Source organism: Micromonospora sp. NPDC051300 (assembly GCF_044455315.1).
Taxonomy (GTDB): domain Bacteria; phylum Actinomycetota; class Actinomycetes; order Mycobacteriales; family Micromonosporaceae; genus Micromonospora; species Micromonospora robiginosa.
This window is the reverse complement of sequence record NZ_JBITEP010000005.1, coordinates 173014-228842: the sequence shown is the minus strand read 5'-3', so window position 1 is coordinate 228842 and position 55829 is coordinate 173014. Positions and strand designations below refer to the sequence as shown.

Sequence of the window (55829 nt, the reverse complement as noted above, 5' to 3'; positions counted from 1 at the left end):
CCGGAGATCAGTTTCGTCGGGAAGACCGAGGACGAGCTGACCGACAGCTCCACCCCGTTCGAGGTGGGCATCGCCCGCTACCGCGAGCTGGCCCGCGGGCAGATCGTCGGCGACTCGTACGGCATGTTGAAGTTGCTCGTCTCGCCGGAGGACGGACGCCTGCTCGGGGTGCACGTCTTCGGCACCGGGGCCACCGAGATCGTCCACATCGGGCAGGCCGTGATGGGGTGCGGCGGCACCGTCGACTACCTGCTCGACGCCGTGTTCAACTACCCGACGCTGGCCGAGGCGTACAAGGTGGCGGCGCTGGACGCCGCCAACAAGATCCGCAACATCACCCGGATCGACGGCTGACCGCTCAGGACACGTGCTCGCGCACCCACTCCCGGGAGCGGACGAACGCCGCCACCGGCTCGCCCACGTACCCCCAGGGCCACTCGCTGACCTGATCGCCGAGCAGGTCGAAGACCCGGGCGGCGGCGTCGAACTCGTGCGCCAGCTCCAGGGCGAGCGCGAACAGGCCGGCCCTCGGTGCCAGCCCGGCGCCGGGCCGGAACGTCGGGTGCAGGACCGACCGCTCGGCGGCGGCCACCAACTCGGCGCGCACCTCGTCCGAGCGGATGTACGTGTCGTCCTGCTCGGCCGGCAGCTCCAGCCACTTCTCGATGTGCGCGGCGGCCGTCAACGCCGGCAGCATGCTGCCCTCCGGCGCGCTCGCGGTCGCCGCCCGGGCCAGGGAGAACATGGCCTCCTCGGTGCCGAACCACTTCGGGCACAGGTACTGCAACCGGTGCTCGTGCGCCACCTGGTGCCCGGGGTGTCGGGTGACCACCGCGTCGAAGCGGGCCGCCGCCTCGTCCCGGTCGACCTGGCGGGCCCGGGAGGTGGCGACCAGCCAGGCCCGGGACGTCACGTCGTCGGGGTCCCGGTCCGCCACCTCGTCGAGCAGGTTCTCCGCCACCAGCAGCCGCTTGTGGAACTCCCGGAACTGGTCCTGGCCGGTGTGCTGCGCGCGCTTGTTGCCGCGTGCCTCCCACGCCCAGTAGAACGCGTGGCAGCCGCGCACCAGCACCGGCAGCGTCGAGTCCGGCTCCGCCGCGACCCACTCGCCGATCCAGTCCTGCACGCCGTCGACCCGACCGGCGGCCTCCATCAGGTACGCGCGGTCGTCCGGGTCGGTGACCGGGGTCAGCACGTCCCGGGCGGTTCGCCAGTCCCGCGCGTCCAGCGCGTCGACGAGCGCCCGCGCCACCGGGTCCCCGAACGCCGGGTCCATCACCGGCCCCCGCGCCTGCTCCCGTCCCCGCCGCCGAAACAGCCCCATGACCTCTCCTCCCCCGTGACCGACCGCGAGATCGTAACCGCCGGGCGGGGCTAGCGGCCCGCGGCGTAGCCCTGGGCGCCCCGGGGGTTGGCGGCGGCGGAGAGGACGCCGGTACGGGGGTCCCGGGTGACCGCGCAGAGGCGGCCCAGGCTCCACGGGTCGGCGCGGCGGACGGTGTGACCCCGCGCCCGCAGCCCGGCCAGCACGTCCGGATCCATCCGGTCCTCCACCACCAGCACGCCCGGTTCGACCTCACGCGGATAGAACGACGCCGGCAGGCTGGTGGTGTGCCAGGCCGGCGCGTCGATCGCCGCCTGCAACTCCTGCCCGCCGGCCAGGTGCCGCAGCAGGAACAGCAACTGCCACTGGTCCTGCTGGTCGCCGCCGGGCGTGCCGCACGCCATCACCGGCTCGCCGTCGCGCAGCACCAACGTCGGGCTCAACGTGGTACGCGGACGCCGGCCCGGCCGCAGCGACGAGGCGAGCCCCTCCTCCAGCCAGCACATCTGCAATCGGCTGCCCAGCGGGAAGCCCAGCTCCGGAATGGTGGGCGAACTCTGCAGCCAACCGCCGCTCGGTGTGGCGGAGATGATGTTGCCCCACCGGTCGACCACGTCGACGTGGCAGGTGTCGCCGCGGGTCACCCCGTCCGCGCGTACGGTCGGCTCGCCGGTGGTGGGATCCGGCGGACCGGCGCGCCGGGCGGCGTGGGCGTGCAGGTGCGCCGGGAGCCGGGGCGGCGTACCCGCCGGGCTGCCGGGGCGCAGCGCGGTCGACGCGGAGTCGCCGATCAGCGCGGCCCGCGCCCGCGCGTACTCCGGCGACAGCAGCGCCCCGCCCGGCACGTCGGTGTCGCCGTACCACGCCTCCCGGTCGGCGAACGCTAGCTTCAGCGCCTCGGCCTGGGCGTGGACGCCGTCCACGGTGGACGGTTCGAGCACCCGCGGGTCGTCGAGCGCGTCGAGCGTCGCCAACGCCTGCAGCAGCACCGGCCCCTGGCCCCAGAAGCCGGTCTTCGCCACCGTGTGCCCGCGCCAGTCGAGCGTGACCGGCGCCTCCCAGCTCGCGGACCAGCCGGCCAGGTCGGCGCCGGTGAGCACGCCGGCGTGCGGGCGGCCGCTGGAGTCCCGGAACGGCAGGCGGGCGAACCGGTCGACCGCCTCGGCGACGAACCCCTCCCGCCAGGCGCGCCGGGCCGCCTCGATCTGCGCCACCCGGTCCACCCCGGCCGCCCGGCCGGCGTCGACGAGGCGGCGCAGCGTGCGCGCGTACGCCGGGTTGGTGACCATCTCCCCCGGCGCGGGCGACCGGCCGTCGCGCAGCCAGAGCCGCGCGGAGGTCGGCCAGTGCTCGGTGAACAGCGACCGGACCCGCTCGACGGTCGCCCCGGCGGCGCCGACCAGCGGGTGACCGGCGGCGGCGTAGCCGATCGCCGGCTCCAGCACCTCGCCGAGGGAGCGGGTGCCGTGGTCGCGCAACAGCAGCAGCCAGGCGTCCACCGCGCCGGGCACCACCGCGGCCAGCGGGCCGGAGCCGGGCACCAGGTCCAGGCCGAGCGACCGGAAGTGCGCGATCGTGGCGCCGGCCGGGGCCGGACCCTGCCCGCAGAGCACCCGGGGGGCGGGATCGCCGGCCGTGGCGACGATCGCCGGCACCTCGCCGGCCGGGCCGTTGAGGTGCGGCTCGACCACGTGCAGCACGAACCCGGCGGCGACCGAGGCGTCGAAGGCGTTGCCGCCGCGCTCCAGCACCCCCATCGCCGACTGGCTGGCCAGCCAGTGCGTCGAGGAGACCATGCCGAACGTGCCGCGCAGCGTCGGCCGGGTGGTGAAGGTCATCGCCGTCGATCCTACGCCGGATCGGCGGCCTCGACGTTCAGCGGGAACAGGCAGGCGGCGTGCTGGTCGGGGCCCACCTCGGCCAACGCCGGGTCGGTCTCCGCGCACTCGGCACGGGCCCGCGGGCAGCGGGTACGGAACCGGCAGCCGCCGGGCGGGTCCACCGGGCTGGGGATGTCGCCGGTGAGCACGGTGCGCCGGCGCGCCCGCTCGACAGGCGGATCGGCCACCGGCACCGCCGACAGCAGCGCCGCCGTGTAGGGGTGCGCCGGCCGCCGGTAGATCCGCTCCGGCGGGCCGGTCTCCACGATGCGGCCCAGGTACATCACCGCGATCCGGTCGCTCATGTGCTCCACGGCGGCCAGGTCGTGCGCGATGAACAGGTAGGTCAACCCGAGGTCGCGTTGCAGGTGCCGCAGCAGGTTCATGATCTGCGCCTGCACGCTCAGGTCCAGTGAGGCGATCGGCTCGTCCAGGACGATCAGATCCGGCTCCCCGGCCAGCGCGCGGGCCACCCCCACCCGTTGGCGCTGGCCGCCGGACAGCTCGTGCGGGTGCCGACCGGCGGTGTCGGGCCGCAGGCCCACCAGCTCCAGCAGCTCGGCCACCCGGTCCCGGCGGGCCGCGACGGAACCGGCCAGCCGGTGCACGGTCAACGGCTCGGCGATGCTGTCGCCGACCGTGCGGCGCGGGTCGAGGGACGCCTGCGGGTCCTGGAAGACCATCGCCACGTGCCGGCGCATCCCGCGCAGGCGGCGGCGGGACAGGCCGGTCACGTCCGCGCCGGCCACCCGGACCCGGCCGGCGGTCGGGTCGACCAGGCGCAGCAGCGCCAGGCCGGCCGTCGACTTGCCGCTGCCCGACTCGCCGACCAGGCCGAGCGTCTCACCGCGACGCACTTCCAGGCTGACGCCGTCCACCGCCCGCACCACGCCGGCCGGCGTCGGGAAGTGCACCGCCAGCTCGTCCAGCTCGGCGACCACGTCCGCCGCTGTCATGAGGCCTCCCCCGGATAGAAGGTGCGGACCGTGTGCCCGGGACCGACCGGCGTCAACGGCGGCAGCTCGTGCTCGCACCGGGGATCGGCGCGCACCGGGCAGCGCGGCCAGAACGCGCAGCCCGGCGGCAGGTCCAGCGGGCTCGGCGGCGCGCCCGGGATGGCCACCAGATCCTCACCCCGGCGCGCCGGATCCGGTCGGGCCGCGAGCAGCGCCCGGGTGTACGGGTGCGACGGCGTGTCGAACACCGCGTCGACCGGGCCCTGCTCGACGATCCGGCCGCCGTACATCACCGCGACCGTGTCCGCGATGCCGGCGACCACGCCCAGGTCGTGGGTGACCCAGACGACCGCCGTGCCGAGCCGCTGTTGCAGGTCGGCGACCAGCTCGACGATCTGCGCCTGGGTGGTCACGTCCAGCGCGGTGGTCGGCTCGTCGGCGATCAGCAGGTCCGGCTCGCAGGCCAGCGCCATGGCGATCACCACCCGTTGGCGCATGCCGCCGGAGAACTGGTGCGGGAAGGCGTCCACCCGTCGCGCGGCGGACGGGATGCCGACCAGGTCGAGCAGTTCCACCGCCCGGTCGCGGGCGGCGCGGCGGGTCAGGCCCAGGTGCGCCTCGGCCGCCTCGGTGACCTGCCGGCCCACCGGCAGCACCGGGTTGAGCGACGTCATCGGGTCCTGGAAGACGAACCCGACGTGCCGGCCGCGCAGCCGGCGGCGGCGGTCGTCCGGCAGCCCGCTCAGCTCGGTGTCGAGCAGGCGCACCCGGCCGGTGACCGTCGCCGCGCGCGGCGCCAGCCCGGTGGCCGCGAGCAGGGTCATGCTCTTGCCGCTGCCCGACTCCCCGACAAGCGCGAACGTCTCACCGGCCCGCACCTGCCAGGACACCCCGGCCACCGCGCGGGCCGGCCCGCGCCGGGTGCCCACGGTGACGGTGAGGTCCTCCACGGAGAACACGGTCTCTTCGGTGGTCATGGTGCGCTCCTGCGGGCCTCGCTGACGGTGAGCTGGCGCGGGTCGAGCACGTCGCGCAGCGCGTCGCCGACCAGGTTGAAGGCGAGCACGGTCAGGAAGATCGCCGCGCCCGGGAACACCCCCAGCCACCAGGCGTCGGTGACGAAGCCGCGCCCGTCGAACAGCATCCGCCCCCAGGCCGGCGCCGGCGGTTGGATGCCCAGGCCGAGGAAGGACAGCGCCGCCTCGGAGAGGATCGCGAACGCCAGCGACAGCGAGGTCTGCACGATCAGCGGCGCGGCGATGTTCGGCAGCACGTGCCGGCGCATGATGCGCAGGTCGGACGCGCCGATCGAGACGGCGGCCCGGACGAAGACCTGCTCGCGTACGGAGAGGACGCCGGCGCGGGTGATCCGGGCGAAGATCGGCGTGTAGACCACGCCGATGGCGACCATGGCGGTGAGCAGGCCCGGCCCGAGCACCGCCACGATGGCCACCGCCAGCAGCAGCACCGGGAACGCGAACAGCACGTCCATGCAGCGCATCAGCACGCTGTCCAGCCAGCCCCGGTAGTAGCCGGCGAACAGCCCGAGCGTCACGCCGGCCACCAGCGCGATGCCGACGCTCACCACGCCGACCTCCAGCGAGACGCGGGCCGCGACAAGCACCCGGCTGAGCACGTCCCGGCCCAGCTCGTCGGTGCCGAACAGGTGGGACCCGCTGGGCGGACGCAGCATCGCGTCCACGTCGACGTCGTTGACCCCGGCCGGGGCGAGCCACGGGCCGAAGACGCCCACCACGACCAGCAGCAGCAGGACCAGCGTGCCGCCAACCGCGAGCGGGTCACGGCGCAGCGCGTCCAGCACCCGGCGCCCGGTGCTCTCGCCTCCGCCGCTCACCTGACCGTGATCCTCGGGTCGAGGCGGGCGTAGAGGATGTCCACCAGCAGGTTGACCAGCAGGAACAGCGCCGCGACGAGCAACACCGCGCCCTGCAGGACGGGATAGTCGCGGGCCTGGACGGCGTCGAAGGTGAGCCGGCCGATGCCCGGCCAGGCGAACAGCACCTCGATCACGATCACGCCGCCGAGCAGGCTGGCCAACTGCACCGCGACCACGGTGACCACCGGGATCAGCGCGTTGCGCAGCACGTGCCGCAGGATCACCACCCGGTTGCGCAGCCCCTTCGCCTCGGCGGTGCGCACGTAGTCGGCGGAGAGGACCTCCAGCACCGACGAGCGGATGAACCGGGTGAGGATCGACGCGGTGACCAGCCCGACGGTCACCGCCGGCAGGGCCACGTGACTGGCCCACCGGCCCGGGTCCTCGGTCAACGCCACGTAGCCCGAAGGCGGCAGCCATCCCAGCACCCCGGCGAAGAGGATGATGCCCATGATGCCCATCCAGAAGTCCGGCACCGAGACGCCGAACTGGCTGAACACGCGCGCCGCGTGGTCGACCGCCGAGCCGCTGCGCACCGCCGCGACGATGCCCAGCGGGAACGCCACAAGCAGGGCGAACACCACCGCGGTGACGGCCAGCGACAGCGTCGCCGGCAACCGTTCCAGCACGATCCGGCTGACCGGCTGGCCGGTGCGGAAGCTGACCCCGAGGTCACCGGTGAGCGCGTGCCCGAGATAGCTGGCGTACTGCACCGGCAGCGGCCGGTCGAGGCCGGCGCGCGAGCGCAACGCCTCGTACGTCTGCGGGTCGAACCGGGTGCCGAGCGCCACCCGGACCGGGTCGCCGGGCACCAGTTGCAGCAGCAGGAAGACCACCAGGGTCACCCCGAGCAGCACGACCGCCGACTGGAGGACCCGCCGCAGGACGAAGCGGGTCACTTGCCGAGGGCGACCGAGCGGAACCGGATCGCCCGGTCGCTGCGGACGTCGTAGCCGGAGACCTTCTTCGACCAGCCCTGCACCACGTCCGGGTTGTAGAGGTAGAGGTAGCTGGCGTCGTCGACGATCAGCTTCGCGGCCTGCTCGTACGCCTGCTTGCGGGCGTTCTGGTCGGTCTCGGTGCGGGCGGCGTCGAGCAACTTGTCCACCGCCGGGTTGGCGTACTTGTGGAAGTTGAACGTGCCGCCGCTGTGGTGCTGGGCGTAGTAGAACTCGTCCGGGTCGACGTTGCCCAACCAGCCGAGCATGAACCCGTCGAAGTTGCCCTTGGCCTGCTCGTCGAGCCACTGGGCGAAGTCCAGCGTACGGATCTTCGGGGTGATCCCGACGTCCTTGAGCTGCGCGGCGATGACCTGCGCGGCGGTGACCGTCTCCGGGTATTCGCTGGTGACCATCAGGTCCATGGTGAGGTTGCCGACGCCGGCCTGGCCGAGCATCTGCTTCGCCTTCGCCGGGTCGTGCGAGTAGGGCGCGTAGTCGTAGTAGAACGCGCTGTTCTTCGGGATGGCGGTCTGGTTGACCGTGGCCAGGCCGAACTTGGCCGCCTTGGTGATCGCCTCGCGGTCCAGGGCGTAGCCGATCGCGCGCCGGACCTCGGGGTTGTCGAACGGCTTGCGGGCCTCGTTGAGCGCCACGTACCAGTAGTCGGTCGACGGCGCCGTCTTCACCACCGGGTCGTCGCCGTCCCGCAACGACTTCACCTGCTGCGGCGGCAGGTTGTCGGTCCACTGCACCTGGCCGCTGCGCAGGTTCTGCAGCGCCACGGTGGGGTCCTTGACGAAGGTGAAGGTGACCCCGTCCAGCTTCGGCTTGTCACCCCAGTAGGCGTCGTTGCGGACCAGCTTGATGCTGTCGCCGGAGGTGTAGCCGGCCACCTTGAACGGGCCGCTGCCGACCGGGGCGGTCTTGACCTTGCCGGACTCCACGTTGGCCTTCTCGACGATCGCCACGCCCTTGAAGCCGCCGAGGTTGGCCAGCAGGTTGGGCGTGGGCGCGCTCAGCGTCACCACCACGGTCGCCGGGTCGGGGCCGGTCACCGACTTGACGGTGGCGAACTTGTACGCGGTGTTCAGCTTCTGCTTGATGATCCGCTCGTAGGAGTAGACGACGTCCTCCGAGGTCAGCGGTGAGCCGTCGGAGAACGTCGCGCCGTCGCGCAGGGTGAACGTCCAGGTGAGCTGGTCGGCGCTGGTGGTCCACTTGGTGGCCAGCGAGGGCACCATCTTCAGGTCGGCGTCCGGCTCGACCAGGGTGTCGTAGACGTTCTCCAGCACCTGGAAGCTGTAGTAGGCGGAGGTCTTGTGCGGGTCGAGCTGGTCCGGCTCACCACCGATCGCCGCGTTGAGGACGCCCCCCGCGCCCCCGGCGCTCCCGCCGCCGTCGCCGACGTCGACGGCCTCGCCACCGGTGCATCCGGAGAGGACGCCGACCGTGAGGGTGAGTGCCGCGCCGATCACACCGAGCTTGTTCCTGGACATTGGCCCCCCTGCCGCTTTCCGAACAAAAGAAAGTTTCGGCCACTCTTCTCGCCGAGCGGGATGATGTCAAACGAATCGAGCCGAATCGACTGGTCGGCGCGCGGTTGCCGGCCGTCGCTGAACGGTGGTTCAATCCACCTTCCGCCACCGCGTGCTGGGAGTGCCGCCGTGACCACACACGAGGTCGTCAACCAGGTCCCCCCGCTGGTCGGCCACGACACCGCCGACGACCCGGCGCTGCTCGACGGCCTGGCCCGCGAGGGCGCCGGCTGGGCCGCCGCCGGCCTGCACGAGCTGGGCCGGCTGGCCGGCGGCGAGACGGCCGCCGAGCACGGCCGGCTGGCCAACGAGCACCCGCCCGCGCTGCGCACCCACGACCGGTACGGCCACCGCGTCGACGAGGTGGAGTTCCACCCGTCCTGGCACGAGCTGATGCGCACCGCCGTCGGGCACGGCCTGCACGCCGCGCCGTGGGCCGACGACCGGCCCGGCGCGCACGTCGCCCGCGCCGCCGGCTTCTACGTCTGGCGGCCCGACGCCGGGCACGGCTGCCCGATCTCGATGACCTACGCGGCGGTGCCGGCGTTGCGGCACAGCCCCGAGCTGGCCGCGCGCTACGAGCCGCTGCTAACCAGCACCGAGTACGACTTCGGGCTGCGCCCGCCCACCGGCAAACGCGGCCTGCTGGCCGGCATGTCGATGACCGAGAAGCAGGGCGGCTCGGACGTCCGCGCCAACACCACCACCGCCCGGCCCGAGCCAGACGGCAGCTACCGCCTGGTCGGGCACAAGTGGTTCACCTCGGCGCCGATGTGCGACCTGTTCCTCACACTCGCCCAGGCGCCGGACGGCCTCACCTGCTTCCTCGTCCCCCGCGTCCTGCCCGACGGCGCCCGCAACCCGATGCGGCTGATGCGGCTGAAGGACAAGCTCGGCAACCGCTCCAACGCCTCCGCCGAGGTCGAGTACGAGCACGCGGTGGCGTGGCGCGTCGGCGACGAGGGCCGGGGCGTCCGCACCATCATCGACATGGTCAACCTGACCCGGCTCGACTGCGTGATCGGCGCGGCGGCCGGCATGCGTCAGGGCGTCACCACGGCCGTGCACCACACCACCCACCGGCGGGCGTTCGGCCGGTACCTGGCCGACCAGCCGCTGATGCGCAACGTCCTGGCCGATCTGGCGGTCGAGTCCGAGGCCGCCACCGTGCTGATGACCCGGCTGGCCGGCGCGACCGACCGGTCGGCGCGCGGCGACGACGACGAGACCGCGTTCAAGCGCCTCGCGCTGGCCGTCGGCAAGTACTGGGTGTGCAAACGCTGGCCGGGGCACGCCGCCGAGGCCCTGGAATGCCTGGGCGGCAACGGGTACGTCGAGGAGTCCGGCATGCCGCGGCTGTTCCGCGAGTCGCCGCTCAACTCGATCTGGGAGGGCTCCGGCAACGTCGCCGCGCTGGACGTGCTGCGCGCGCTCACCCGCGAGCCGCAGGTGCTGGCCGCGTACGAGGCGGAGGTGGCCGCCGCGGCCGGCGCGGACCGGCGCCTCGACGACGCGGTCCGCCGGGTGCGCGAGGAGTTGGCCGACCACACCGACCTGGAGCTGCGGGCCCGGCGGGTGGTGGAACGCCTCGCGCTGGTGCTGCAGGGCGCGCTGCTGGTCCGGCATGGCCACCCCGCCGTCGCCGACGCGTTCTGCGCGTCCCGCCTCGGCGGCGACCACGGCCAGGCGTACGGGACGCTGCCCGGCGGGGTCGACCTGGCCGCGATCATCGACCGGGCCACCCCGAAGGTCGGCTGAGCGTGCGCCTCGTCTCCACGCACGTCCACCCGGTGAAGTCCCTCGGTGGCGTGGACGTCGACCACGCCACCGTCGAGCCGTGGGGGTTGCGCCACGACCGGCGCTGGCTGCTCCTGCGGCCCGACGGCGAGGTGCTGACCGCCCGTACCGCGCCCCGGATGCTCGGCCTGACCGCGACGCCCGGCCCCGGCTCGATCACGCTCCGCGACCGCGACGGCGCGTCGCTGACGGTCGCCGAACCTGTCGACGGGCCGCCGGCCGCCACCGCGCTGTCCCGGTTGGACACGCTGCGGCTGGCCGCCGGCGAGGCGCACGACTGGCTCGGCGAGCGGCTGGGACAGCCGGTGCGGCTGGGCTGGCTGGACGACCCGCGACGCCGGCCGGTCTCGGCGACGCACGGCGGCCGGCCCGGCGACCCGCTGAACCTCTCCGACGCCGGCCCGTTGCTGGTCGCCACGCTGCCGTCGCTGCGCCGGCTGCGCGACTGGATCGTCGAGGGCGCGCTGGAGCGGGGCGAGCCGGCGCCGGACCCGCTGCCGATGGCCCGGTTCCGCCCCACCGTGGTGCTCGACGGCCCGGTCGCGCCGTTCGCCGAGGACGACTGGAGCCGGGTGCGGATCGGCACGGTCGACTTCCGGGCCGCCGAACGCTGCGACCGCTGCTCGCTCACGCTTGTCGACCCGGTGACGCTCGTCCCGGGCCGGGAGCCGATCCGGACGCTGGCGCGACACCGGCGGCAGGACGGCAAGACCTGGTTCGGCGTACGCCTGATCCCGCTGACCACCGGTGAGATCCGGGTCGGCGACCCGGTCGTCGCGAGCTGACCGGGGCGGCGCGGCCCCCTCGACGCGCCGCCGCGGCCCCCTTCCGCGCACCCGGGTCGGCGGCTCCCCCCGCGTGCCGCCGACTCGTCGACCAGGACCGCGGACCTGGTCACCCCCGTTCGACCGGGACGCTACCGAGCGGCGCTAAGGATTCGCTAAGCGCTCGCCGGCACGGTCGCGCCGTGGATCCCGGCCCGTGCCCGGGCCTGCTCCTCGGCCTCCCCGATCCGGGTGGCGATGTCGAGCGCCTCCCGGTGGCAGCGCAACGCCGCCCGGTGGTCGCCGGCGAACCGGTGCGCCTCCCCGAGCGTGTTCCACGTGTTCGCCCGCAGGTCCGGACCCAGGTCGCGGGCGAGCTCCACCGCCTCGGCGGCCACCCGCACCGCGTCCGCGGGCCGGCCCGTGCGGGCGTAGCTGAACGCCAGGTTCGCCAACGCGTTGGCCTGACCGGGTCGGCTCCCGGTCCGGCGTTGCCAGGCCAGCGCGCGCAGCGCGTACGGGATCGCCTCGGCGTGCCGGCCCAGCCGGGCGTGCAGCAGCCCGACGTTGTTCTCCACGCTCGCCAGGCCGGGCCCGCCGAGCACGCGTTGCAGCGACAGCGCCCGCAACGCCTGCTCCAACGCCTCCCCGTTGCGGCCGGCGAGGTGCAGGTCGACGCTGAGGCCGCTCAACGCCGACGCCTCCCACATGCGGTCGCCGGCGGTCCGGCACAGCGCCACGGCCCGCCGGTACTCGGCGATCGCGTCCTCGTGCCGGCCGAGCCGGCGGAACACCATGGCCAGGTGGTGGCGGGTGGCCGCCTCACCGACCGGCTGGCCGAGCCGGACGTGGCGCGCCAGCGCGTCGCGCAGCGACTCCAGCGCCCGATCCGTCCGGCCGGCGGTGTCGTACGCCTGGCCCAGCGCGGTGAGCGTGTGCGCCTCGGCGACCGGGTCGTCGAGGCGGCGGGCCGCCGCCGCGGCGGCGCGCAGCGTCACCAGCGCGTCGTCGACCTGGCCCCGGCGGACCAGGTACGGCTGGAGCAGGTGCACCAGCACCACCGCGTCGCGCCACGACGGCAGGTCCGCCGCGCCGTGGATCGCCGACCTCAGGTTCGCGAACTCCGCGTCGAGCCAGCGCAGCGCCGCCTCCTCGTCCCCGAAACCGGGCACCGGCGCCACCGACTCCGGTGGTGAACCGACAGGTGGCAGCGGGAATCGGCGGATCAGCCGGGTGGCCCGGTCGGCCGTGGCCACGTACCAGTCGACGAGCCGCCGCCGCGCGACGGCGGCCTCGTCCGGCGTCGCGGCGGCCTGCCGGGCGGCGTAGCGACGCAGCAGGTCGTGCAGCTCGTAGCGGCCGGGACGCACCTGCTGCACGAGGTGCTCGTCGAGCAGCGCCTCCAGGTCCCGCTCCGCGTCCGCCGGGTCGACGCCGACCAGCGCCGCCGTCGACGCCGCGGTCAGGTCGTCGCCGAGGTGCACGCCGAGCAGCCGGAACAGCCGCTGCCGGCCGGCCGGCAGCGCACGGTAGGACAGGGCGAAGACGTCCTCGACGCCGCGGGCGCCGACGGCGAACTCGGTCAGCCCCCGGTCGGGGTCGCTGAGCCGTGCCAGCAGGTGCTCGACCCGCCACGCCGGCCGCCCGCGCAGCCGCCGGCCGGCGACCGCGACGGCCAGCGGCAGGTGCCCGCACCGGCCGGCGAGTTCCTCGACCGAGGCCGGCTCGGCGGCGACCCGGTCCCGGCCGAGCAGCCCGGTCAGCAACTCCCGCGCCTCGACCGGGCTGAACACGTCGAGCGCGACCACGCACGCGCCGTCCAGGGCCAACGCGCGCCGGCTCGTCACGATCACCAGGCAGTCCGCGGTGGCCGGCAGCAGCGGCGTCACCTGGGCCTCGTCGGCGGCGTCGTCCAGCACGAGCACCACCCGCCGGTCGGCCAGCCGGTCGCGCAGCAGCGCCGACCGGTCGGCGACGGACTCCGGGACAGCCGGCGCCGGCACCCCGAGCCGGCGCAGCAACGACTCCAGCACCGCGCCGGGCGCGGCCGGCGCCGACTCGGCGCTGAACCCGCGCAGGTCGAGATAGAACTGTCCGTCCGGGTAGGCGTCCGCGAACCGGTGCGCGGCGTGCACCGCGAACCGGGTCTTGCCGACGCCGGCCATGCCCTCGACGGCGACGATCGGCACCGCGCCGGCCGACGCGCCGCGCGCCAGCCAGCGGCGCAGCGCGCGCAGTTCCCGCTCCCGGCCGACGAAGTCGGCGATGTCCGGCGGGAGCTGCCGGTGGGCGCTGGCCCGCGCCGCGGTGGCGTGCGACGGGCCGGCCGCGTCGGACTCGCCGGCCAGGATCCGCCGGTGCAGTTCCTGGGTCGGCCCGGCCGGCTCGATGCCCAGCTCCCGGACCAGTCGCCCGCGCAGCTCCCGGTAGGCGGCCAGCGCGTCGGCCGGCCGGCCGAGCCGGTGGTGCGCCGTCATGAGCTGCCGGTGGAACCGCTCGTCCAGCGGGCGCTCGCCGATCAACGCGCCCACCTCGGCCACCAGGCCGCTCAGTCGCCCGTCGGCGAGGCGCGCGTCGATCCGCTCGGCGGCCGCGTCCAGGCGCGCCTCGCGCAACGTCGCGGCGGTCGACTCGATCGACCGGCCGGTGAGGCCGCTGAACGCCGGCCCGCGCCAACGCGCCAACGCCACGTCCAGCAGCCGGAGCGCGGTCGCGTTGTCGCCTGTCGCCCGCGCGGCCGCCGCGGCGGCCACCTCGTCGGAGAACTGCCGCAGGTCGAGCCCGCCCGGCGCGGTGTGCAGCAGGTAGGCCGACGGTCGGGTGACGATCGGGGCGGCGGCCCGGCCGCCGGGCGCCAGCCGGCGGCGCAGCTCGGAGATGATGCCCTGCACCTGCACCCGGTGGGATCGGGGCGGCCGGTCCCGCCACAGCTCCGCCACGAGGGCGTCGACCGGGACCGGCTCGTCGGCGTGGCACAGCAGCAGCGCCAGCGCCACCGCGTGCTGCGGCCCGCCCACCGGCACCGGTTCGCCGCGACGTTCGACGGTGAGCGGCCCGAGCACCCGGAAGTAGAGCTCGCCGTCGGCCGGCCCGGTCGTCGGGTCACCTGCGAGGGCTGGCACGCCTGAAATCTACCCCCGCGTCCCGACCGGACCGCCACTCCTCGGCGAGGACGGCGAAGACGAGCTGGTCGGCCCACTCGTCGCGGAACCGGTAGCTGCGCACGTGCCGGGCCTCGCGCCGGAAACCGAGCCGGGTCGCCAGCCGGGCGGACGGCTCGTTGCCGGCGTGGCAGCGGACCGTCACCCGGTGCAGCCCGAACTCCCCGAAACCCCAGTCCAGCAGCGCCGTGGCCGCCTCGGTGGCCAGGCCACGGCCGCCGTGGTCGGGGTGGAAGACGTAACCGAGTTCGGCGGTCCGGTTGGCCCGGCTGCGCCACACCAGTTCCACTGCGCCGATCACCCGGGCGCCCGCGACCACGGCCAGGGTCAGGCAGTCGCCCTCCGCGCGCAGCGCGTCCTCGGCCGCCATCGCGGCCACCGACGCCCGGGACTCCTCCCGGGTACGCGGCCCCGCGCCGAGCATCCAGCGGACCACGTCGGGGCGGCGTTGCCAGGCGTGCACGTCGTCGAGGTCGTCGGCGGTGACCGGGCGCAGCAGCAGTCGTGGCGTGCGTACCGGGTAGCTCGGGTGGGCCATCGGACGATGGTAGGGCCGCCTAGGGTGAACCCCATGAGCGTTTCCGCCGGTGACCGCAATCCGCTCACCCACCTCACGCTCGACCAGCTCCGTCGGCGCACCAGCGTGAAGTGGCGGCTGCACCCGCCGGACGTGCTGCCGCTCTGGGTGGCGGAGCAGGACGTGCCGCTGGCCCCGCCGGTGGCCGACGCGCTGCGCCACGCGGTCGACCTCGGCGACACCGGCTACCCGCACGGGACCGCGTACGCAGAAGCCGTCGGCGGGTTCGCCGCGCGGCGCTGGGATTGGGCCGACTTCCCCGTCGGGCGCAGCACGCTGGTGCCGGACGTGATGATGGGCGTGGTCGAGGTGCTGCGACTGGTCACCGACCCGGGCGACGCCGTCGTGGTGTGTCCCCCCGTCTACCCGCCGTTCTACGCGTTCGTCACGCACGCCGACCGGCGGGTGCTCGAGGCCCCGCTCGGGTCGGACCTGCGGCTGGACCTCGCCGCGCTGGACGAGGCGTTCCGCCGGGCGCGCGCGGTCGGCGACCGGCCGGCGTTCCTGCTCTGCAACCCGCACAACCCCACCGGGGTGGTGCATCGCGACGACGAGCTGGCGGTCGTCGCCGAGCTGGCCGCGCGGCACGGCGTGCGGGTGGTCTCCGACGAGATCCACGCCCCGCTGGCGCTGGCCGGCGCGCGGTTCACCCCGTACCTCACGGTGCCCGGCGCCGAGCACGCGTTCGCCCTGCTCTCGGCGTCCAAGGCGTGGAACCTGGCCGGTCTCAAGGCGGCGCTGGCGGTCGCCGGGCCGGCGGCCGCCGACGACCTGGCCCGGATGCCGGAGGAGGTCGGCCACGGCCCCAGCCACCTGGGGGTGCTCGCGCACACGGCCGCGTTCCGCGCCGGCGGGTCCTGGCTGGACCTGCTGCTCGACGGCCTCGACGCCAACCGCGCGCTGCTCGGGGCGTTGCTTGCCGAGCACCTGCCGGAGGTGTCCTGGCACCGGCCGGAGGGGACATTCCTGGCCTGGCTGGACTGCACCCGCCTGGGCGTGCCCACCGAGGCGCCGGGCGCCGGGCCGGGGGTGGCCAGCGACCTGGCCGGCCCGGCGCGGATGTTCCTGGACGACGCCCGGGTGGCGCTCAGCTCCGGGCACGTCTTCGGCGCCGGCGGCGCCGGCTTCGTCCGGCTCAACTTCGCCACCTCGCCGGCGGTGCTGACCGAGGCGGTGACCCGGATGGGCCGGGCGGTCGGTCGCCGGTCGGCGGGGTGACGCGTACCCGGACGGTTCAGGCGTTGGGCCGCCGGTCGAGCGTCTCGCGCAGGATCTCCGCGTGCCCGGTGTGCTGGCGGGTCTCGGCGACGACGTGCATCAGCACCGCGCGCACGCTCAGCACGGTGCCGGGCTCGATCCAGGGCGCGTCCGGCACCGGCTGGGCCGCGGACAGGTCGTGGACGCCGGCCACGATCTGCTCGGTGCGGGCGGCCACCCGGGCGTACCGGTCGAGGATGGCGGGCAGCGTGTCCTCGGGCAGCATCTGGAAGGTCCGCTCCCGGTCGATCGCCCACTGTGGCAGCTCGCGCGCCGTGCCGGACAGGAACTGGTCCCAGGTGACGCCGTCGGGCAGCGTGAACGCCATCACCGCCGGGCCCTCGTCGACGAAGCGCATCCAGGCCTCCTCTCCGGAGGTCACGTGCTTGAGCACGCCGCCCAGGCAGAGGGCGCTGGCGGTGGGACGCTCGGCGGCCTGGGCGTCGGTGAGGTCGCGCACGGTGGCGGTCAGCGCGGCCCGGGCGGCGGCGAGCGCGGTGAGCAGGTCGGCGCGCTCGTCGCGGGTGAGCGTGGCGGTGACGGTCATGGTCGTCGGTTCCTTCCGGTCGGTTCTCGGTACGGGCACACGCTCGCAGCCGTAGCGGTCAGGAAGTGTCCGCTTCTCCCGGCAGAATGCGTGTCGTGACCACCACCTCCGCGCGACTGCTCTCCCTGCTGTCCCTGTTGCAGGCGCGCCGCGACTGGCCGGGCGCGGTGCTCGCCGACCGGCTCGGGGTCAGCCCGCGCACCGTGCGCCGCGACGTCGACCGGCTGCGCGAGCTGGGCTATCCGATCGCGAGCGCGAAGGGGCCGGACGGGGGCTACCGGTTGGGTGCCGGCTCGGCGCTGCCGCCGCTGCTCTTCGACGACGAGCAGGCCGTGGCGCTCACGGTGGCGCTGCAGACCGCCGCCACCACCGTCACCGGCATCGAGGAGGCCGCGGCGCGGGCGCTGACCACGGTGCGGCAGGTGATGCCGGCGCGGCTGCGTCACCGGGTCGACGCGCTGCGGGTCGTCGCCGTGGAACGGGCCGGGTCGCCGACGAAACCGCGCGTCGAGCCGGCCCTGCTGATGACGCTCAGCGCCGCCGTGCACGCCCGCGAGGAGTTGCGCTTCGACTATCCGCCCGCCCCGGACGCCGCCCCCGCCGAGGGGGCGCCGCCGCCGCGCCGGACGCAGCCGCACCACCTGGTCACCTGGGGCGGTCGCTGGTACCTGGTCGCCTGGGACCTGGACCGGGCCGACTGGCGTACGTTCCGGGTCGACCGGATCAGCCCGCGTACGCCCACCGGCCCCCGCTTCACGCCCCGCGAGCTGCCCGGCGGGGACGTGGCCGCCTTCGTCGCCGGCCGCTTCCAGGGGAGCACCGGCCCCGGCGACTGGCCGTGCCGGGGCGAGGTGATCCTCGACCTGCCGGCCCGGACGGTCTCCGCGTGGACCCGCGACGGCGTCGTCGAGGAACTCGGCCCGGACCGCTGCCGCCTGGTGCTGGGCGCCTGGTCCTGGCCGGGCCTGGCCGCGCTGCTCGGTCGCTACGACGCCGACATCGAGGTGGTCGGCCCAACCGAACTACGGGCGGCCTTCGCCCACCTGGCCCGCCGCTACACCGCAGCCGCCCACCCCCCGCCCTGACCCCACCCCGCGCCCCCTCCCGCCGATCTTGCACTTTCGGCCCACGATATGCCGGGAAAGTCCCTTGCGCCCGGGCAGTAAGTGCAAGATCGCCGGGAGCCGGGGGTTACGGGAGTGGGTGTGGGGGTGGGCGGGTGTGGGAGCGCCGGGACGGCCAGGCGTGCGGCCAGGTGTCGGGCCAGCTCTCGTCCTCGGCGGCCGGGGCGCGAGTCTGCGGGCCGGCCACCCGGTGGGCGAGGCGCTCGGCGAGGTCGGCGACGTCCGCGGCGGACAGGTAGGCCCAGCGCGTCGACCACGGCGCCAGCGCCGCGTCGACGAGCGCCACGGCGCGGTCCTCGGGGAGCCCGGTGGCGGTGAGCAGCCAGACGAGCATCCGGTGGCACGGTCCGTACCAGCAGTCCGGGTCCTCGGCCCAGGCGGACCCGGCGGTCAGCAGCTCGGCGAACGCCACCTCCCACGCCGCGACCGCCCGGTCGGGCCCGACCGGCGCCGCGTCCCGCAGCGCCGGCAGCAGCCGGTCGAACCGCTCGGCCACCTCCTCCAGCCACCGTCGCCAGTCCATGAGCGCCGCGGCGACACGGGCGAGCGTCTCCGGCGGTGAGGTGACGATCGGCGAGAAGTAGTACCAGAGCGAGCGCGGCCCCCAGTGCCAGCCGTAGGCCCAGGAACCGTAGTGGTCGACCAGGGCGTCGGTCATCGCCGCGTTCCAGTCGGAGGCCAGCCGGTCCGCCTCGCGGGACGCCGCCCAGGCCGCCTCGTCGAAGACCTGACGCGGGCGCGGCACCGCAGCGGCGGGCGGCACCGGCGGCGCCAGCCGCCACACGACGCGAGCCGCCCCGGCGGCGTCGAACGGGTGCCGGGCGGGATCGACCTCCGCCCAGTCGTGCAGGCGCGGCCGGCTCGTCATCGCCGCCAGTCTAAGGCGGTCGCCGCCGACGTGACGCCCCGGAATCGGCTCAGTCGGTGGGCAGCAGCGGGCGCATGAACGTGCGGTCGTAGCGCAGTACGCAGCCCGACTCGTCGCGGATCCGGTCGGCCGCGACGAACTCCGGATCGGTGCCGAACCGCGACCGGTAGCGCTCGTACGCCGCCAGGCTCTCGAAGCTGAACAGCGCCTCGGCCCGGTCGCTGGCCCCCTCGGCCGGCAGGAAGTAGCCGTGGTGCACGCCGCCGTGCCGCCGGACCAGTCGCATCCAGGCGTGGGCGAACCGCTCGAACGCCTCGATGCGGCGGGGATCGATGGTGTAGTGCACAACGCAGGTGATCACGCGCCCACCATAGATCGCACCAGGCTGATGCGTGGGCAACAAAAATGGCGGGACCTCCCGCCACTACCAACATATAGCGCACCCCCGGTCTTGCGGCAAGCCCCCGGTGGTGACGCAGAATTGCCGGCCGAAGCCCCCACCCCCGCCGATGAGAGAACCGCGAAGAGCGGAGGCCCCCGCCTGTCCGCAGATCGGAGCCCAGCCCGTGAATCCGTCCGTCACCAGCGTCTTCGCCCTCCCCGAACGCCTCTCGGCGAAGGCCGATCCCGCCCTCGTCGCCGACGACGAGCGGCACTTCGCGGCCATCGCGGAGAGCCTGCGACTGTCGATCGACGACCTCTCCGACCGGCTCGCCGCCGCGCGTCGGGGCGCGGCCGGCAAGGGCCGGCAGGCCGTCGACCGGGACCAGGAGGTCCGCCGGACCAGCGCGCGGCTGCGTACCCTCAGCCGGTACGGCCTGGACCTCTGCCTCGGCCGGATGGTCGCCGCGGACGGCGCCGAGCCGGTGTACGTGGGGCGGCTGGGCCTCACCGACGGCGCGGGCGGCCGGCTGCTGCTGGACTGGCGCTCCCCCGCCGCCGAGCCGTTCTTCGGCGCCACCCACGCCAACCCGATGGGCCTGGCGAGCCGCCGCCGCTACCGGTGGACCGAGGGCCGGATCACCGACTACTGGGACGAGGTGTTCACCGCCAACGGGCTCGTCGGCCACGCCGCCCTGGACGACCAGTCCGCGTTCGTCGCCAGCCTCGGCGGGACCCGCTCGGCCCGGATGCGGGACGTCCTCGGCACCATCCAGGCCGACCAGGACGCCATCATCCGGGCCGGCTCCCGGGGCACGCTCGTGGTCGACGGCGGACCGGGCACCGGCAAGACTGTCGTCGCGCTGCACCGCACCGCGTACCTGCTGCACGCCGATCCGCGCCTGGGCGAGCGCCGGGGCGGGGTGCTCGTCGTCGGGCCGCACCAGCCCTACCTGGCGTACGTCTCCGACGTCCTGCCCAGCCTCGGCGAGGAGGAGGTGCAGATCTGCACGCTGCGCGACCTCGTGCCCGAGGGGGCGGCGGCGACCGCCGAGGCGGACCCGGAGGTGGCCCGGCTGAAGGCGTCCGCGGAGCTGGTCGGCGCGGTCGAGGCGGCGGTGCGGTTCTACGAGGAGCCACCCCCCACCGGGCTGACCGTCACGCTTGACGACGCCGAGCTGCGGCTGACCGCCGCCGACTGGGCGGACGCGTTCGCGGCGGCCGGCCCCGGCGCCGCGCACAACGAGGCCCGCGACGACGTCTGGGACGAACTGCTCACCATCCTGCTGCAACGCTACGACGGCGACGCGCCGGAACACGCGGTCCGCCGGTCGCTGGCCGGAAACCGCGAGCTGGTCGCCGCGTTCGGCCGGGCGTGGCCGCTGCTCGACCCGGCCGACGTGGTCGCGGACCTGTGGTCGGTGCCGGCCTACCTGCGCCGGTGCGCCCCATGGCTGAGCGTGGACGACATCCGCGTGCTGCGACGCGCCGACGCCCGGGCCTGGACGGTGGCCGACCTGCCGCTGCTGGACGCGGCGCGGCGACGGGTCGGCGACCCGCAGGCGTCCCGGCGGCGACGGCGCAACGACGCGCTCCTCGCCGCGCAGCGGGAGCGGATGGACACCGTGGTGGACGCGCTTGTCGCGACGCACGCCTACGACGACGGCGAGGGGCTGATGACCATGCTGCGCGGCGAGGACATCCGGGCCGGTCTGGTCGATTCCAGCGGGCTGGCCGTCGCCGACCCGGACCTGCTGGCCGGGCCGTTCGCGCACGTGGTGGTGGACGAGGCGCAGGAGCTGACCGACGCCGAGTGGCAGATGCTGCTGGCGCGCTGCCCGTCGCGCAGCTTCACCGTGGTCGGCGACCGGGCACAGGCCCGGCACGGGTTCGCCGAGTCGTGGCGGCAGCGGCTGGAACGGGTCGGGTTGGACCGGGTCGAGCTGGCGTCGCTGACCGTCAACTACCGCACCCCGGCGCAGGTGATGGCGGCGGCCGAGCCGGTCATCCGGGCGGTGCTGCCGGACGCCAACGTGCCGACGTCCATCCGCACCGGGGGCCGGCCGGTGCGCCACGGCGTCCGCGCGGAACTGGGCGAGGTGGTGCGCGACTGGCTCGCCGCGCACGCCGAGGGCGTCGCCTGCGTCATCGGCGAGCCCGCGTTCCCGGCGTCGCCCCGGGTCCGGTCGCTGACCCCGGAGCTGGCCAAGGGGCTGGAGTTCGACCTGGTGGTGCTGGTCGAGCCGGAGGCGTTCGGCGACGGGATCGCCGGGGCGGTGGACCGCTACGTCGCGATGACCCGGGCCACCGGGGAACTCGTGATCCTCGCCGGCGGGGGCGGCGTGCACGCCCCCGCCGGCGGGGCCCGGTAGCCGCGCGGCGGCACGAACCCGCGGCGTGGACGCTAGCGGGCCAGCAGCGCGCGCAACGCCGCGCTGATCTCGGCCGGCGCCTCCTCGGCCATGAAGTGCCCGGCGGTGGTGGTGCGGTGCTCCAGGTCCGGCGCCCAGGCCCGCCACACCGCCTCGGCGTCGTAGCCGAGCGCCGCGCCCCAGTCCTGCTGGACCACGGCCACCGGCATGGCCAGCCGCCGGCCCGCGTCCCGGTCCGCGCGGTCGTGCGCGACGTCGACGCCGGCCGAGGCCCGGTAGTCGGCGACGATCGAGTCGACCGCCTCCCGGGAGGCCCGCAGGTACTCGGCGCGCACGTCCGCCGGCAGGGCCGCCGGGTCGGCGCCCCAGGCGTCGAGGAAGTGGCCGAAGAAGGCGTCCGCGCTGGCGGAGATCATCCGCTCGGGCAGGCCGGGCGGCTGCGCCATCAGGTACAGGTGGAACGCCACCGCCGCGGACGCCCCGTGCAGCACGTCCCACATGTCCAGGGTCGGCAGCACGTCCAGCGACGCCAGGTGGGTGACCACGTCCGGGTGGTCCAGGCCGGCGCGCACCGCGACCAGGGCGCCCCGGTCGTGCCCGGCCAGCGCGAAGCGCTCGTGACCGAGTGCCCGGGCCAGCGCCACCACGTCCGCGGCCATGGTCCGCTTCGCGTACGTGTCCTCGTCACGCGCGGGCGGCTTGTCGCTGGCGCCGTACCCGCGCAGGTCCGGGCAGATCACGGTGTGGTCGGCGGCCAGGTCGGCGGCGACGTGCCGCCACATCAGGTGGGTCTGCGGGAAGCCGTGCAGCAGCACGACCGGGCGGCCGGCGCCGCCCACCGCCACGTTCAGCGCCACACCGTCGGCGACGGTGACACGCTGGTAGTCGAATCCGGTGATGCCGATGGTCATCTCGGTGCCTCTCCTCGTCGTCGTACCGGCCCAGCGTGGCGGCGCCGGATGAGCACCCGATGAGCGCGGTACGGTGACCCGGGTCGAGGAGGGGTCGGTGCCTGTCAGCTTCGGTGTGCTCGGTCCGGTGACGGCCTGGGACGAGGCCGGCGCGCCGGTCGACCTGAAGGGCCCCCGGCACCGCGCCGTGCTGGCCCGGCTGATCGTGGCCCGGGGCCGGGTGGTGCCTGTCGACCACCTCGTCGACGACCTGTGGGACGACCCGCCGGCCGGCGCGGTGAGCGCGGTCCGCACGTTCGTGGCGGCGCTGCGCCGCCGGCTGGAGCCGGGCCGCGCGCCCCGGCAGCCGGCCCGGCTGCTGGTCACCGACGGTCCGGGGTACGCGCTGCGCGCCGCCGCCGACACGGTCGACGCCTGGCGCTTCGCCGACCTGGTCACCGGCGCCGCGGACGCGCTCCCCCGGGCCGCGCTCGACGACCTCGACACGGCGCTGGGCCTGTGGCGCGGGCCCGGATACGCCGACTTCGACCACCCGTGGGCACGCGCCGAACGCGCCCGCCTCGACGAGCTGCGACTGACCGCGACGGAACGGCGCGCCGAGGCGCTGCTCGCGCTCGGGCGGGCGGCGGACGCCGTACCCGATCTGGACGCCCACGTGGCGGACCACCCGTGGCGGGAGGACGGCTGGCGGCTGCTGGCGCTGGCCCTCTACCGCGCCGGGCGGCAGGCCGACGCGCTTGCCGTGCTGCGCCGGGCCCGCGAGCGGCTGCGCGACCAGCTCGGCCTGGACCCCGGCCCGCGGCTGCGCCGGTTGGAGACCGACCTGTTGCGCCAGGCCGACCCGGAGCCGGCCGGCCCGGCCCGGGTGTGGGCGGAGGCCGCCGCCGCGTACGAGCGCAGCGTGGTGCCCGGGGCGCGGGCCCGGCTGGAGTCCACGGTCGGCCTGCTGCGCAGCCTCGCGGTGACCGGGCCCGGCGGCCTGACGGCGGCCCGCGACCAGCGGGTGGCCGCCATCGACGCGGCCGAGCAGCTCGGCGACCCGGACCTCACCGCGCGGGTGATCGGCGGGTACGACGTGCCGGCGATCTGGACCCGCGCCGACGACCCGGAGCAGGCGGCGCGGGTGGTGGCGGCGGCGGAGCGGGCGCTGTCCCGGCTCGGCCCCGACGCGCCGGAGGCGACCCGGGCCCGGCTGCTCGCCACCGTGGCGGTCGAGTCCCGCGGCCGGCCGTCGACGCGCGGGCCGGAGGCGGCCCGGCAGGCCGAGGCGATCGCCCGGCGGCTGGCCGACCCGGCGCTGCTGGCCCAGGCGCTCAACGGCGTGTTCATGCAGACGTTCACACGCGCCGGCCTGGCCGCCGAACGGGACGCGGTCGGCGCGGAACTGGTCGCCCTGGCCGCCCGGCACGGCCTGGCCCCGGTGGAGATCCTCGGCCGGCTGATCCGGGTGCAGGCGCGCGGCGCGCTTGCCGACTTCGCCGCCGCCGACGCGCACGCCGACGCCGCGGACCGGCTCGCCGCCCGGCACGAGTCCCCGCTCACCGGCGTGTTCACCACCTGGTACCGGGCCATGCGCACGGCGGCGACCGGCGCGCCGTACCCGGTGGCGGAGGCCGCCTACCGGGCCGCCGCGACCGGACTGGCCGGCTCCGGCATGCCCGGTGTCGAACGGGGTCTGCTCCCGCTGGCGCTGCTCTGCCTGCGGGTGTGGCACGACCTCCCGGCCGACGCCGCCGACGACACCGACTGGGGCCCCTACGCGCCCTGGGCGCGCCCGCTGGTGCTGCTCGCCGCCGACCGCCGGGCGGACGCCGCCGCGGCGCTGCGACGGACCCCGACGCCGCCGCGCGACCTGCTGCTGGAGGCGTTGTGGACGCTCACCGGCCGGGCCGCCCTGGCACTCGGCGACCGGTCCGCGACGCGCCGGGCCCGCGACGCGCTCGCGCCGGCGGCGCACGAGCTGGCCGGCGCCGGCAGCGGGATGCTCACCGCCGGCCCGGTGGCGACACACCTGGACCGGCTCACCGCCGCCCTCGGGGAAGCGCCCGACTGACGGCCCCGTCCCCGAAACGCCGCGCCGCCGCACCCGCGTGTCGCCGAGGCGTTTCCTCCGGCCACCGCCACCAGATGCCGTAGGCGCACGCGGGGTCCGGCCGCCGGAGGGTCAACCCGTAGACGACCGTTCCCGCCGTCTGGTCGACGCTCGGCCGGCAGCGGGTGCGGGCGACCTCCTGACGACTCGACCCCGACCGCGTTCTCCGCCACACCACGTACCACGCCTCGGCCGGCGCGTCCGCGTGGTCGAACTGCACCCGCACCGACAGCTTCCCGACCGGCCGCTCCTCGCAGCTCTCCCGGTAGTACGGTTTCATCGGCGCGTAGGCGTCCTCGAACACCTGCCTGATCCCGACCTGCACCCGCCGCCCGCGGGCGAGCGGCCCGAGCAGATACAGCCACCGGTAGACCCGCCCGTCCTCCTCCGCCACGGCGCCGTCCAGCAGGCGGTGTTCCGGGAACAGCGACGTCGCCTCCTCGACCACCCGGTTCTGGCCGCTCCAGTGCGAACGGATGCCCACCAACCGGATCTGCCGCGTCGCCCGGACACGTTGCTGCCGCGTGTAGGCGTAGCGGTGGTGGGCACGACCGCCGGGCTCCTCGACGCGCGTGACGACCAGCGACCCCTCGAGTTCCTCGATCAGGAAGTCCGGTGGGCGGTAGACGCACCGGACGTAGTACGTCAGCGCCGCGCCGGCGAGGAGGACCAGGGCCACGACGACGAGTGTCGCCGGTGGGACGTGCAGTGCCACCGCCCACGTGGTGCCGACGCCGTACAGCGCGGCGAGGGCCGTCCCGGCGAGGACGACCAGTTGGAGCAGATCGGAACCCTGCCCGGCGAGACGCGCGGGCGTGCTGTCCAGCAGTCTTCGCAGACCCATCCGTTCCTCCCCCGGTGCGCCGTCTCGTCGGCGGGAAAGCCACCGACGGTCCGATCCAGTCCACACAAACCCAGGAGTTCCTGGGTGAGCCAGCGGTCACGCGGGTCACTCCGTACTCACTCCGAGTCCACCCGGCTCCCACCGGCGCGTCCGGTCCCGCAACCGCCGGTAGGGTGCGGCGATGGACGAGCTGCGGAAGCTGTTCCGGCAGGCCGCCGACCACGCGGCCGACTACCGGCGGTCACTGCCGGAACGGCCGGTCGGGACGCCTGTCGACCGGGACGCGCTGAACGAGGCGTTCGCCGTCGCGTTGCCGGCCGCGCCCACCCCGCCGGAGCGGGTGCTGGCGGAACTGGTGGCCGCCGCCGAGCCGGGACTGGTCGCCACCGCCGGGCCCCGCTACTTCGGCTTCGTGGTGGGCGGCGCGTCCCCGGCGGCCACCGCCGCCGACATGCTCGCCGCCGGCTGGGACCAGCTCGCGTTCAACGCGGTCACCTCGCCGGCCGCGGTGGCCGCCGAGGCGGCGGCCGGCACCTGGCTCAAGGAACTGCTCGGCATCCCGGCGACGGCGTCGGTCGGCTTCGTCACCGGCGGCCAGGCGGCCAACACGGCCGGGCTCGCGGCCGCCCGGCACCAGGTGCTCGCCGACGCCGGCTGGGACGTGGAACGGCGCGGGCTGCTCGGCGCGCCACCGGTGCGGGTGCTCGCCGGCGTCGAACGGCACGCCACCGTGGACCGGTCGCTGCGCCTGCTCGGCCTCGGCACCGACGCGCTACGGGAGGTGCCCACCGGCCCGCAGGGCGCCGTCGACCCCGGCGCGCTGGCCGCCGCGCTGCGCGAGCGCGAACCCGGACCGACAATCGTCTGCCTCCAGGCCGGCAACGTGAACACCGGCGCGTTCGACGAGCTGCGGTCGGCGTGCGACCTGGCGCACCGGCACGGCGGCTGGGTGCACGTGGACGGCGCGTTCGGGCTGTGGGCCGCCGCCAGCCCGGCCACCCGGCACCTGGTGGACGGCGTCGAGGCGGCCGACTCGTGGGCCTGCGACGGCCACAAGTGGCTGAACTTGCCGTACGACACCGCGTTCGCGTTCTGCGCCCGCCCCGACGTGCACGCGGCGGCCATGTCGTACGCGGCCGCGTACCTCGTGGGTTCCGGTGGGGCTCCGGCGGGCGCGGACCTGACCGCGGAGTCCTCGCGGCGGGCCCGTGGCTTCGCGGCCTGGGCCGGCCTGCGAGAGCTGGGCCGCGACGGGGTGGCCGCGCTCGTCGAGCGGTGTTGCGCGCTGGCCCGCCGGTTCGCCGGCGGGCTTGCCTCGGCGGGGTTCGAGGTGGTCAACGACGTGGTGCTCAACCAGGTGCTGGTCGGCTTCGGCGACGACACGGCCACCGACCGGGTCATCGCCGCGGCGCAGGCCGACGGGACGTGCTGGGTGGGCGGCACGACGTGGCGGGGACGGCGGCTGATGCGGATCTCGGTGTCGAACGCGACCACCACGGAGGCGGACGTGGACCGCTCGGTGGCCGCGATCGTCCGGCTGGCGGCGACGGCATGATTCACTCAGCGGCATGACCTGGCGGCGGGCGGCTCTCGCAGCGGTGGCGTTGGTGGTGACCCTGGCGGCGGTCGGCGGTTGGCGTTGGTGGCACCAGCGCCCACCCTACGGTCCGGAGGCGCTCCACCTCCGGTCGTCGTTGGAGTTCGTCACCTACGACGAGGCGCAGGCCGCGCTCGGCGCGGCCTACCAGGCGCCGGTGGTGTCGAACGGTGACCAACTGGTGCTGGGCCGGGTGTCCTGGCAGGCGCCGCCGGTCCCGCTGAACGGCGGACACTTCTCGCTCTTCCTCGTCGACAGGCGCACCGACCTCAAACCGCCGGTGTTCGCGGTGGCCGCGCCGCAGGAGAGCGTCGGCATGGGCAGCGCCGGGACGGACCAGCGGATCGCCGACCGCTACCCCTGGTCGCGCGGAGCCGGCGGCGTCCAGGTCGGCGAAAACGAGTGGTACAGCGGCGGAAGCCGGCTGGCGATCGTGGACGCCGGGGCCTCACCGGTGGCCTTCGTGGCACTCTTCCCGCGCCTGGAGAGGCAGCTCCGGGACCTTCCGATCGCCAGCGCGCCGGTGACGCTGCCCGACCTGGTGCTGGCGCTGGTCTACCAGGGACCCGACGACCAGGTCTACTGGGCGCAGCGACTCCAGGGTTGACCCATGCCCCTCCTACACGGCTGATGGTCGCTCCGCTGTCCGGGACCCGCAGACGAACGGGACATACACCGAGCGCGACCGGTTGATATCGTCACCGTCACGAGTGTCCCCTGGGGAGGGTGGCCATGTGGGCGGACGAGGCCGCGCTGGACGCGGCGGGACGCCGGCTCGACGAGTGGGAGTCGGGCCTCGCCGCGCGGGCCGCCCGCGCGCACGCCCTGTCCGCACGCACCCAGGCGCTGACCGGCGCCGCCCGCAGTGACGACGGCCTGGTCGAGGTGACAGTCGACGCCGCCGGGCTGCTGGCCGACCTTCGCCTCGACGAACGCATCCGCCGGCACTCCGCCGCCCACACCGCCCGACAGGTCGTGGCCACCACCCGGGCCGCGCGCGCCGACCTGCTGCGCCGGCTCACCGAGGCGACCGCCGAGACGCTCGGCGCGGACGACCCGGCCGCGCGCGCGATCGTCGAGTCCCACCGGCGGCGGCTCGACCCCGACCAGGGCCCGCCGGATGCCCGACGGTGAGATCCTCCAGGTCGACCCGGACGAGCTGACCGCCCACGCCGCCCACCTGGATCGCTGCGCCGACAGCATCGACACGGCCCGCCAGGCCGGGCTGCGCGTCCGGCTCGGCACCGACGCGTACGGGCAGCTCTGCCAGATCATGCCGGTGCTGCTCAACGGCCTCCAGCGCACCCTGGTCGACGGCGTCGAAGCCGCCGCCACGTCCGTCCGCGACACCGCCGGCAAGGTCCGCACCGGCGCCGAGCGCTACCGCGCCTCCGACGCCCACGCCGCACACCTGCTCGACCAGGCGCGGAACCGCAGGTGACCACCAACCCGCTGGTCGCCGGCGCGGCGGACACCGGGCCCAGCGCCTGGGCGGGCATCTGGATCTGCGAGGACATCGAACTCATCGCCCAGGGCGTGCGCGCCGGCAGCTGGATCGACGGCACCCTGGGCGTGGTCAGCGCCGGCCTGGACGCGCTCGCGATCGTGTCCGACCCGGCCAGCGCCCTCCTGCAGTACGGCATCGCCTGGCTGATCGAGCACGTCAAACCGCTCAGCGAGGCCCTCGACTGGCTCGCCGGCGACCCCGCCGAGATCACCGCGCACGCCCAGACCTGGCGCCACGTCGCCGCGTCGCTGCGCGAGGACGCCGCCGACCTGGCCCACGCGGTCCGCACCGAGGTCGCCGGCTGGACCGGAGTCGCCGGCGCCGGCTACCGACGCTGGGCCGACGAGCAGCAGCAGGCCGTCATCGGCCTGGCGCGGGGCGCCGAGGCGATGGCCGCGATCACCGAGGGCGCCGCCGGCCTGGTCGCCGCCGTCCGGCTGCTGGTCCGCGACGCCGTCGCCGCCTGCGTCTCGCGCCTGATCGTGTACGCGGCGGAACTGGTCGCCAGCGCGGGGCTGGCGACGCCGCTGGTCGTGGAGCAGGTCACCACGACAGTGGCGTCCTGGGCGGCGCGGATCGCGCGGTTGTTGCGGGGGTTGTTGGCCAGTTTGCGACGGCTGATGCCGGAGGTGCGGCGGCTCGGCGAGCTGATCGACAGGCTGAAGCAGGCCCTGAGCCGATCGCGTCCAGCGGAACCTAGACCACCTGACGACCTCAGTCGAGTACGCGGTAAAGGGCGCGGTCCTCGGATGCCGATGAACATGGAGGCGGTGCAGCGCGTCGCCGCCAAATACGGCGTCGATGTCTCCGACATCCAGATCACGATCAACAATCGGATGTCCGGGTTGTGCGGGATCACCAGGGCCGATCAGTCCGTCATGCTGTGCCGAGATGCATTCCGAAGCGAGGAGGATCTGGTGCGAACCCTCGAACATGAGCGTTTTCACGTCTCGGAGCTTCGTGAGGGACGCCCGTATCCAAAGACGCGCGAGGAGGCGGACGCCTTCGAGGATCGAGCCTATGCCCGCGAAGATGAGTGGTGGCAGAGTCAACCAGTCAGGCCGGGAGGAGCGGATTGATGGCGACGTTCGAAGGTTGGCTTGACGCGTACGAGGTCGTCTACCGCACCTTGCCGGCCGCGTCGAACCTGCAATGCCCGAACTGCGGCCACCGAACGCTGCGCATAGTGTTCACCGGTCCCACCGAAGCGGACTACGGCTACGTCTCGTTCTGGTGTGACACATGTCTAGAGGGCATTCACCTGTCCCGGGCACCGGTCCCGGCCGGCGTGACTGCGCGCTCCATCGACGCTTCGGCAGAGGAGCGCAACAGGGGGATACCCAACTATCGCCTGGTGACATAGTGCCGTAGTCACAGGTCGCGTCACTGCCAAGGATCCAGGCGGTCTTGGTCGTTTCGGCGTTCAGGCCGGCGTCTCGGGCGAGGGCCAGCATGTCCGGCTCCGGATCCACGCCGACGACCACGCCCAGTCGGGCGGCAAGCGGGATGCTCAATTGCCCGGTACCGCAGCCGAGGTGGACTACCGTGTCCTTGGGGTCGAGGTGGAGCGCGGCGAGCGCTCGGGGCGAAAGCTGCACCGGTGCCGGGCGTAGTGGGTGGCCACCTCACCGCTAACGCCGGTTGTCATGACGGAAGCCTCCCGCCGCCGGCGGCACCGAGCGAGCCATTCTGCTCTGGGCATGCCCACGCAGTGCGACGTCTGAGAGGTTCAGCGGTACTGACGCCGCTGTGCGGCCACGATCTCGCTTCGCATCTCAGGTGGCAGTTCGACCACCTCCACATGGACGTCGAAGGTACGGAGTGCGCTGGCCGCCCAGGACCGGGACGTGGTGAAGTGCCGGGCCGCTTCCTCGTCGGACAGGCAGAGCACCATCCGGGGCCGCGCGGGAAGTGTCGAGGCAACGAACAGAAGTCGCATCGCATCGGCGAGAACCTTGTGCTTCTGCGCGGACTTGGGCGGCCCCTGATGCGCCCACGCCTCCACGAGGATGGTGAGGCCCTCGTCGGCACCGTCCACCTCGACCCGCGCACCGTCGGGCAGAAGGAACCTGCGAGGTCGCAACGACTGTCCCAGACGTTCACCCAGCAGGGCGAGCATGATGCCTTCGGCCCGACGCTGGGCGGCGCTGTCCCCCGCCGGCGGCGCCGGCGGAACCTCCTGCGCGACGATCGTGTCCACCGGATCGGTACGGATCTCGTTCACCATTTTTCCGCCGACGCCGATGTATCGGCGCAGCCGGTGGTCCTGCTCCAGCCTGCGACACGCCTGGTTGATCGTCTGCCGGGGCTGTACGCCCAGCCGTCGCGCGAGTTCGTCGTCGTCGAGCGGCGCCCGGGCGCGGATCAACTCCTGCATGACACGCTCCGCGATCGTCACCGTCATGCTTAGCTCCTTCGTCCCGGCGTCGAGCCGGTGCGCCGCGCCGTCGTCGTGAATGCCGACGTGACGTCACGGCCGTCGGTCAGCACGTCCGCCAGCCGGATCCGGACACCAGCCCGTACCACCTCCGTTCCTCGGCCGAACGACGCTGGCATCCGCCGGGTACGCCACTTCCGCAACGGCACCGCCGCCTCCCGCTTCTGCCGTTTGAGGGTCGCCTCGGCGGCGATCACGTCGGCGTGGCGTCCCTCGACCACCTCCACCAGTTCCGCACCCGCCAAGAGGTGTTGCCGGACCCGACGGGCGCCGCCGACGCCGAACTTGAGCAGACCACGATGGCGGACCAGATAAAGCAGGTAGGTGGTGTCCTGCAAAGCGGTGAACGACCGGTCCCCGGGCTCGGGGGAACACTGCGGACAGGACCGCTCACGAAGCCGCTGCCAGGCTCCGCACCGGTCGTGGACGCCCCAGGTGCCGTGGGACGACGTCCCGGTCCGTTCGCCGCACCACGGCAGCCCGTGTACGTCACCGGTCAGGTCGTTCCAGCCGTCACGACGACGCCTGTCGAGTTCCACGCCGAGGGCGATCGCGGCCTGGAACTCCGCGGCGTCACGTGCCGGAATGGCATCGGTGGACGTGAGGCCGGCAAACCGACGAATCTGGTCCCCGAGCGCGGCTTCGAGCGGAACGCGGGCGAGCAGACGTTCCCCGGCGCCGAGGGCGAAGCCGGTCGAGCGTTCGTCCAGGCAGACGTGGCACCGGGTCCGCCACCGGGTATGGCAGACCCGATGGGTGCCACAGATTCGACATCGGTAGAGGTCAGCCGTGCTGTCCTCCGGCAACACGTAGAGCCGTTCCATCTGGTTCTCCACCAAGGCGGCGCACGGGTGGCAGTGGGCGTACCAGGCGATGTCCGGACCGCGACTACGCGAGTCCGCCCGGCCGTGCACGGCCTCGCCGCAGTTGACGCACACCACCTCGGCCGGTCGATCGGTGGTCTTCCGACGGCGGGTCATTCGTTCGAGGCGCCGGTCCGGGCCGCGACCGCAACCATGAGTGCTCCTGCCTACCTGGGCGTGGTCCGGCCAGCCAACCAGACGTGCGGGGTGGATCAACACGTCGGTCAGGAACCCGACTCCTCGCCCTTCGCGCCGCCCCGGACGACGTCACCGAAGAGCTGTGGTCTCGCTCGGCCGGGACGGCACGATCGTCGCCATCCGCGTCACCGACCGGCGCGACTGAGGCAGCGCGGGGTGCCGACCGGTCGACGCGGAGCGCACCGGCCCGCCTTTCTCGATCAAGGCCGCCCACCGAACTGCCAGTTGTGCACCTCGACGTCGGCGTACCGGTCCGGGCTCAGGAGGGCGCGTGCCCGGTCCGGGTCAGCCGCCCGCACCAACGCCGCCGTGCCCAGCCAGGCCGAGGCGTCGTCGGACAGCAGCGGCCCGTACGCGATCAGCTCGTCCGGGTTGGCCGGCACGGCGAGGTCGGTGGGTTCGCCGGCGCCGAGGCCCAGCACCAGGTAGCGGTTGCCGCCGGACTGGCCTCCCGGGAACTCCCACATGGTGCGCCCCAACGTGTTGCGCCACCGGCGCACCAGGACGTCGCGGTACACGCCGGCCTGGTAGTTGGGCTCGTCTAAGGCGAACGTACGGGCGGCGGCGGGGTCGGGCAGGTCGACGATGTGCAGGCTGCCGGTGGCGGTGCCGTCCTCGGCTATGGTCGGCCCCCGGGCGATCAACTCCGACGCGTATCGGTCCATGTAGGACTCGTCGAGCCGGGTCGATCACGGTGGTAGCACAGGAACTCCATGTCCCACAGTCTGACGTCCTAGACTCCACCGGGGCAGGACTTGTCGGGGGACTTCGAGATTCACCTCACCGCCCACGCCCACCAGGCGGACGATCTGGCCGCGTTCGCCACCCGGCACGGGATCAGGTTCGTGCACATCGTGCTCGACCGTGGCATGTACGCCACCCAACCGATGCTCACGCTGACCGGGCGCGGCACGCTCGGCGAGCAGCATGCCGTGGCGCAGCACTGGCGGCAGGAGCTGCGTGCGGCCGGCATCCACACCTGCCGTACGAAGATCGAGGCGGCGCCGTGGTGCGTCGGTGTGCCGCAGTCGGACGAGCAGGCGGCGGCCGAGCCGGGCGGAAGATACTTCGAGCACCACATCAAGCTGCTGTTGACCGGCACGACGGTGGCGGACATGGTCGCGCTTGCCGACCTGGTCGCACCGCACGGCGCCCGACTGTCCCGTAACGCCCGCCGGAAACGGTCGGACGGTACGCGGGAGCGGTTCGTCAACCAGCGCTGTCACGGGGTCGGACTGGCCACCGCCCGGCAGTGCCTGGACGTACTCGTCGGCACCCTCCGGGGAGCGGGCCACGAGCCCCTCGCGGTGGAGCAGGAGTACGTCGTGTCCGACAACGGCCCGAGTCTCGACAGTGGTTGGCTGGACGGACCGGCCGATCAGGTGAACACGTACACGATGAAGCGCGAGAACGTGATGAGGTCGGCGCCGGCCGCTTCCCCGGACTACCCGCCGACCTACCAGCCGCTGCCCGCCGACGCACCCGTCCGCCAGCGGGCGGCGTTCGATCCGGCCCTCAAGCAGTACCCGAACGCGTACCGGGCCGGCGAGCCCGATTTTCTCGACGCCGCCGCCGGCCGGCGTTGGCGCACCGCTCGACGGGCGGCGATGAGCCAGGTCTTGGCCGCCATCGCCGGAACGGGCTGGGGCCGGCACATGGTCCTTCGGGGCAGCGTCGCCATGGCGGCTCAGGTCGGCGCGGGTGCCCGCGAGCCAGGGGACCTCGACTTCGTCGTGGTCCCGCACACCGTCACCAGCGGCAGCGGCGACGCCCGCGAGCTGCTCGACGCCGTGAAGGCCGCCGTGCGGGCGGCTCCGGGCGCGGGGCTGCGGGCGGACCGGATGTCGAGTCGGCGATCTGGACCTACGAGCGCGCCGACGGCCGTCGCCTCGTCGTCCCGTTCACCGCGTCCGACGGGCCCGAGGGTCACGTACAGATCGACGTGGTCTTCGGCGAACAACTCCCCCTTCCGCCCGAGACACTGACGCTTCCCGGCGTGGATGCGCCGGTGCTGGCCGCGCCCGCCGAATTGGCGCTGGCCTGGAAGCTGATGTGGCTGGCCACCGACAGCTATCCGCAGGGCAAGGATCTCTACGACGCCGTCCTGCTCGCCGAGCACACCAGCGCCGAGCTGGCCTTGGTCCGCCGGCTGATGCGTCCGGAGCTGGGCGCCGAGGCCGACGCCTTCACCGCCGAGACGGTGCTGAGCTGGGACGTCGACTGGACCAACTTCACCGACGAGTGCCCGGGCGTCGCAGGCACCGGCGAGCGGTGGTTGAAGCGGCTCGCCCTGGCCCTCGACCGCGCCTGGGCCTGACGCTCGACGGGACGGCCGCGCTGCACGGGTGTGGGTGACGCGCGCGGGTGGGATGCGTGGCTCGTCACAATGCTTGCCCCGGCACACCGACGAGGAGTTGGCTCGACGGCATGGCGCGCATCGCGTATGACGACACCGACGCCGAGGCCTTCGCGGCGACGCGCCACCTCAGCGACGACGGTCTCGCCGCCTGGCGGCACGCCGTCGCGAACCATCTGGCTCCGAGGCCGGGCATGCGCCTGCTCGACCTGGGCGCCGGCACCGGGAGCTGGGCGGAGGCGTTCACCGCCTGGTTTCCCGGCGTCGAGGTGGTCGCGGTGGAGCCGTCGCCGGCCATGCGCGCCCGGTGCGGGTTCCGGCCGGTCCTCGCGGGTGACGCCACGGGCATCCCGCTCGGCGACGGCAGCGTCGACGGGGCGTGGCTCTCCACGGTCGTGCACCACCTGCCGGATCTGGCCGTCGCGGCGCAGGAGCTGCGCCGGGTGGTGCGGCCGGGCGGCCCGGTGCTGATCCGGTCGGCGTTCGCCGGCCGGCACGAGGGGATCACGCTGTTCCGCCACTTCCCGGAGGCGGTCCGCGTGCTCGACTCCTACCCGTCGGTCGCCGACGTCGGGGCGGCGTTCACCGCCGCCGGTTTCGCCACCGCCGTGGTCGAGCCGGTCCCGCAGGTCACCGCGCCGTCGCTGCGAGAGGCGGCGGCCACGCTGCGCCGGGAGGCGCACACCCCGCTCCAGCTCATCGCCGATCACGAGTACGCGGCCGGCGTCGCCCGTCTCCGCGAGGCCGCGCGGGTGGACGCCGGGCCGGTCGTGGACGTGTTGGACCTGCTCGTCCTGCGCTGAGAGGTGGGGCGCACCCGTCAGGTGGCGTCGGCGGCGGGCCGGGTCTCGGCCAGGTGCATCGGCAGCACCTTAGCCGTGCTGACCGCCAACTCCCGGTCGAGCACCTCGTCGCGGGGCACGAAGACCATGGCCTGCCCCTCGCCGAGCACCACGTCCTCCGGCCGTGCGTCGGTCTCGCCCCGGAAGACGTGCACGGTGACGGTGTGCGGGAAGCCCTCCTCGTGCGGGCGCGGGCCGCTCCAGAACAGACGCAGCTCACCGGCGGTGAGTCCGGTCTCCTCGAACAGCTCGCGGCGGGCGGCCTCCTCGGACGTCTCGCCGGGTTCGATGCTGCCGCCCGGCAGGCTCCACTGCTGCGGTGAGACGGGCGCGTTGCCGTCGCGGTGCTGCATGAGGATCGCGCCGGTCCGGTCGACGAGCAGGACGAGGGCTACGTCGTAGAAGGCCACGGCCCGAGCATGTCACATCGGGCCTTTCGCCTCGCAGAGACAAAAGTCGAGATGGGAACAACGAAAGCCATGGACATATCGACAGGTCTTTTGTAGCGTCGGCGCAGGCCGGCCGAGAGGAGAACCGTCATGTGCTACGGATTCGACGGGGAGGGCGCGCTGCGGCGGTCGCTCGACCGACGCAACCTGCTGCGCGGCTCCCTGGCGGCGCTCGCCGGCGTCGGCCTGGCCGCCGGGTCGGGCGCGACCGCGGCCCAGGCCGGCGGCGGGCACCACCACGGCCGGCGGCACGTGCCGAAGGAGCTGATCAGCCTCCAGCTCTGGACCGTGCGTGACGCTCTCAACGGCTCCCCCGGCTACGACGCGACGCTCGCCCACCTGGCCCGGATCGGCTATCCCCGGGTGGAGCTGGCGCTGGGCTACTTCGGCCGCACCGCCGCGCAGTTGCGCCGGTTCCTCGACGGCATCGGCATCAAGGCCACCTCCAGCCACGACGGGATCGCCGCCGACGCGGCCGGCCTGGCGCAGAAGATCGCCGACGCCCGGACGCTGGGCCAGCGGTTCATGGTGGTGCCCTACCTGAACTCCGACCGCGAGGACGACTGGAAGCGCTGGGCCGAGCAGATGAACGTGGAGGCCGCCGCCGCGCGCCAGGCCGGCCTGCGGTACGGCTACCACAACCACGCGCACGAGTTCACCATCGACTTCGGCAACGGCCGGCGCCCGTGGGACGTGCTCACCGAGGAGCTGGACCCGCGCCTGGTGCACCTGGAGATCGACCTGTACTGGGCGGTCACCGGTGGCATCAACTCCGGTGAGGGCGTCGACGACCCGGAGGGCTTCGCGCTCGACGTCATCCGCTGCGCCCCGCAGCGGGTGCTGCAATATCACGTCAAGGACCGCGACCCGGTCACCGGCGACATGGCCGACCTGGGCACCGGGATGATCGACTTCGCCCGGATCTTCCGCCGGCACCAGGTGCTGGAGTACATCGTGGAGAACGACACCCCCGACGTGACCCCGCAGCAGACCGCCGCCGTCGGCTACCGCTACCTGCGCCGCCTGACCTACTGACGGGCATGGTGGGGCGGCGGGCCGCCGCCGGAGGTGGCACGCTCGGGTCGAGGGTCAGGCGCCGAGCGAGGGGGTACGCGATGACCGACGAACCGGACGTCGTCCACTACGACCGCCTCTATCGCGACACCAGCGACACCGGGCGCCCGCCGTGGGAGATCGGCGGCCCGCAGCCGGCGCTCGCCGCGGTGCTCGACACCGGGGTACGCGGCCCGCGCGTGCTCGACGTCGGCTGCGGCACCGGTGAGCTGGCCCTGGCACTGGCCCGCCTCGGCCACGACGTGACAGGCGTCGACCTGTCGCCGGTGGCGATCGCGCTGGCCCGGGCCAAGGCCGCCGCGGCCGGCCTGACCGTGCGCTTCGAGGTGCACGACGCCACCCGCCTGCCGGTGCCGCCCAGGCCTTACGACTCGGTGTTCGACTCCGGGCTGCTGCACACGCTGGACCGGCGCGGGGCCGCGGTCGGCGACTACCTGGCGTTGCTGCCGCGCCTGACCGCGCCCGGCGGGACCGTGTTCGTGCTGGCCGTGTCCCCGGAGGCGGGCGGAGGCTGGGGCCTGGACGCCGACGCACTGCGGTCGGCGTTCCCCGAACCGACCTGGACGGACACCACGGTCGAGCCGATCGACGTGCTCGCCCGCGTCGACACCGAGGACCTTCACCTCCCCGGCCACCTCCTGCGCACCACCCGCCGACGCTGAGCGGGTCCCGTGGTGCGTCAGCGGCGCCAAAGCTGGCGTGGCGCGTAGCCCTCGCGGCGCAGCCAGTGCTCGGTGTAGACGATGCGCTGCGCCTCGACGAGCACGAGTGTCTCCTCGGGAGGCTCGGTCAGCGGCCGGCCCCGCTCGGCGTGCTCGTTCTGCCAGCGGAACGCCGACCAGTGGTGGGCGTGGTCCGGGTGGTCCGGGGCGAGCACCCGGGCGGCGCCGAACACCTGTGCGCCGCGGCTGCTGGCGAGCCCGACCAACGGCGCGAACACGCCGACGGACACCCTCGGGTCGGCGGCGATGTTACGCATCTTCGGTGAGCGCGGCGCGGCGGTGAACATCAGCGTGAAGTCGAGCGGGTAGTAGCGCACCGGCGTGGCCAGCGGCCCGTCCGGACCGACTGTCGCCAGGACGCACATGTTCTGCGACGACAGCAGGTTGAGGATGCGTTCCTCGAGGCGTTCCCGGTCGAGCTTCCGCGTCGGCGTCGGCTCGGCCAGCCACGGATTCGTCAACGGCACGCGACGTCCTCGATCATGGCGGCACCCTACCGGGCCGGCCGCGCTCAGGTGAGCCGGGCGCGGACGGCGGACAGGTGGGCGGGTGTCACGCCGGAGCCGAGCAGATAGTCGGTCACGCCGCCGTATCGCGCGTGCAGGTGCGCCCAGGTGTTGGTGATCATGGAGGCGGGCGCGTTCTCGGTGAGCGCGTAGTCGGCGGCGATCGCGTCCACCGGCACGCCTGCGGCGTGCAACGCGAGCGCCACCAGCACGCCGGTGCGGTCCCGACCGGCGTGGCAGTGCACCACCACCGCGCCGGGCGGCGCCTCGGCGATCGCGGTGAGCGCCGCGGCCAGGCGCTCCCGGCTGGCGTCGACGAGCAACCGGTAGCTGTCCGGCGGATGTCCTCGTCGCCGGTCGGATCGAAGCACGCCGGGACGAGTCGGTAGCACGCGTCGGCGGCGAGCGGACTCGGGTCCGCCGCCGCCTCGGTCCGCCAGCGCAGGTCGAGCACGCGGCTCACCCCGTACGCCCGGAGGGCGTCGAGTCCGGCGGCGCCGAGCCGGCGGTGGTTGTCGGTGCGGACCAGCGCCCGCTCGCGGATCCGGCCGCCGGCGGCGGTCGGCGCGCCGCCCACGTCGCGGGCGTTGCGCAGGTCGGGCCAGGCCAGCCGGGGCACGGACCGAGCGTACGCCGGGTGTCAGGCCCGGTCGAGCACGTCCACGGCCAGCTCGCGGACCACCGACTCGTCCACGTCGACGCCGAGGCCCGGCCCGGTGGGCACGGTGGCGACCCCGTCGCGCACCCGCACCGTTTCGCCTGTCGCGTAGGAGGAGGTGAGGAACTGCCGCCCGTTGAGGTCGACCGGGGTGTCGACGCCGAACGCGGCGAACAGGTGCAGCGAGGCGGCCAGGCCGAGGTCGGAGTCGGTGAGCCCGGAGCCCATCAGTCGCACCCCGGCGTCCTCGGCGAGCGCGCACAGCCGCCGCGACAGGGTCAGCCCGCCGCTGCGTTGCACCTTGGCGATGGCCACGTCGACGGCGTCGAGCTTGACGAAGGTGGCCAGGTCGCTGGGGTGGCGCAGGCTCTCGTCGAGCGCGATCGGCACCGGCGACGCGGCGCGCAGCCGGCGCAGCCCGGCGACGTCGTTGGCGGGCAGCGGCTGCTCGAACGCGGTGACGTCGAGGTCGGCCAGGCGGCGGGCCATCCGCAGCGCGGCGTCGGCGGTGTACGCCTGGTTGGCGTCGACCCAGAGCGCGGCGTCTCCGGCGGCGTCGCGCACCGCGCGGACCACGGCGGCGTCCTCGGCCTCGGCGTGCAGTCCGACCTTGACCTTGAACGCCTGGTAGCCGAGCGCGCGTCCCTCGGCGACCGCGTCGGCCACCTCGGCGGCGCTCTGCCCGGCGACGATCCAGCCCAGGTCGACGGTGTCGCGGCGGCGCTGCCCCCAGAGCACGCCGACGGAGACGCCCAGGGCGCGGCCGAGCAGGTCGTGCAGGGCGATGTCGACGGCGGCCTTGGCCAGCGGCGCGCCGATCGTGAACCCTCGGTTGATCGCGCGGTCGAAGGCGCTGGTGACGCCGTCGAGGTCCCAGGCGGGCCGGCCGAGGATGGCCGGGGCGAGGTAGCGGTCGATCGTGGTGACGATGGACTCGGCGGTCTCGTAGGTCCAGGCCGGGATCGGGGTGGCCTCGCCCCAGCCGGTGACGCCGTCCGCGCCGACCTTGACCAGCACCCGGATGCTCGGGGTGCCGGCGACGGCGACCGCGCCGCCGGAGACGCCGAACGAGCGGATGGTGGGCAGCGCGACCGCGTACGTCTCGACGCGGTCGACGGTGAGGCCGGCGAGCGCGTTCACGCGCCCACCTTGGCGGTGCTGGCGCGCAGGACGACCTCGCCGGTCATCCGCACGATCCGTCGCCGGCGGCTGGTGTTCTCGGTGAGCGCCAGCTCCATCACCTTCTCGCCGAGTTCGCGCAGCGGCAGCGCCACGGTGGTCAGCGGCGGGGTGAGGTCGCGGACGATCGGGATGTCGTCGAACCCGGCGACGGAGACGTCGCCGGGCACGGTGAGCCCGCGGTCGCGCAGCGCCGCGTACGCGCCGATGGCCATCACGTCGGTCAGGGCGAACACGCAGGTGGCGTCGAGGCCCCGGTCGAGCAGCTCGGTCATCGCCTGGTAGCCGCCGTCGCGGGTGAACGGCCCCTCGACCACGTCTGCCGGGTCGAGCGTGGCACCGGCGGCGGCGAGTTCGTCGCGGAAGCCGCCCAGGCGGTCGATGACCGTGGTGAGCGCGTGCGGGCCGGAGAGCACCGCGAAGCGGCGGTGGCCGAGGTCGAGCAGGGCGCGGGCCATGGCGGCGGCGCCGGCCCGGTTCTCCGGGAGCACGCTGTCGACCTTGAGGCTGCGGTGCCGGCTGACCACGGCGACCCGGCCGCCGCCGTCGAGGTAGGGCTTCAGCTCGGCCTCCATGGCCCGTTCCCAGCGGGTGTCCTCGAAGCCGGAGCCGATGAGCAGGATGGCGGGCGCGCGTTCGGCGCGCAGCATCGACACGTACGCGATCTCGCGTTCCGGGTCGCGGAACGTGCTGGCGAGCATGACCAGCAGGTCGTTGGCGCCGGCGATGCGCATGACCCCGCCGGCGATGGCGGCGAAGTAGGGGTCGGTGACGTCGTGGCAGATGACGCCGACGGTGCGGTGGGAGGCGCCGGCCAGCGCGCGGGCGTGCGCGTTGGGGGCGTAGGCGAGTTGGGCGGCGGCGGCCAGCACGCGGTCGCGCAGTTGCGGGGTGACGCGCATGCCGTTGAGCGCGCGGGAGGCCGTGGCCAGCGAGACGTCGGCGGCTCTGGCCACGTCTTCCAGGGTCACGTGCGTCCGTGGCTGCATCGATTTTCCCCCTGCGGAACGTCTTGACCGGCTTGTTTCGGCGTGGTTACCGTAGCATCCTGAAAGCGCTTACTGAAAGCGCATTCAGGGCCGAGTCCCCGACCTCACCGGGGTTGTCGGCCCCCGGAGAACGGAGGGTCATGGCCGCGCAGAGCACCATCGAGCAGCCCGGACGGACCAGCCCGCCCGGACGCCCCACGCCGGCCGCCCGCCGCTCGGGCGGGCCCGGCGCCGCCGTGCTCCGGTTCGCCGGACGCACCTGGCGGCCGGCCGCGGTCCTCGCGGCCATCCTGGTCCTCTGGTGGGTGGTCACCGCCGCCGAGCTGGTCAAGCCCTACCTGGTCCCGTCGCCGTCGGCCACGCTGGACGTGGTGCGGGCCCAACCCGGCTCCTTCGCCCACCACACCTGGATCACCACCTACGAGACAGTGCTCGGCTTCGTCATCGCGATCGCCGTCGGCGTGCTGTCGGCGGTGGTGATGGTCTACTCCCCCACGGTCGAGAAGAGCCTCTACCCGCTGCTGCTGTTCGCCCAGGTCATCCCGAAGATCGCGATCGCGCCGCTGTTCGTCGTGTGGCTCGGCTTCGGGCTGTCGCCGAAGGTGGTCGTCGCGGTCCTGATGGCGTTCTTCCCGATCGTCATCTCCACCGTCACCGGGCTGAAGTCGATCGACCCGGAGATGCTGCAACTCTCCGCCACCATGGGCGCCGGACCGGCGCAGACGTTCCGCAAGATCCGGTTCCCGGCCGCCCTGCCGCACCTGTTCGCCGGCCTCAAGGTCGCCGCCACGATGGCCGTCACCGGCGCCGTGGTGGGCGAGTTCGTCGGCGCCAACGAGGGCCTCGGCTACGTGATCCTGCAGGCCAACGGCAACCTCGACACCCCGACGCTGTTCGCCGGGCTGGTCGTCATGTCGCTGCTCGGCGTCGTCCTGTTCGTCGTCGTCGAACTGCTGGAGCACCTCGTCCTGCCGTGGCACGCCAGCCGCCGCACCGATGCCACCACCACCACGATGTGAAACGGAGTCATCCGCAGATGAAGAAGCGTTTCCTCACCGCCGCGCTGCTGCCGGCGTTCCTGGTCTCCGTCACCGCCTGCGGCTCGTCCGGCGGGGGCGAGCAGGCCAAGAGCGCCGACGGCAAGGACAAGGTCACCCTGACGCTCAACTGGTACCCGTACGGCGAGCACGCCCCGTTCTACCTGGGCCAGAAGAAGGACATCTTCGCCAAGCACGGCATCGACCTCACCATCAACGCCGGGCAGGGCTCGCAGAAGACCGTGCAGGCCACCGCCGCCGGGCAGACCGACTTCGGCTGGGCCGACACCCCGGCGCTGCTCTCCGCGGTCGGCCAGGGGATGGACGTCAAGAGCGTCGGCGTCTTCCTGCAGACCACCCCGTCGTCGGTGCAGTTCTTCAGCGACAAGAACATCAACGCCCCGGCCGACCTCAAGGGCAAGACCATCGCCTCCACCGCAGGCGACGCGCTGAGCAAGACGTTCCCGGCGTTCCTCAAGGCCAACGGGCTCGCCGCCGGCGACGTCACGCTGCAGAACACCGACCCGGCCGGCAAGATGGCCGCGGTCATGTCGGGCAAGACCGACGCGCTGCTCGGCTTCGCCAGCGACCAGGGCCCGACCATGCAGGAGAAGGCCGGCAAGCAGGTCTCCTACCTGAAGTTCGCCGAGCACGGGCTCAACTTCTACAGCAACGGGCTGATCGCCTCCGCCGACACCATCAAGAACAAGCAGGACCTGGTGAAGCGGATGGTCACCGCCAGCAGCGAGGCGTGGACCGCGGCCCAGGCCGACCCGGCCGCCGCGGTCGAGGCGATGGCCGGCGCGTCCCAGCAACTGCCCTCGGCGAAGGTGCTCACCGACCAGTTCAACGCCACCCTGCAACTGCTGCACACCGACGCCACGAAGGCCATGGCCCCCGGCGTCAACGACGAGGCCGACTGGCAGAAGACCATCACCGTCTTCGCCGACGCCGGCGTGATCAGCAAGGCGGAGTCGCCCACGTCCTACTGGGACGCGAGCTTCGCCCCGAAGGGATGAGCCCGATGACGGTCGGCGACGCCACCACCTCCACCGCCGCGAACGCCACCGCGACCGGCGCGGCAGTCGAGATCGACCAGGTGGCGGTGCGGTTCCGCACCAAGAAGAAGGACGTCACCGCGCTGCGCGACGTGACGCTGCGGATCGCCCCCGGCGAGTTCGTCGCCATCGTCGGCGCCTCCGGCTGCGGCAAGTCGACGCTGCTGAAGCTGGTGTCCGGGCTGTTGCGCCCGTCGTCCGGCGAGGTCCGCCTGGACGGCGAGCAGGTGCGGGGGCCACGTCGCGACATCGGGTACGTCTTCCAGCGCGCCGCGCTGCTGGAGTGGCGCAGCGCCCGGCGCAACATCCTGCTCCAGGCGGAGATGCGGCGGTTGCCCAGGGCGCAGGCCCGCGCCCGGGTCGACGAGCTGATCGCGATGACCGGGCTGACCGGCTTCGAGGACGCGTACCCCAACGAGCTGTCCGGTGGCATGCAGCAGCGCGTGGCGCTGTGCCGCGCGCTGCTGCACCGCCCCCCGGTGCTGTTGATGGACGAGCCGTTCGGGGCGCTCGACGCGCTCACCCGGGAGCAGATGAACGTCGAGCTGCGGCGCATCTGGCGGGAGACCGGCACCACCGTCCTGCTCGTCACCCACTCCATCGCCGAGGCCGTCTACCTCGCCGACCGGGTGATCGTCATGACCCCTCGACCCGGCACCGTCGCCGAGGTCATCGACGTCGACCTGCCCGCGGAGCGGGACTACGGCCGGACCATGGCCGATCCCGTCTTCGCCCGCGCCACGGGACGCATCCGCGACCTGCTGGGCGCGACGACGTCCGCCGACTGAGCACTGGGAAGGACACACACGTGGAGCGCACGTCTATCGGGATCATCCTCAACGGCGTGACCGGACGGATGGGCTACCGGCAGCATCTGGTCCGGTCCCTGCTCGCGATCCGCGAGCAGGGCGGACTGCCCGCCCGCGACGGCAGTCGCATCTGGCCGGAGCTGACCCTGGTGGGGCGCAACGAGGCCCGGCTCGCCGAGATCGCCGCCCGGCACGGGCTCACCTCGTACACCACCGACCTGGAGGCGGCGCTCGCCGACGACGCCCACCAGATCTACTTCGACGCGCAGGTCACCGCCCAGCGGGAGAAGGCGATCCGGGCGGCGATCGACGCCGGGCGGCACGTCTACACCGAGAAGCCGCTCGCCGAGGGGCTGGACGGGTCGCTGGAGCTGGCCCGCCTCGCCGCCGCCCGGGGCGTCAAGAACGGGGTGGTGCAGGACAAGCTGTTCCTGCCCGGCCTGCGCAAGCTCAAGCGGCTTGTCGACGGCGGGTTCTTCGGCCGGATCCTGTCGGTGCGCGGCGAGTTCGGCTACTGGGTGTTCGAGGGCGACTGGCAGGACGCGCAGCGCCCGAGCTGGAACTACCGCGCCGAGGACGGCGGCGGCATCACCGTCGACATGTTCCCGCACTGGCACTACGTGCTGGAGCAGATCTTCGGCCGGGTCACCGCCGTCACCGCGGTCACCGCCACGCACATCCCCGAGCGCGTCGACGAGAACGGCATCGCCTACCCGGCCACCGCCGACGACGCCGCGTACGGGATCTTCGAGCTGGCCGGCGGCGCCATCGCCCAGATCAACTCGTCCTGGGCGGTCCGGGTCTACCGGGACGAGCTGGTCGAGTTCCAGGTCGACGGCACCCACGGCAGCGCGGTCGCCGGGCTGCGCGACTGCCGCATCCAGCACCGAGGCGCGACCCCGATGCCGGTGTGGAACCCGGACCTGCCGGTCACCGAGCCGTTCCGGGCGCAGTGGCAGACCGTCCCGGACAACGCCGACTACGACAACGGGTTCAAGGTGCAGTGGGAGGCGTTCCTGCGGCACGTCGTCGACGGGGAGCCGTTCCCGTGGGACTTCCTGGCCGGCGCGCGCGGCGTGCAGCTCGCCGAGGCCGGCCTGCGCTCGGCCCGCGAGGGCCGCCGGGTCGAGATCGAGGAGATCGACAGGTGAGCGCACGCATCACCCTGCCCGTCTCGGGCGGCGGCGTCGAGACGCTGACCCTGCGCGAGCCGGCCGGCTGGCAACGGCCGGCCGCGCCGCCGACCAGCCGGATCGCGTACGCGGCGGCGCACGTGGTCGCCGACCCGCGCGCCGACAACGCGCCGGGTGAGCCGGCGCGGCTCGACTGGGACGCCACGCTCGCGGTGCGGCACGACCTCTGGTCCTGGGGACTCGGCGTGGCCGAGGCGATGGACACCGCGCAGCGCGGCATGGGGCTGGACTGGCCGGCCACCCGCGAGCTGATCCGGCGCAGCGCCGCCGAGGCCGCCACCTGCGGCGGGCGCATCGTCGCCGGGGCGGCCACCGACCAGCTCACCGGCGTGGCCGACACGCTCGACGACGTCGTCGCCGCGTACGCCGAGCAGGTCGCGTTCGTGCAGGAGTGCGGCGCGGTCGCGGTGGTGATGGCCAGCCGGCAGCTCGCCGCGCTCGCCACCGGACCCGACGACTACCGGCGCGTCTACGAGCAGGTGCTGGGCGCCAGCGGCGCGCCTGTGGTGCTGCACTGGCTCGGCGACATGTTCGACCCGGCCCTCGCCGGCTACTGGGGCTCGACCGACTTGGACGACGCCACCAAGACGTTCGCGGCGCTGGTGCACGCGCACGCCGACGTCGTCGACGGGGTGAAGGTGTCGCTGCTCGACGCCGACCGGGAGGTGCGGCTGCGCGAGCTGCTGCCGCCGTCCGTCAAGGTCTACACCGGCGACGACTACCACTACCCGGAGCTGATCGCCGGTGACGGCGCCCGGTCCAGCCACGCCCTGCTCGGCGCGTTCGCGGCGATCGCCCCGGCCGCGTCGGCGGCGCTGCAACGGCTCGACGCCGGCGACCCGGCCGGGTTCCGGGCGATCCTCGACCCGACCGTGCCGTTGTCGCGGCACGTGTTCGCGCCGCCCACCCGCTACTACAAGACCGGCATCGCGTTCCTCGCCTGGCTCAACGGGCGGCAACCGGGCTTCACCATGGTCGGCGGCCTGCACGGCGGGCGCAGCGTCCCGCACCTGGTCGAGGCGTTCCGGCTGGCCGACGCGGCCGGGCTGCTGCTCGACCCGGAGCTGGCCGCCGCGCGGATGCGCGCCTACCTGGCCGTGGCGGGGGTGACCGGATGACCGCCGATCCGCGGCTGGCGAAGCTGTCGCTCAACCAGCGGACCACGCAGCGCTGGTCGGTGCGGGAGGCGGTCGACGGGTGCGTGCGTGCCGGCATCGGCGCGATCGGGCTGTGGCGCGAACCGGTCGCCGAGATCGGCGTACCGGCCGCGGCGAAGCTCGTCACCGACGCCGGGCTGCGGGTGTCGTCGCTGTGCCGGGGCGGGTTTTTCACCGCCGTCGGCCAGGCCGCGCGGGCCGAGGCGCTTGCCGACAACCGGCGCGCGATCGACGAGGCCGCCGGCCTCGGCACCGACTGCCTGGTGCTTGTCGTCGGCGGCCTGCCGCCCGGCTCCCGCGACCTGCGCGGCGCGCGGCGACGGGTCGCCGACGCGCTCGCCGAGCTGGCCCCGTACGCGGGCGAGCGCGGCGTGCGTCTCGCGCTGGAGCCGCTGCACCCGATGTACTGCGCGGACCGGGCGGTGCTGTCCACGCTCGGGCAGGCCCTCGACCTGGCCGAGGCGTTCCCGACCGAGCAGGTGGGCGTCGTGGTGGACACGTTCCACGTCTGGTGGGACCCGGACGTGTGGCGGCAGATCGCCCGCGCCGGGGCGCGGATCGCCAGCTTCCAGGTCTGCGACTTCCTCACCCCGCTCCCGGCCGACGTGCTGCTCGGGCGCGGCATGATGGGCGACGGGCACATCGACTTCCCGCCGCTGCGCCGCGCCGTGGAGGCGGCGGGATACGCCGGTGACACCGAGGTGGAGATCTTCAACGCCGAGGTCTGGGCGACCGACCCGGACCGGGTGCTCGCCACCATGGCCGAGCGTTACGTCGAGCTGGTGCTGGCCGACTGATGCGGGTGATCGTCGCGCCGGACTCGTTCAAGGGCTCGCTGACCGCCCGCGACGCGGCCCGCGCCCTCGCGGACGGGTGGCTGGCCCGCCGGCCCGACGACGACGTACGCCTGCTCCCGCTCGCGGACGGCGGCGAGGGCACGCTCGACGCGTTCGCCGCCGCCCGGCCCGACGCGGTGTGGCACACCACCACGGTGCCGGGGCCGGACGGCCGGCCGGTCGACGCCGGCTGGCTGCTGCTGCCCGAGGGCACCGCGGTGCTGGAGCTGGCCCGTTCCAGCGGCCTGCCGCTGCTGGGCGCGCCGGAGCCCCGGCACACGCACACGTACGGCCTGGGCGCGGTCGCCGCCGCCGCGCTCGACGCCGGGGCCACCGCCCTCGTGATCGGGCTCGGCGGCTCGGCGAGCACCGACGGCGGCAGCGGCGCGCTGCGCGCCCTCGGACTGCGGCTGCGCGACAGCCGGGGCCGGGACCTGCCGCTCGGCGGCGCCGCGCTGGCCGACCTGGCCGACCTCGACCGCGCCGGGCTGCGCCCCGCCCCGCCCGGCGGGGTGCGGCTGCTCGTCGACGTGACCGCGCCGCTGACCGGCCCGAGGGGCGCCGCCGCCGTGTTCGGACCGCAGAAGGGCGCCGGCGGAGACGACGTGGCCGCCCTGGACGCCGCGCTGCGCCGCTTCGCCACGCTGGCCGGCGGCGACCCGGACCGGCCGGGCGCGGGCGCGGCCGGCGGCACCGGGTACGGCCTCGCCGCGCTCTGGGGCGCGCGGATCGTGCCCGGCGCGGCGGCGGTCGCCGAGCTGGCCGGCCTCGCCGAGGCGCTGGCCGGCGCCGATCTGGTGCTCACCGGCGAGGGCCGGTTCGACGAGACGTCGCTGGGCGGCAAGGTGGTGGGCGCGTTGCTCGACACGGCCGCCGCCGCCCGCGTACCCGTGCAGGTGGTCGCCGGTCAGCTCGGCGCCACGCCGCCGGGCGCGGTGACGGCTGCGGTGTCGCTGGTCCACCTGGCCGGGTCGGTGGAGTCGGCGTTGGCCGACCCGGGTCGGTGGCTGCACGCGGCCGGCGACCGGCTGGCCGCGCGGGTCCGGCCTGTCGGACAGAACACGTGGCCGTCCCCGTCGCCGGCCGGCAAGATCGGGACATGACCTCCGCGCGCCCCTCGCTCACCACGCCGATCACCGCCGACCTGCTGCGCGGCGCGCTCGACCTGGAACGCACCCCCCAGGGCGTGCTGCCGCACCGGCTGCCGGCGCGGGCCCGGGCGCAGAACACCGACCCCCAGGTGGCGATGGCCGAGGCGATGCCGTCCGGCGTACGGCTGGTGTTCCGTACCCGCGCCACCGCCGTGGAGCTGGACGTCCTCGCCACCAAGATGGTCTACCGGGGCGCGCCGCCGCGCCCGGACGGCCGCTACGACCTGCTCGTCGACGGGCGGCTCGCCGGGCAGGCCACGGCCGGCGGCGGCAAGGTGCTCGCCATCGACCTGACCACCGGCACCACGACCGTCGAACCGGGCCCGGTCGCCGCGGTGCGCTTCGCCGACCTGCCCGCCACCGACAAGGAGGTGGAGATCTGGCTGCCGCAGCGGGAGATCACCGAGCTGGTGGCGCTGCGCACCGACGCGCCTGTGGCGCCGGTCGGAGACCGGGGCCGGCGGGTGTGGCTGCACCACGGCAGCTCGATCAGTCACGGCTCGGACGCGGAGAGCCCGACCGGCACCTGGCCGGCGGTCGCCGCCGGTCTCGCCGGCGTGGAGCTGGTCAACCTCGGCTTCAGCGGCAGCGCGCTGCTCGACCCGTTCACCGCGCGGGCGATGCGGGACACCCCGGCCGACCTGATCAGCGTGAAGATCGGCATCAACCTGGTGAACAGCGACGCGATGCGGCTGCGCGCGTTCACCCCGGCGGTGCACGGCTTCCTCGACACGGTGCGGGACGGGCACCCGGACACCCCGCTGCTTGTGGTGTCGTCGATCCTGTGCCCGATCCAGGAGGACACGCCGGGCCCGGGCGCGGCCGACTTCAGCACCGGCGCGCTGCGGTTCGTCGCCACCGGCGACCCGGCCGAGCAGGCCGCCGGCAAGCTCACCCTGCGGGTGATCCGGGCCGAGCTGGCCCGGATCGTGGCGCAGCGGGCGGCCGAGGACCCGAACCTGCACCACCTGGACGGGTTGGCGCTCTACGGCGAGGCCGACTTCGCCGAGCTGCCGCTGCCCGACCAGTTGCACCCCGACCCGGTGGCGGACCGCCGCATCGGCGAGCGGTTCGCCGCGCTGGCGTTCGGCCCGGACGGCCCGTTCGCCGGCTGAGCGCGGGGCAGCGGGCGGCGCGGGGGAGTCACTACGGTACGGAGCATGGACGGCTCCCACCCGCCGGTGGCGGGCATCGTGCACGAGACGGCCGACTCGACCGTCCGGCTGCGCCCGGTCACCGAGGACGACCTGGGGATGCTGCGCCGGTTCGCGGTCGAACCCGGGCTGATCGGGCTCGACTGGGCCGGCTTCCGCGACGCCGCCGCGCCGGCCCGCCGCTTCGCCGAGGACGGCTACCTGGGCGAGCGCACCGGCGGCCTGATCGTGCAGGTCGAGCCGGCGCAGGACGGTCCGGCCGGCTACCTCAGCTATCTGCGGGGCCAGTACGGCGGGCGGGCCCCCTACTGGGAGATCGGCATCGTGCTGCTGCCCGAGTGGCGCGGCCGGGGCATCGGCTGGCGGGCCCAGGCGCTGCTCTGCGACTACCTGTTCAGCCACACCCCGGCGCAGCGCATCCAGGCCGGCACCCACGCCGAGAACGCCGCGGAGCAACGCTCGCTGGAGAAGGCCGGCTTCCGGTTCGAGGGGGTCGTGCGGGCCTGCGAGTTCCGGGCCGGCGCCTGGCGCGACGGGTGGCTCTACAGCCGGCTGCGTGACGACCCGTCACCGCTGTGACACGCGCCGCCGGACCCGCGGTCGTGGTGCGGGTCCGGCGACGCGGTCACGGGTCAGATCCGTCGGCGGCCGTACGTGCCGGCGACGATCGCCACGCCGATGGCGGCGAAGACGACCTGGATCAGCAGCTCGATCCAGTCGATGCCGTTGGTGTCGGCCACGTCCAGCGCGCCGGCGACGGCCGTGCCCAGCAGGGCCGCCACCACGCCGATGACCAGCGTGAGCCAGATCGGGATGTTCTGCTTGCCCGGCACGACCAGGCGGCCCAGGGCGCCGATGATCAGACCGATGATGATGCCGGAGATGATGCCGCCGACGTGCATGGTGGCCGCCCTTCCAGGGGGTGGGTTGTCGTCGCCGGGCTGATTGCCCCAGGCAACGGAATCCGAAACCCCCCGGTGGCGGGCTGGCCCGACGGCCGCCCGCGGGGTGTGATGGAGGGGGCATCCCGGCGCACCCGAGGAGGACGCATGGCAGACGGACCGGTGCTGGTCATCGGCCTCGACCCGGCCCGGATCCCGGGCTGGGACCCGGAACCGGTGACGGCCGCCATCGCGCGCGGTCACGCCCGCTTCGCCGAGCACGGGATCGAGGCCGACCTGTGCCTGACGGCGACCGACCCGGCCGCCGCGGCGGAGATCACGGCGGCGCTGACCCGCCGGCGGTACGCCTGCGTGGTCATCGGCGGCGGCATCCGCAAGCACGAGCCGCTGCTGGAGTTCTTCGAGCAGGTGGTCAACCTGGTGCACCGGCACGCCCCCGACGCGGCGATCGCGTTCAACAGCACGCCCGAGGACACCGTCGACGCGGCACTGCGCCGGCTCGGCCAGCCGCCGGGATCGGCTGGTGGATGGACCGCAGGGGTGCCCGCGGCGACGTGATACACCCATGGCGTTCCACTCGCGCGGGCAATGGGCGGCGGGTGGAACGCCATGGGTGTCTGCGGCGGCCTGAGACACCCATGGTGTTCCACCGACCTTCCGCGTGGCGGGTCGGGCCCTGCGCGCCGTGACGGCCGGCCGTGGTCGACGACCAGGCTCAGGGGGCGTCCCGCAGCGGCCACACCTCGACCACGCCGTGGGCGACCGCGCACGGCGTCTTCGAGACCATCTCGATCGCCTCCTCCATCGACGCCGCCTCGATGACGGCGAACCCGCCGACCGGAAGCGCCGAGGTCAGGAACGCCCCCTCCCGCACCTCGGTGCCCGCGCCGTCGTGGTTGCGCACCTGCGACGGCGCGCCGGCGACGCCCATCCGCACCCCGGCCGCCCGCAGCCGTTCGTCGTGCGCGTGGGCCGCGTCGCGCACCGCGGGGTCGGTGCGCTCGTAGCCGTCCTGGTCGCCGTACCCGATGGTGATGAACGTCGGCATGGCCGGTCCTCTCGTCGCCTGGGTGGTCCTCGACCTGCCTACCACGCGCTCGGCCGACGCGCCGCGCGTCAGCCCCTACGCCTCGGCGACCCGCGCGGTCGGGTCGCCGCCACCCCCCACTCATCGATTGACAACGATATCGAAGCGTCCGTAGCGTGGGGCCGGCGAGCGCCGAGGGCAGGCCGTCGCCACGACCGGTGTCCGGGTCCCGGTCGGTCTACCGCTCTCTCCCCCACCGTGTCGCGCGCCGAGTCGGCCGTGGCGACGCGTGGCCCACGAACCGGAGGCACCGATGATCCGAAGATTTCGACTGGTGAGCGCCGCGGCGGCCGCCATGGCGGTCCTCGTCGCCGGGGCGACCCTGGCGACCGGCCCGGCGAGCGCCGAGTCCAACGGCGGCGTACGGGTGATGCCGCTCGGCGACTCCATCACGGACGGCTTCAACGTTCCCGGTGGTTACCGGATCGAGCTGTGGCGCAGGTTGGCGGCGGACAACTACCGCATCGACTTCGTCGGCTCGCAGTTCAACGGTCCGAGCAGCCTGGCCGACCACGACCACGAAGGTCACCCCGGGTGGACCATCGCCCAGATCGACGCCAACGTGGTCACCTGGCTGCGGGCGACGAACCCCCGCACCGTGCTGCTGCACATCGGCACCAACGACATGTACGGCGACACCAGCGGGGCGCCGGCCCGACTGGCCGCCCTGGTCGACCGCATCACCACGACGGCACCCACCACCGAGCTCTTCGTCTCGACCATCGTCCCCAAGTCCGGTGCGGACAGTCAGGTCCGCGCATACAACGCGGCGATCCCCGGCATCGTGAAGAGCCGGGCCGACGCCGGGCGGCGGGTGCACCTGGTGGACATGTACGCGGCACTCACGCTGAGCGACCTGGCCGACGGGGTGCATCCCAACGCCGGCGGCTACAACAAGATGGCCGCGGTCTGGTACAACGCGCTGCGGTCGGTGCCGGGCAGCATCAGCGACGGCACCCCGCCCACCAGCGCGCCGCCGACCACTCCCCCGCCGACGACTCCCCCGCCGACGACTCCGCCGGCCGGCGGATGCCGGGTCGCCTACACGGTCAACGCCTGGAGCACCGGTCTCACCACCGCCGTCACGATCACCAACACCGGCGGATCGACAGTCAACGGCTGGGCTCTGGCGTTCACCCTGCCCGGCGGGCAGACGATCACCAGCGGCTGGAACGCCACCTACGCGCCGACGAGCGGGGCGGTGACCGCGCGCAACGTCTCCTACAACGGCACCATCGGCGCGGGTGGTTCGATCGACATCGGCTTCCAGGCCACCCACACCGGCAACACCGGCAAGCCGGCGTCGTTCAGCCTGAACGGCACGCCCTGCGCCATCGGCTGAGGGACCGACACCGGGGACGCCGACGCTCCGGGGCGGTGGCCGGCCGGCCACCGCCCCGGAGCGTGCGCGATCGTCAGGCCGGCGCGCCGGTCACCGTGAAGTTCCGGGTACGGCCGACGTTGTCGAACGACCCGAAGCCCACCCGCCCCGAGGTGAACGTGGTGTCCTTCGCGGTCATCAACGGGTCCTTGTGACCGTCGACGTAGACGGCGATCTCGCCGGTCGCGGGCAGGTGCACCACCCGCACGTCGTGCCACTTCGCGTCCGTGACGGCCGGGTTGGCGCCCCGGGAGCGACCGTTCCACTGGTGGTCGATGCGTTCCCGGTCGGCGTTGTCCACCTTGAAGATGCCGTTGTGCGGATAGATCGTGTTGTCGGTGGACAGGTGCGCGTAGTAGTACTGCGTGTCCGACTGCCAGCCGAACACGACGATCACGTCCCGGTTGGTCACCTCGACCGGGGTGTCCAGGCGTACCTTCGCGTCGATCCGGACCGACGTCCAGGCCGGGCCTTTCGTCAGCACCGCGTACTCGAAGGGGCGTCGCGGGCCCGGACGGGCCTCGCCGGCCTCGGCGAGGACGACCTGGTTGCCCTCGAAGCGCCACTTCGACGGCGTCACCGGCGCCCAGTTCCGCGCGCCGCCGGTGTTCGTCACCCGGGTGCGGCCGACGTCGCCGTCCGCCACCGTCCTGGTGCCGACCACCTTCCAGATCTTGCCGTTGGCCTTGGCCACCAGGTAGATCTCCCCGGCTGCGTCGGTGCCGAAACGCAGGTCGACGCGGTTCGGGTCGCCGGGCGCGCCCGGCGCGGACAGCTCCCGCATGCGGACCAGGTCACCGGCCGGGGTGTAGAGCGCGAGACGGTGGATCTCGGCCAGCCCGCGACCTCGCCGCATCTCGTTGGCCTCGGTGTAGAGGACGCTGCCGTCGACCAGGTCGCCGAAGAGATACTTGCCGGTCAACGCCGGCAGCGTGCGACCGCGGTAGACGAAGCCGCCGGCCACCGCGACCCCGACGTCCGAGGTGCAGTTCCAGTCCGCGGGCGGGTCGTGGTCGTACGCGGCGACCGGGTAGGTGTAGCCGTACGTCGCGTCGTCGGCCGGCAGCGGGTAGAGCTTGTCGCACGGGTTCGTGGCGGTCTTGTCGAAGACCCAGTTGCCCTCGCGCTCGCTCCAGCCGAAGTTGTCGCCGGCACGTACCTCGTAGATCGACTCGACGGCGTGCTCGCCGATGTGACCCAGGTACATCTTTCCGGTCGCCTTGTCCCAGGAGAACCGGTGCGGGTCGCGGAAGCCCACCGCGTAGATCTCGCCGAGCGCCCCGGCCCGCTTCACGAACGGGTTGTCGGCGGGGATGCCGTAGCGGCCGTTGGGGGCGTTCGTGCCGCGCGGGTCGATGCGCAGCAGCTTGCCGTGCGGCAGGCCCATGTTCTGCGGGTCGCCGTTGCCGGCGCCCTGTCCGCCGTCGCCGACGGCGAGGTAGAGCATCCCGTAGTCGCGGTCGCGCGGCGTGGCGGTCGGATTGAAGTTGATCTCCTGGACGCCGTGGATCTGACCGGCGAAGCCGATGCGCAGCAACTCGCGGTGGGTGCCGGCGAAGGTGTCGGCGGCCGGGTCGCTCGCCGTCCACTCGGTGATGACGGCCTGGTAGATGGTCTTCGGCTGGGCGTAGTCGGGCGTCCGGGTGGCGAGCGTCGCCTGCTCGGTGTGGATGGTGTAGAAGCGACCGTTGCGGCCGAACTCCGGGTGGAACGCGACGTAGCCGAAGCCCTGGCCGAGGCCGCGACCGGAGAAGAACTGCGGCGCGAAGGTGGCGGCCACGTCCAGGTAGACGTGCGGCACCCCGTCGCGGACCAGGTAGAGGTTGCCGTTGAGGTCGGGCACGGCGCGGCGGCCGGAGCGGTCCGGCAGCTCGCTGATCGTGTTGATCCGCGCCTTGCGGACCAGCCGGTTGTCGACCGGGACCGGGTTCGGGGTGGACTGCGGGAAGTCGGCGTACTCCTGGAGCACCAGCCCGAGGCGGGACTGGGTGGGGGTCTCCGGGATCGGGTCGTAGACCGCTCCGGCGGCCCGCGCGGGCGCGCCGACGAGTGTGGACAGGACGAGGGCGGCGGCGGTGACGCCGGCGGTGAACGCGGCTCTGCGGAGCCGGCCGGCGCTGCCACGGTGGTGGGACACGCGGTTCTCCTTGTCGGTGGGGCGGGTCATCGGCTCATCAGCCGGTACTGCGCGGCGACGTCGCGGGCCGACACGACGGTGTCGAGGAACATCAGCCCGTCCATCCGGCAGTCGCACGGGTTGCGTTCCAGGGTGTCCTGCGGGAAGCTGCCGCCGATCTTGATGCCGCGCGGGTCGGTGGCGCTGGTGACGTGCGGCCCGGGCCCGCTCAGTTGCCAGGGGTCGCCGGCGGTGGTGTAGAAGCCGTCGACCGGCCGGCCGTCCCGGTAGAGCGCCATCGTGCCGCCGGTGAAGTCGTACGTGGCGGCCAGGTGCACCCACTCGCCCTTGGGCAGCAGCGTGCGCCAGTCCTCGCGGGCGGCGAACGTCTGCGAGGCGCCGCCGTCGACGCGCCGGCCGAGCGCGACCAGGCGCAGTTCGCCGTTCACGTCGATGAGTTCGAGCAGCGCCCGGACGCCGTGCCCGTCGGAGTCCCCGGTGAGCACGCCGGCCAGGCCGATGGCGTTGTAGCGGTCGGTCGGGTCGGCGGTGGTGGAGTTGAGCGCCGGGCCGTCCATCTCGCGCTTGAACCAGCCCATCACGGTGGTCCCGCCGGTGGCGGCGAACGGGCGTAGCGTGCGGACGCCGCTCGCGGACCAGGTGCCGGCCTTCCAGTCGTCGTTGCCGGTGGCGTCCGGCGCGATCTGCCGGGTCTGCAACGCGCGGCCACTGCCCGGGTAGGCGTGGTCCGGCACCCGCATGGCCGCGCCGCCGTTGACCAAGCTCGATCTCGGTGCCGGAGCGGCCCTGGTCGCGCTCCAACGCCGGGTCGCCCGGCACCGGGTGGTCGAAGTCGTAGGCGGCGACCAGGTGGGGCCGCAGGGCGGGGTGGACGCCGGAGGCGGGCCGGCCGGCGTCGGCCGGGCTCGCCACGGCGACGAGCGCCGCCGCCAGCGCGGCGGAGGCCACGGCGGTGACGCGTCGGGGTCGTCTCATCGGGGTGGTGCTCCCTTCGTCGGTGTGAGGTGGTGTCGAAGGTGGATCACCAGACTGCGAAAGCGCTTACGTAAGCGCTTTCGTACCCTATGCTTGTCCCACGCCCCAGGCAAGAGCGCGGCGCGGATCAATGCCCCAGCAGGAGTTTGTCGATGCCCCGACCCGGTCCCCGGCTGCGCCTCGCCGACGTCGCCGCGCGCGCCGGCGTATCCCTCGCCACCGCCTCCCGCGCGCTCGCCGGCCGCGACGGCGTCAGCGAGGAGCTGGCCCGGCATGTCCGGGAGGTCTCCCGCGAGCTGGGCTACGTCGCCAACCCGTACGCCCGCACCCTGGCCGGCGGCGCCACC

54 protein-coding genes and 2 pseudogenes (2 of these 56 only partly in view) are annotated in these 55829 nt (G+C 74.1%); 29 read left to right on the top strand and 27 right to left on the bottom strand.

The annotated features are described in order from the left end of the window. On the top strand, positions 1–354 hold the final stretch of the coding sequence (gene sthA / locus ACIA5A_RS08265) for a Si-specific NAD(P)(+) transhydrogenase (RefSeq protein ID WP_396757984.1). Its footprint begins 1050 nt before the window's first position; only the last 354 of its 1404 coding nucleotides appear in the window; its start codon lies off the left edge, out of view; it ends in the stop codon at positions 352–354. 4 nt (positions 355–358) lie between these two features. Here the strand turns inward: sthA and ACIA5A_RS08260 are convergent, their stop codons facing one another. From ACIA5A_RS08260 to ACIA5A_RS08230, 7 genes are read right to left on the bottom strand one after another with little or no spacing between them, the layout of a single operon-like run. After that, the gene (locus ACIA5A_RS08260; protein ID WP_396757981.1) at positions 359–1324 is read right to left on the bottom strand and encodes a DUF4034 domain-containing protein; all 966 of its coding nucleotides are present in this window, start codon (positions 1322–1324) and stop codon (positions 359–361) included. 50 nt (positions 1325–1374) lie between these two features. Further along, positions 1375–3162 carry a gamma-glutamyltransferase family protein gene (locus ACIA5A_RS08255; protein ID WP_396757978.1) on the bottom strand — a complete coding sequence of 596 codons (1788 nt, stop codon included), beginning with the start codon at positions 3160–3162 and terminating at the stop codon, positions 1375–1377. 11 nt (positions 3163–3173) lie between these two features. After that, positions 3174–4160, bottom strand: a complete 987-nt coding sequence (locus ACIA5A_RS08250; RefSeq protein ID WP_396757976.1) for an ABC transporter ATP-binding protein — start codon at positions 4158–4160, stop codon at positions 3174–3176. Further along, positions 4157–5137 (bottom strand): ABC transporter ATP-binding protein, encoded by a 981-nt coding sequence (locus ACIA5A_RS08245; RefSeq protein ID WP_396757974.1) that lies wholly within the window; start codon positions 5135–5137, stop codon positions 4157–4159. The genes ACIA5A_RS08250 and ACIA5A_RS08245 overlap by 4 nt, the downstream gene beginning before the upstream one ends. Continuing rightward, complete coding sequence (locus ACIA5A_RS08240) at positions 5134–6015, bottom strand: ABC transporter permease (RefSeq protein WP_396757971.1); 882 nt, start codon at positions 6013–6015, stop codon at positions 5134–5136. The genes ACIA5A_RS08245 and ACIA5A_RS08240 overlap by 4 nt, the downstream gene beginning before the upstream one ends. After that, positions 6012–6956: an ABC transporter permease gene (locus ACIA5A_RS08235; protein ID WP_396757968.1), complete on the bottom strand. Its 945-nt coding sequence runs from the start codon at positions 6954–6956 to the stop codon at positions 6012–6014. The genes ACIA5A_RS08240 and ACIA5A_RS08235 overlap by 4 nt, the downstream gene beginning before the upstream one ends. Continuing rightward, positions 6953–8494: an ABC transporter substrate-binding protein gene (locus ACIA5A_RS08230; protein ID WP_396757965.1), complete on the bottom strand. Its 1542-nt coding sequence runs from the start codon at positions 8492–8494 to the stop codon at positions 6953–6955. Before ACIA5A_RS08230 ends, ACIA5A_RS08235 begins: the two co-directional genes overlap by 4 nt. Before the next feature lie 168 nt (positions 8495–8662). Between ACIA5A_RS08230 and ACIA5A_RS08225 the strand changes: the two genes are divergently transcribed. Both ACIA5A_RS08225 and ACIA5A_RS08220 read left to right on the top strand, forming a co-directional pair. After that, positions 8663–10291 carry an acyl-CoA dehydrogenase family protein gene (locus ACIA5A_RS08225; protein WP_396757962.1) on the top strand — a complete coding sequence of 543 codons (1629 nt, stop codon included), beginning with the start codon at positions 8663–8665 and terminating at the stop codon, positions 10289–10291. A gap of 2 nt (positions 10292–10293) precedes the next feature. Next, the gene (locus ACIA5A_RS08220; protein ID WP_396757959.1) at positions 10294–11115 is read left to right on the top strand and encodes an MOSC domain-containing protein; all 822 of its coding nucleotides are present in this window, start codon (positions 10294–10296) and stop codon (positions 11113–11115) included. A gap of 155 nt (positions 11116–11270) precedes the next feature. Here ACIA5A_RS08220 and ACIA5A_RS08215 read toward each other — a convergent pair whose 3' ends face one another. After that, positions 11271–14216 carry a tetratricopeptide repeat protein gene (locus ACIA5A_RS08215; protein ID WP_396757956.1) on the bottom strand — a complete coding sequence of 982 codons (2946 nt, stop codon included), beginning with the start codon at positions 14214–14216 and terminating at the stop codon, positions 11271–11273. Beyond that, positions 14197–14793 (bottom strand): GNAT family N-acetyltransferase, encoded by a 597-nt coding sequence (locus ACIA5A_RS08210; RefSeq protein WP_396757953.1) that lies wholly within the window; start codon positions 14791–14793, stop codon positions 14197–14199. Before ACIA5A_RS08210 ends, ACIA5A_RS08215 begins: the two co-directional genes overlap by 20 nt. A gap of 33 nt (positions 14794–14826) precedes the next feature. On the opposite strand from ACIA5A_RS08210, the gene ACIA5A_RS08205 reads away from it, so the two are divergent. After that, the gene (locus tag ACIA5A_RS08205; RefSeq protein WP_396757950.1) at positions 14827–16050 is read left to right on the top strand and encodes a MalY/PatB family protein; all 1224 of its coding nucleotides are present in this window, start codon (positions 14827–14829) and stop codon (positions 16048–16050) included. Between the two features lie 16 nt (positions 16051–16066). On the opposite strand, the gene ACIA5A_RS08200 is transcribed toward ACIA5A_RS08205, so the two are convergent. Then, positions 16067–16636 (bottom strand): DUF664 domain-containing protein, encoded by a 570-nt coding sequence (locus ACIA5A_RS08200; protein WP_396757947.1) that lies wholly within the window; start codon positions 16634–16636, stop codon positions 16067–16069. A gap of 86 nt (positions 16637–16722) precedes the next feature. Between ACIA5A_RS08200 and ACIA5A_RS08195 the strand changes: the two genes are divergently transcribed. Further along, positions 16723–17721 carry a helix-turn-helix transcriptional regulator gene (locus tag ACIA5A_RS08195; protein WP_396757944.1) on the top strand — a complete coding sequence of 333 codons (999 nt, stop codon included), beginning with the start codon at positions 16723–16725 and terminating at the stop codon, positions 17719–17721. Positions 17722–17827: 106 nt separating this feature from the next. Here the strand turns inward: ACIA5A_RS08195 and ACIA5A_RS08190 are convergent, their stop codons facing one another. After that, positions 17828–18628 (bottom strand): hypothetical protein, encoded by an 801-nt coding sequence (locus ACIA5A_RS08190; RefSeq protein WP_396757942.1) that lies wholly within the window; start codon positions 18626–18628, stop codon positions 17828–17830. 49 nt (positions 18629–18677) lie between these two features. Further along, on the bottom strand, positions 18678–18989 hold the full coding sequence (locus ACIA5A_RS08185; RefSeq protein ID WP_396757939.1) for an NIPSNAP family protein: 312 nt from the start codon (positions 18987–18989) through the stop codon (positions 18678–18680). Between the two features lie 205 nt (positions 18990–19194). On the opposite strand from ACIA5A_RS08185, the gene helR reads away from it, so the two are divergent. After that, positions 19195–21381, top strand: a complete 2187-nt coding sequence (gene helR, locus ACIA5A_RS08180; RefSeq protein WP_396757936.1) for an RNA polymerase recycling motor ATPase HelR — start codon at positions 19195–19197, stop codon at positions 21379–21381. Between the two features lie 32 nt (positions 21382–21413). Here the strand turns inward: helR and ACIA5A_RS08175 are convergent, their stop codons facing one another. Continuing rightward, positions 21414–22292: an alpha/beta fold hydrolase gene (locus tag ACIA5A_RS08175; RefSeq protein WP_396757933.1), complete on the bottom strand. Its 879-nt coding sequence runs from the start codon at positions 22290–22292 to the stop codon at positions 21414–21416. 97 nt (positions 22293–22389) lie between these two features. On the opposite strand from ACIA5A_RS08175, the gene ACIA5A_RS08170 reads away from it, so the two are divergent. After that, on the top strand, positions 22390–24345 hold the full coding sequence (locus tag ACIA5A_RS08170) for a BTAD domain-containing putative transcriptional regulator (protein ID WP_396757930.1): 1956 nt from the start codon (positions 22390–22392) through the stop codon (positions 24343–24345). On the opposite strand, the gene ACIA5A_RS08165 is transcribed toward ACIA5A_RS08170, so the two are convergent. Then, a complete protein-coding gene (locus ACIA5A_RS08165) occupies positions 24314–25228 on the bottom strand; it encodes a hypothetical protein (protein ID WP_396757927.1) in 915 nt (304 codons plus the stop codon). The genes ACIA5A_RS08170 and ACIA5A_RS08165 overlap by 32 nt on opposite strands. A 181-nt stretch (positions 25229–25409) precedes the next feature. On the opposite strand from ACIA5A_RS08165, the gene ACIA5A_RS08160 reads away from it, so the two are divergent. From ACIA5A_RS08160 to ACIA5A_RS08135, 6 genes are all read left to right on the top strand, one after another. Then, a complete protein-coding gene (locus ACIA5A_RS08160; protein ID WP_396757924.1) occupies positions 25410–26783 on the top strand; it encodes a pyridoxal phosphate-dependent decarboxylase family protein in 1374 nt (457 codons plus the stop codon). Positions 26784–26796: 13 nt separating this feature from the next. Beyond that, complete coding sequence (locus tag ACIA5A_RS08155) at positions 26797–27432, top strand: hypothetical protein (protein WP_396757921.1); 636 nt, start codon at positions 26797–26799, stop codon at positions 27430–27432. Between the two features lie 125 nt (positions 27433–27557). Further along, on the top strand, positions 27558–27959 hold the full coding sequence (locus tag ACIA5A_RS08150; protein WP_396757918.1) for a YbaB/EbfC family nucleoid-associated protein: 402 nt from the start codon (positions 27558–27560) through the stop codon (positions 27957–27959). Then, positions 27946–28266 carry a type VII secretion target gene (locus ACIA5A_RS08145; RefSeq protein ID WP_396757915.1) on the top strand — a complete coding sequence of 107 codons (321 nt, stop codon included), beginning with the start codon at positions 27946–27948 and terminating at the stop codon, positions 28264–28266. The genes ACIA5A_RS08150 and ACIA5A_RS08145 overlap by 14 nt, the downstream gene beginning before the upstream one ends. Then, entirely contained in the window at positions 28263–29411 is a 1149-nt protein-coding gene (locus ACIA5A_RS08140) for a WXG100 family type VII secretion target (RefSeq protein WP_396757912.1), read from the top strand. Before ACIA5A_RS08145 ends, ACIA5A_RS08140 begins: the two co-directional genes overlap by 4 nt. Next, positions 29411–29695 carry a hypothetical protein gene (locus ACIA5A_RS08135; protein WP_396757909.1) on the top strand — a complete coding sequence of 95 codons (285 nt, stop codon included), beginning with the start codon at positions 29411–29413 and terminating at the stop codon, positions 29693–29695. Before ACIA5A_RS08140 ends, ACIA5A_RS08135 begins: the two co-directional genes overlap by 1 nt. 366 nt (positions 29696–30061) lie before the next feature. Here the strand turns inward: ACIA5A_RS08135 and ACIA5A_RS08130 are convergent, their stop codons facing one another. The 3 genes from ACIA5A_RS08130 to ACIA5A_RS08120 form a co-directional block, all read right to left on the bottom strand. Then, on the bottom strand, positions 30062–30736 hold the full coding sequence (locus tag ACIA5A_RS08130; RefSeq protein ID WP_396757906.1) for a hypothetical protein: 675 nt from the start codon (positions 30734–30736) through the stop codon (positions 30062–30064). 2 nt (positions 30737–30738) lie between these two features. Further along, positions 30739–31593, bottom strand: coding sequence for a hypothetical protein (locus ACIA5A_RS08125; RefSeq protein WP_396757903.1), 855 nt, complete (start codon positions 31591–31593; stop codon positions 30739–30741). A gap of 437 nt (positions 31594–32030) precedes the next feature. Continuing rightward, positions 32031–32495 (bottom strand): YciI family protein, encoded by a 465-nt coding sequence (locus ACIA5A_RS08120; RefSeq protein WP_396757900.1) that lies wholly within the window; start codon positions 32493–32495, stop codon positions 32031–32033. A 204-nt stretch (positions 32496–32699) separates the two neighbouring features. Here ACIA5A_RS08120 and ACIA5A_RS08115 point away from each other — a divergent pair. Then, positions 32700–34147 (top strand): annotated as a pseudogene (locus ACIA5A_RS08115) (nucleotidyl transferase AbiEii/AbiGii toxin family protein). Between the two features lie 110 nt (positions 34148–34257). After that, positions 34258–34989 (top strand): class I SAM-dependent methyltransferase, encoded by a 732-nt coding sequence (locus ACIA5A_RS08110; protein WP_396757897.1) that lies wholly within the window; start codon positions 34258–34260, stop codon positions 34987–34989. 17 nt (positions 34990–35006) lie between these two features. Here the strand turns inward: ACIA5A_RS08110 and ACIA5A_RS08105 are convergent, their stop codons facing one another. Then, on the bottom strand, positions 35007–35438 hold the full coding sequence (locus tag ACIA5A_RS08105; RefSeq protein ID WP_396757895.1) for an NUDIX hydrolase: 432 nt from the start codon (positions 35436–35438) through the stop codon (positions 35007–35009). A 129-nt stretch (positions 35439–35567) separates the two neighbouring features. Here ACIA5A_RS08105 and ACIA5A_RS08100 point away from each other — a divergent pair, with 129 nt between their 5' ends. Then, complete coding sequence (locus tag ACIA5A_RS08100) at positions 35568–36512, top strand: sugar phosphate isomerase/epimerase family protein (RefSeq protein WP_396757892.1); 945 nt, start codon at positions 35568–35570, stop codon at positions 36510–36512. 80 nt (positions 36513–36592) lie between these two features. Beyond that, a complete protein-coding gene (locus ACIA5A_RS08095) occupies positions 36593–37213 on the top strand; it encodes a class I SAM-dependent methyltransferase (RefSeq protein WP_396757889.1) in 621 nt (206 codons plus the stop codon). Between the two features lie 17 nt (positions 37214–37230). On the opposite strand, the gene ACIA5A_RS08090 is transcribed toward ACIA5A_RS08095, so the two are convergent. The 5 genes and pseudogenes from ACIA5A_RS08090 to ACIA5A_RS08070 all read right to left on the bottom strand — a co-directional run bounded on the left by ACIA5A_RS08090 (position 37231) and on the right by ACIA5A_RS08070 (position 40572). Then, positions 37231–37740, bottom strand: a complete 510-nt coding sequence (locus ACIA5A_RS08090; RefSeq protein WP_396757886.1) for a pyridoxamine 5'-phosphate oxidase family protein — start codon at positions 37738–37740, stop codon at positions 37231–37233. Between the two features lie 44 nt (positions 37741–37784). Then, entirely contained in the window at positions 37785–38150 is a 366-nt protein-coding gene (locus ACIA5A_RS08085) for a tyrosine-protein phosphatase (protein WP_396757884.1), read from the bottom strand. A gap of 59 nt (positions 38151–38209) precedes the next feature. Then, positions 38210–38356: pseudogene (locus tag ACIA5A_RS08080) on the bottom strand (tyrosine-protein phosphatase); the annotation flags it as partial. A 63-nt stretch (positions 38357–38419) separates the two neighbouring features. After that, complete coding sequence (locus ACIA5A_RS08075; RefSeq protein WP_396757881.1) at positions 38420–39577, bottom strand: mandelate racemase/muconate lactonizing enzyme family protein; 1158 nt, start codon at positions 39575–39577, stop codon at positions 38420–38422. Beyond that, positions 39574–40572 (bottom strand): LacI family DNA-binding transcriptional regulator, encoded by a 999-nt coding sequence (locus tag ACIA5A_RS08070; RefSeq protein WP_396757878.1) that lies wholly within the window; start codon positions 40570–40572, stop codon positions 39574–39576. The genes ACIA5A_RS08075 and ACIA5A_RS08070 overlap by 4 nt, the downstream gene beginning before the upstream one ends. 173 nt (positions 40573–40745) lie before the next feature. On the opposite strand from ACIA5A_RS08070, the gene ACIA5A_RS08065 reads away from it, so the two are divergent. The 9 genes from ACIA5A_RS08065 to ACIA5A_RS08025 are packed head-to-tail and all read left to right on the top strand — an operon-like array spanning position 40746 to position 49579. Beyond that, a complete protein-coding gene (locus ACIA5A_RS08065) occupies positions 40746–41624 on the top strand; it encodes an ABC transporter permease (protein ID WP_396757875.1) in 879 nt (292 codons plus the stop codon). Positions 41625–41641: 17 nt separating this feature from the next. Next, a complete protein-coding gene (locus tag ACIA5A_RS08060) occupies positions 41642–42661 on the top strand; it encodes an ABC transporter substrate-binding protein (RefSeq protein ID WP_396757872.1) in 1020 nt (339 codons plus the stop codon). Between the two features lie 5 nt (positions 42662–42666). After that, positions 42667–43488 carry an ABC transporter ATP-binding protein gene (locus ACIA5A_RS08055; RefSeq protein ID WP_396757869.1) on the top strand — a complete coding sequence of 274 codons (822 nt, stop codon included), beginning with the start codon at positions 42667–42669 and terminating at the stop codon, positions 43486–43488. A 20-nt stretch (positions 43489–43508) separates the two neighbouring features. Beyond that, on the top strand, positions 43509–44660 hold the full coding sequence (locus tag ACIA5A_RS08050; protein ID WP_396757866.1) for a Gfo/Idh/MocA family protein: 1152 nt from the start codon (positions 43509–43511) through the stop codon (positions 44658–44660). Then, positions 44657–45820 carry a dihydrodipicolinate synthase family protein gene (locus ACIA5A_RS08045; protein ID WP_396757863.1) on the top strand — a complete coding sequence of 388 codons (1164 nt, stop codon included), beginning with the start codon at positions 44657–44659 and terminating at the stop codon, positions 45818–45820. Before ACIA5A_RS08050 ends, ACIA5A_RS08045 begins: the two co-directional genes overlap by 4 nt. Next, complete coding sequence (locus ACIA5A_RS08040) at positions 45817–46656, top strand: sugar phosphate isomerase/epimerase family protein (RefSeq protein WP_396757860.1); 840 nt, start codon at positions 45817–45819, stop codon at positions 46654–46656. Before ACIA5A_RS08045 ends, ACIA5A_RS08040 begins: the two co-directional genes overlap by 4 nt. After that, the gene (locus ACIA5A_RS08035) at positions 46656–47798 is read left to right on the top strand and encodes a glycerate kinase (protein WP_396757857.1); all 1143 of its coding nucleotides are present in this window, start codon (positions 46656–46658) and stop codon (positions 47796–47798) included. The genes ACIA5A_RS08040 and ACIA5A_RS08035 overlap by 1 nt, the downstream gene beginning before the upstream one ends. Further along, positions 47795–48961 carry an SGNH/GDSL hydrolase family protein gene (locus ACIA5A_RS08030; RefSeq protein WP_396757854.1) on the top strand — a complete coding sequence of 389 codons (1167 nt, stop codon included), beginning with the start codon at positions 47795–47797 and terminating at the stop codon, positions 48959–48961. The genes ACIA5A_RS08035 and ACIA5A_RS08030 overlap by 4 nt, the downstream gene beginning before the upstream one ends. A 45-nt stretch (positions 48962–49006) precedes the next feature. Further along, positions 49007–49579 carry a GNAT family N-acetyltransferase gene (locus tag ACIA5A_RS08025; protein ID WP_396757852.1) on the top strand — a complete coding sequence of 191 codons (573 nt, stop codon included), beginning with the start codon at positions 49007–49009 and terminating at the stop codon, positions 49577–49579. 53 nt (positions 49580–49632) lie between these two features. On the opposite strand, the gene ACIA5A_RS08020 is transcribed toward ACIA5A_RS08025, so the two are convergent. Beyond that, positions 49633–49902, bottom strand: a complete 270-nt coding sequence (locus tag ACIA5A_RS08020) for a GlsB/YeaQ/YmgE family stress response membrane protein (protein ID WP_181568274.1) — start codon at positions 49900–49902, stop codon at positions 49633–49635. Positions 49903–50049: 147 nt separating this feature from the next. Here ACIA5A_RS08020 and ACIA5A_RS08015 point away from each other — a divergent pair, with 147 nt between their 5' ends. Then, complete coding sequence (locus ACIA5A_RS08015; protein WP_396757849.1) at positions 50050–50460, top strand: hypothetical protein; 411 nt, start codon at positions 50050–50052, stop codon at positions 50458–50460. A 157-nt stretch (positions 50461–50617) separates the two neighbouring features. Here ACIA5A_RS08015 and ACIA5A_RS08010 read toward each other — a convergent pair whose 3' ends face one another. Then, positions 50618–50950, bottom strand: a complete 333-nt coding sequence (locus tag ACIA5A_RS08010) for a YciI family protein (protein ID WP_396757846.1) — start codon at positions 50948–50950, stop codon at positions 50618–50620. A gap of 334 nt (positions 50951–51284) precedes the next feature. Here ACIA5A_RS08010 and ACIA5A_RS08005 point away from each other — a divergent pair, with 334 nt between their 5' ends. Beyond that, complete coding sequence (locus tag ACIA5A_RS08005; protein WP_396758112.1) at positions 51285–52331, top strand: cellulose binding domain-containing protein; 1047 nt, start codon at positions 51285–51287, stop codon at positions 52329–52331. Between the two features lie 73 nt (positions 52332–52404). On the opposite strand, the gene ACIA5A_RS08000 is transcribed toward ACIA5A_RS08005, so the two are convergent. Then, positions 52405–54507 (bottom strand): PQQ-dependent sugar dehydrogenase, encoded by a 2103-nt coding sequence (locus tag ACIA5A_RS08000; protein ID WP_396757843.1) that lies wholly within the window; start codon positions 54505–54507, stop codon positions 52405–52407. Between the two features lie 26 nt (positions 54508–54533). Continuing rightward, on the bottom strand, positions 54534–55247 hold the full coding sequence (locus ACIA5A_RS07995) for a LamG-like jellyroll fold domain-containing protein (RefSeq protein ID WP_396757840.1): 714 nt from the start codon (positions 55245–55247) through the stop codon (positions 54534–54536). Positions 55248–55634: 387 nt separating this feature from the next. Between ACIA5A_RS07995 and ACIA5A_RS07990 the strand changes: the two genes are divergently transcribed. Beyond that, on the top strand, positions 55635–55829 hold the start of the coding sequence (locus tag ACIA5A_RS07990; RefSeq protein WP_396757838.1) for a LacI family DNA-binding transcriptional regulator. The gene runs 840 nt beyond the window's last position; 195 of the gene's 1035 nt are visible here — the first part of the coding sequence; its start codon is at positions 55635–55637; the stop codon falls past the right edge of the window.

Coding starts and splice junctions, on each gene's coding strand:
- ACIA5A_RS08210 (WP_396757953.1), bottom strand. CDS start 14,793: ATGGCCCACCCGAGCTACCCGGTACGCACGCCACGACTGCTGCTGCGC.
- ACIA5A_RS08020 (WP_181568274.1), bottom strand. CDS start 49,902: ATGCACGTCGGCGGCATCATCTCCGGCATCATCATCGGTCTGATCATC.
- ACIA5A_RS08190 (WP_396757942.1), bottom strand. CDS start 18,628: ATGACGAGCCGGCCGCGCCTGCACGACTGGGCGGAGGTCGATCCCGCC.
- ACIA5A_RS08155 (WP_396757921.1), top strand. CDS start 26,797: ATGACCTGGCGGCGGGCGGCTCTCGCAGCGGTGGCGTTGGTGGTGACC.
- ACIA5A_RS07995 (WP_396757840.1), bottom strand. CDS start 55,247: ATGCGGGTGCCGGACCACGCCTACCCGGGCAGTGGCCGCGCGTTGCAG.
- ACIA5A_RS08035 (WP_396757857.1), top strand. CDS start 46,656: ATGCGGGTGATCGTCGCGCCGGACTCGTTCAAGGGCTCGCTGACCGCC.
- ACIA5A_RS08145 (WP_396757915.1), top strand. CDS start 27,946: ATGCCCGACGGTGAGATCCTCCAGGTCGACCCGGACGAGCTGACCGCC.
- ACIA5A_RS08025 (WP_396757852.1), top strand. CDS start 49,007: ATGGACGGCTCCCACCCGCCGGTGGCGGGCATCGTGCACGAGACGGCC.
- ACIA5A_RS08175 (WP_396757933.1), bottom strand. CDS start 22,292: ATGACCATCGGCATCACCGGATTCGACTACCAGCGTGTCACCGTCGCC.
- ACIA5A_RS08195 (WP_396757944.1), top strand. CDS start 16,723: ATGCGTGTCGTGACCACCACCTCCGCGCGACTGCTCTCCCTGCTGTCC.
- ACIA5A_RS08005 (WP_396758112.1), top strand. CDS start 51,285: ATGGCGGTCCTCGTCGCCGGGGCGACCCTGGCGACCGGCCCGGCGAGC.
- ACIA5A_RS08125 (WP_396757903.1), bottom strand. CDS start 31,593: ATGGAACGGCTCTACGTGTTGCCGGAGGACAGCACGGCTGACCTCTAC.
- ACIA5A_RS08250 (WP_396757976.1), bottom strand. CDS start 4,160: ATGACAGCGGCGGACGTGGTCGCCGAGCTGGACGAGCTGGCGGTGCAC.
- ACIA5A_RS08120 (WP_396757900.1), bottom strand. CDS start 32,495: ATGGACCGATACGCGTCGGAGTTGATCGCCCGGGGGCCGACCATAGCC.
- ACIA5A_RS08030 (WP_396757854.1), top strand. CDS start 47,795: ATGACCTCCGCGCGCCCCTCGCTCACCACGCCGATCACCGCCGACCTG.
- ACIA5A_RS08060 (WP_396757872.1), top strand. CDS start 41,642: ATGAAGAAGCGTTTCCTCACCGCCGCGCTGCTGCCGGCGTTCCTGGTC.
- ACIA5A_RS08095 (WP_396757889.1), top strand. CDS start 36,593: ATGACCGACGAACCGGACGTCGTCCACTACGACCGCCTCTATCGCGAC.
- ACIA5A_RS08205 (WP_396757950.1), top strand. CDS start 14,827: ATGAGCGTTTCCGCCGGTGACCGCAATCCGCTCACCCACCTCACGCTC.
- ACIA5A_RS08150 (WP_396757918.1), top strand. CDS start 27,558: ATGTGGGCGGACGAGGCCGCGCTGGACGCGGCGGGACGCCGGCTCGAC.
- ACIA5A_RS08055 (WP_396757869.1), top strand. CDS start 42,667: ATGACGGTCGGCGACGCCACCACCTCCACCGCCGCGAACGCCACCGCG.
- ACIA5A_RS08130 (WP_396757906.1), bottom strand. CDS start 30,736: ATGACGGTGACGATCGCGGAGCGTGTCATGCAGGAGTTGATCCGCGCC.
- ACIA5A_RS08160 (WP_396757924.1), top strand. CDS start 25,410: ATGGACGAGCTGCGGAAGCTGTTCCGGCAGGCCGCCGACCACGCGGCC.
- ACIA5A_RS08015 (WP_396757849.1), top strand. CDS start 50,050: ATGGCAGACGGACCGGTGCTGGTCATCGGCCTCGACCCGGCCCGGATC.
- ACIA5A_RS08200 (WP_396757947.1), bottom strand. CDS start 16,636: ATGACCGTCACCGCCACGCTCACCCGCGACGAGCGCGCCGACCTGCTC.
- ACIA5A_RS08165 (WP_396757927.1), bottom strand. CDS start 25,228: ATGGGTCTGCGAAGACTGCTGGACAGCACGCCCGCGCGTCTCGCCGGG.
- ACIA5A_RS08100 (WP_396757892.1), top strand. CDS start 35,568: ATGTGCTACGGATTCGACGGGGAGGGCGCGCTGCGGCGGTCGCTCGAC.
- ACIA5A_RS08010 (WP_396757846.1), bottom strand. CDS start 50,950: ATGCCGACGTTCATCACCATCGGGTACGGCGACCAGGACGGCTACGAG.
- ACIA5A_RS08135 (WP_396757909.1), top strand. CDS start 29,411: ATGGCGACGTTCGAAGGTTGGCTTGACGCGTACGAGGTCGTCTACCGC.
- ACIA5A_RS08040 (WP_396757860.1), top strand. CDS start 45,817: ATGACCGCCGATCCGCGGCTGGCGAAGCTGTCGCTCAACCAGCGGACC.
- ACIA5A_RS08260 (WP_396757981.1), bottom strand. CDS start 1,324: ATGGGGCTGTTTCGGCGGCGGGGACGGGAGCAGGCGCGGGGGCCGGTG.
- ACIA5A_RS08255 (WP_396757978.1), bottom strand. CDS start 3,162: ATGACCTTCACCACCCGGCCGACGCTGCGCGGCACGTTCGGCATGGTC.
- ACIA5A_RS08230 (WP_396757965.1), bottom strand. CDS start 8,494: ATGTCCAGGAACAAGCTCGGTGTGATCGGCGCGGCACTCACCCTCACG.
- ACIA5A_RS08245 (WP_396757974.1), bottom strand. CDS start 5,137: ATGACCACCGAAGAGACCGTGTTCTCCGTGGAGGACCTCACCGTCACC.
- ACIA5A_RS08110 (WP_396757897.1), top strand. CDS start 34,258: ATGGCGCGCATCGCGTATGACGACACCGACGCCGAGGCCTTCGCGGCG.
- ACIA5A_RS08065 (WP_396757875.1), top strand. CDS start 40,746: ATGGCCGCGCAGAGCACCATCGAGCAGCCCGGACGGACCAGCCCGCCC.